The 54,496-nt window shown below is 69.6% G+C and carries 54 protein-coding genes and 1 pseudogene (1 of these 55 cut by a window edge); 23 read left to right on the top strand and 32 right to left on the bottom strand.

Annotated elements, in window-relative coordinates:
- Positions 1-480: 480 nt before the first annotated feature.
- Positions 481-2,748: a PAS domain S-box protein gene (locus tag DFQ59_RS09785; RefSeq protein WP_170142118.1), complete on the top strand. Its 2,268-nt coding sequence runs from the start codon at positions 481-483 to the stop codon at positions 2,746-2,748.
- 76 nt (positions 2,749-2,824) lie between these two features.
- On the opposite strand, the gene DFQ59_RS09780 is transcribed toward DFQ59_RS09785, so the two are convergent.
- Positions 2,825-3,730, bottom strand: a complete 906-nt coding sequence (locus DFQ59_RS09780) for a diguanylate cyclase (RefSeq protein ID WP_114279503.1) — start codon at positions 3,728-3,730, stop codon at positions 2,825-2,827.
- A 259-nt stretch (positions 3,731-3,989) separates the two neighbouring features.
- On the opposite strand from DFQ59_RS09780, the gene DFQ59_RS09775 reads away from it, so the two are divergent.
- The 4 genes from DFQ59_RS09775 to ubiA all read left to right on the top strand — a co-directional run bounded on the left by DFQ59_RS09775 (position 3,990) and on the right by ubiA (position 7,829).
- Positions 3,990-5,447 carry an OmpP1/FadL family transporter gene (locus DFQ59_RS09775; RefSeq protein WP_114279502.1) on the top strand — a complete coding sequence of 486 codons (1,458 nt, stop codon included), beginning with the start codon at positions 3,990-3,992 and terminating at the stop codon, positions 5,445-5,447.
- Between the two features lie 115 nt (positions 5,448-5,562).
- On the top strand, positions 5,563-6,156 hold the full coding sequence (locus DFQ59_RS09770) for a hypothetical protein (RefSeq protein WP_147275215.1): 594 nt from the start codon (positions 5,563-5,565) through the stop codon (positions 6,154-6,156).
- A gap of 128 nt (positions 6,157-6,284) precedes the next feature.
- Complete coding sequence (locus tag DFQ59_RS09765; RefSeq protein WP_114279500.1) at positions 6,285-6,929, top strand: chorismate--pyruvate lyase family protein; 645 nt, start codon at positions 6,285-6,287, stop codon at positions 6,927-6,929.
- Between the two features lie 24 nt (positions 6,930-6,953).
- The gene (gene ubiA, locus DFQ59_RS09760; RefSeq protein ID WP_114279499.1) at positions 6,954-7,829 is read left to right on the top strand and encodes a 4-hydroxybenzoate octaprenyltransferase; all 876 of its coding nucleotides are present in this window, start codon (positions 6,954-6,956) and stop codon (positions 7,827-7,829) included.
- A 52-nt stretch (positions 7,830-7,881) separates the two neighbouring features.
- Here the strand turns inward: ubiA and aroF are convergent, their stop codons facing one another.
- Positions 7,882-8,898, bottom strand: a complete 1,017-nt coding sequence (aroF, locus tag DFQ59_RS09755; RefSeq protein ID WP_114279498.1) for a 3-deoxy-7-phosphoheptulonate synthase — start codon at positions 8,896-8,898, stop codon at positions 7,882-7,884.
- Positions 8,899-9,095: 197 nt separating this feature from the next.
- Between aroF and DFQ59_RS09750 the strand changes: the two genes are divergently transcribed.
- Genes DFQ59_RS09750 through znuB form a run of 3 tightly spaced genes read left to right on the top strand, consistent with a single transcriptional unit; the run spans position 9,096 to position 11,156 of the window.
- Positions 9,096-9,602 carry a Fur family transcriptional regulator gene (locus DFQ59_RS09750; RefSeq protein ID WP_114279497.1) on the top strand — a complete coding sequence of 169 codons (507 nt, stop codon included), beginning with the start codon at positions 9,096-9,098 and terminating at the stop codon, positions 9,600-9,602.
- The gene (gene znuC, locus DFQ59_RS09745) at positions 9,599-10,372 is read left to right on the top strand and encodes a zinc ABC transporter ATP-binding protein ZnuC (protein WP_114279496.1); all 774 of its coding nucleotides are present in this window, start codon (positions 9,599-9,601) and stop codon (positions 10,370-10,372) included. Before DFQ59_RS09750 ends, znuC begins: the two co-directional genes overlap by 4 nt.
- Positions 10,365-11,156, top strand: a complete 792-nt coding sequence (znuB, locus tag DFQ59_RS09740; RefSeq protein ID WP_114279495.1) for a zinc ABC transporter permease subunit ZnuB — start codon at positions 10,365-10,367, stop codon at positions 11,154-11,156. Before znuC ends, znuB begins: the two co-directional genes overlap by 8 nt.
- Positions 11,157-11,412: 256 nt before the next feature.
- Here the strand turns inward: znuB and DFQ59_RS09735 are convergent, their stop codons facing one another.
- From DFQ59_RS09735 to DFQ59_RS09690, 10 genes are all read right to left on the bottom strand, one after another.
- Positions 11,413-11,769: a thioredoxin family protein gene (locus DFQ59_RS09735; RefSeq protein ID WP_114279494.1), complete on the bottom strand. Its 357-nt coding sequence runs from the start codon at positions 11,767-11,769 to the stop codon at positions 11,413-11,415.
- Positions 11,770-12,021: 252 nt separating this feature from the next.
- Positions 12,022-13,521, bottom strand: a complete 1,500-nt coding sequence (locus DFQ59_RS09730) for an FMN-binding glutamate synthase family protein (RefSeq protein WP_211314860.1) — start codon at positions 13,519-13,521, stop codon at positions 12,022-12,024.
- 258 nt (positions 13,522-13,779) lie between these two features.
- A complete protein-coding gene (locus tag DFQ59_RS09725; protein ID WP_170142117.1) occupies positions 13,780-14,496 on the bottom strand; it encodes a cyclic nucleotide-binding domain-containing protein in 717 nt (238 codons plus the stop codon).
- 191 nt (positions 14,497-14,687) lie between these two features.
- The gene (locus DFQ59_RS09720) at positions 14,688-15,476 is read right to left on the bottom strand and encodes a DUF2189 domain-containing protein (protein WP_245937241.1); all 789 of its coding nucleotides are present in this window, start codon (positions 15,474-15,476) and stop codon (positions 14,688-14,690) included.
- A 39-nt stretch (positions 15,477-15,515) separates the two neighbouring features.
- Positions 15,516-16,154, bottom strand: coding sequence for an SCO family protein (locus DFQ59_RS19830; RefSeq protein ID WP_170142116.1), 639 nt, complete (start codon positions 16,152-16,154; stop codon positions 15,516-15,518).
- Positions 16,151-17,170, bottom strand: a complete 1,020-nt coding sequence (locus DFQ59_RS09710) for a COX15/CtaA family protein (RefSeq protein WP_114279491.1) — start codon at positions 17,168-17,170, stop codon at positions 16,151-16,153. The genes DFQ59_RS19830 and DFQ59_RS09710 overlap by 4 nt, the downstream gene beginning before the upstream one ends.
- 11 nt (positions 17,171-17,181) lie before the next feature.
- Positions 17,182-17,412: a DUF2970 domain-containing protein gene (locus DFQ59_RS09705; protein WP_114279490.1), complete on the bottom strand. Its 231-nt coding sequence runs from the start codon at positions 17,410-17,412 to the stop codon at positions 17,182-17,184.
- Entirely contained in the window at positions 17,409-18,338 is a 930-nt protein-coding gene (gene cyoE, locus DFQ59_RS09700) for a heme o synthase (protein ID WP_114279489.1), read from the bottom strand. The genes DFQ59_RS09705 and cyoE overlap by 4 nt, the downstream gene beginning before the upstream one ends.
- Before the next feature lie 38 nt (positions 18,339-18,376).
- Positions 18,377-18,985 (bottom strand): hypothetical protein, encoded by a 609-nt coding sequence (locus DFQ59_RS09695; RefSeq protein WP_114279488.1) that lies wholly within the window; start codon positions 18,983-18,985, stop codon positions 18,377-18,379.
- Positions 18,969-19,775, bottom strand: a complete 807-nt coding sequence (locus DFQ59_RS09690) for an SURF1 family protein (RefSeq protein WP_114279487.1) — start codon at positions 19,773-19,775, stop codon at positions 18,969-18,971. The genes DFQ59_RS09695 and DFQ59_RS09690 overlap by 17 nt, the downstream gene beginning before the upstream one ends.
- A 66-nt stretch (positions 19,776-19,841) precedes the next feature.
- On the opposite strand from DFQ59_RS09690, the gene DFQ59_RS09685 reads away from it, so the two are divergent.
- Entirely contained in the window at positions 19,842-20,078 is a 237-nt protein-coding gene (locus tag DFQ59_RS09685; protein ID WP_114279486.1) for a twin transmembrane helix small protein, read from the top strand.
- A gap of 58 nt (positions 20,079-20,136) precedes the next feature.
- Here DFQ59_RS09685 and DFQ59_RS09680 read toward each other — a convergent pair whose 3' ends face one another.
- From DFQ59_RS09680 to DFQ59_RS09655, 6 genes are all read right to left on the bottom strand, one after another.
- A complete protein-coding gene (locus DFQ59_RS09680) occupies positions 20,137-21,015 on the bottom strand; it encodes a cytochrome c oxidase subunit 3 (RefSeq protein ID WP_114279485.1) in 879 nt (292 codons plus the stop codon).
- 32 nt (positions 21,016-21,047) lie between these two features.
- The gene (locus DFQ59_RS09675) at positions 21,048-21,590 is read right to left on the bottom strand and encodes a cytochrome c oxidase assembly protein (protein WP_114279484.1); all 543 of its coding nucleotides are present in this window, start codon (positions 21,588-21,590) and stop codon (positions 21,048-21,050) included.
- A gap of 123 nt (positions 21,591-21,713) precedes the next feature.
- Positions 21,714-23,294, bottom strand: coding sequence for a cytochrome c oxidase subunit I (ctaD, locus tag DFQ59_RS09670; RefSeq protein WP_114279483.1), 1,581 nt, complete (start codon positions 23,292-23,294; stop codon positions 21,714-21,716).
- 44 nt (positions 23,295-23,338) lie between these two features.
- Positions 23,339-24,520 carry a cytochrome c oxidase subunit II gene (gene coxB / locus DFQ59_RS20645; RefSeq protein ID WP_114279482.1) on the bottom strand — a complete coding sequence of 394 codons (1,182 nt, stop codon included), beginning with the start codon at positions 24,518-24,520 and terminating at the stop codon, positions 23,339-23,341.
- A gap of 97 nt (positions 24,521-24,617) precedes the next feature.
- Positions 24,618-25,100, bottom strand: a complete 483-nt coding sequence (locus DFQ59_RS09660) for a DUF2244 domain-containing protein (RefSeq protein WP_281268244.1) — start codon at positions 25,098-25,100, stop codon at positions 24,618-24,620.
- 403 nt (positions 25,101-25,503) lie between these two features.
- Positions 25,504-26,148: a HEAT repeat domain-containing protein gene (locus DFQ59_RS09655; protein ID WP_114279480.1), complete on the bottom strand. Its 645-nt coding sequence runs from the start codon at positions 26,146-26,148 to the stop codon at positions 25,504-25,506.
- A 402-nt stretch (positions 26,149-26,550) separates the two neighbouring features.
- Here DFQ59_RS09655 and DFQ59_RS09650 point away from each other — a divergent pair, with 402 nt between their 5' ends.
- From DFQ59_RS09650 to DFQ59_RS09635, 4 genes are all read left to right on the top strand, one after another.
- Positions 26,551-27,057 carry a Csu type fimbrial protein gene (locus DFQ59_RS09650; RefSeq protein WP_114279479.1) on the top strand — a complete coding sequence of 169 codons (507 nt, stop codon included), beginning with the start codon at positions 26,551-26,553 and terminating at the stop codon, positions 27,055-27,057.
- A gap of 188 nt (positions 27,058-27,245) precedes the next feature.
- Positions 27,246-27,992, top strand: coding sequence for a fimbrial biogenesis chaperone (locus DFQ59_RS09645; RefSeq protein WP_147275213.1), 747 nt, complete (start codon positions 27,246-27,248; stop codon positions 27,990-27,992).
- A 19-nt stretch (positions 27,993-28,011) separates the two neighbouring features.
- Positions 28,012-30,345 carry a fimbria/pilus outer membrane usher protein gene (locus tag DFQ59_RS09640; RefSeq protein ID WP_170142114.1) on the top strand — a complete coding sequence of 778 codons (2,334 nt, stop codon included), beginning with the start codon at positions 28,012-28,014 and terminating at the stop codon, positions 30,343-30,345.
- Positions 30,342-31,379, top strand: a complete 1,038-nt coding sequence (locus DFQ59_RS09635; RefSeq protein ID WP_170142113.1) for a Csu type fimbrial protein — start codon at positions 30,342-30,344, stop codon at positions 31,377-31,379. The genes DFQ59_RS09640 and DFQ59_RS09635 overlap by 4 nt, the downstream gene beginning before the upstream one ends.
- Before the next feature lie 45 nt (positions 31,380-31,424).
- Here DFQ59_RS09635 and DFQ59_RS09630 read toward each other — a convergent pair whose 3' ends face one another.
- Complete coding sequence (locus DFQ59_RS09630) at positions 31,425-32,591, bottom strand: class I SAM-dependent methyltransferase (protein ID WP_114279475.1); 1,167 nt, start codon at positions 32,589-32,591, stop codon at positions 31,425-31,427.
- A gap of 438 nt (positions 32,592-33,029) precedes the next feature.
- On the opposite strand from DFQ59_RS09630, the gene DFQ59_RS20515 reads away from it, so the two are divergent.
- The 3 genes from DFQ59_RS20515 to DFQ59_RS09620 all read left to right on the top strand — a co-directional run bounded on the left by DFQ59_RS20515 (position 33,030) and on the right by DFQ59_RS09620 (position 36,687).
- Positions 33,030-33,161 carry a hypothetical protein gene (locus DFQ59_RS20515; protein WP_281268243.1) on the top strand — a complete coding sequence of 44 codons (132 nt, stop codon included), beginning with the start codon at positions 33,030-33,032 and terminating at the stop codon, positions 33,159-33,161.
- 125 nt (positions 33,162-33,286) lie between these two features.
- Positions 33,287-35,833 (top strand): glycogen/starch/alpha-glucan phosphorylase, encoded by a 2,547-nt coding sequence (locus tag DFQ59_RS09625; protein WP_114279474.1) that lies wholly within the window; start codon positions 33,287-33,289, stop codon positions 35,831-35,833.
- 17 nt (positions 35,834-35,850) lie between these two features.
- Positions 35,851-36,687 (top strand): Rossmann-like domain-containing protein, encoded by an 837-nt coding sequence (locus DFQ59_RS09620; RefSeq protein ID WP_114279473.1) that lies wholly within the window; start codon positions 35,851-35,853, stop codon positions 36,685-36,687.
- Here the strand turns inward: DFQ59_RS09620 and DFQ59_RS09615 are convergent.
- The gene (locus DFQ59_RS09615; RefSeq protein ID WP_114279472.1) at positions 36,635-37,042 is read right to left on the bottom strand and encodes a hypothetical protein; all 408 of its coding nucleotides are present in this window, start codon (positions 37,040-37,042) and stop codon (positions 36,635-36,637) included. The two genes, DFQ59_RS09620 and DFQ59_RS09615, sit on opposite strands and share 53 nt — an antisense overlap.
- 103 nt (positions 37,043-37,145) lie before the next feature.
- Positions 37,146-38,207: an alcohol dehydrogenase family protein gene (locus tag DFQ59_RS09610; RefSeq protein ID WP_114279471.1), complete on the bottom strand. Its 1,062-nt coding sequence runs from the start codon at positions 38,205-38,207 to the stop codon at positions 37,146-37,148.
- Between the two features lie 100 nt (positions 38,208-38,307).
- On the opposite strand from DFQ59_RS09610, the gene DFQ59_RS09605 reads away from it, so the two are divergent.
- From DFQ59_RS09605 to bfr, 4 genes are all read left to right on the top strand, one after another.
- On the top strand, positions 38,308-38,676 hold the full coding sequence (locus tag DFQ59_RS09605; RefSeq protein ID WP_114279470.1) for a GerW family sporulation protein: 369 nt from the start codon (positions 38,308-38,310) through the stop codon (positions 38,674-38,676).
- A gap of 12 nt (positions 38,677-38,688) precedes the next feature.
- Positions 38,689-39,273: a DUF2953 domain-containing protein gene (locus DFQ59_RS09600; RefSeq protein WP_114279469.1), complete on the top strand. Its 585-nt coding sequence runs from the start codon at positions 38,689-38,691 to the stop codon at positions 39,271-39,273.
- Positions 39,270-39,527 (top strand): hypothetical protein, encoded by a 258-nt coding sequence (locus tag DFQ59_RS09595; RefSeq protein ID WP_114279468.1) that lies wholly within the window; start codon positions 39,270-39,272, stop codon positions 39,525-39,527. The genes DFQ59_RS09600 and DFQ59_RS09595 overlap by 4 nt, the downstream gene beginning before the upstream one ends.
- 243 nt (positions 39,528-39,770) lie before the next feature.
- The gene (gene bfr, locus DFQ59_RS09590) at positions 39,771-40,250 is read left to right on the top strand and encodes a bacterioferritin (RefSeq protein WP_114279467.1); all 480 of its coding nucleotides are present in this window, start codon (positions 39,771-39,773) and stop codon (positions 40,248-40,250) included.
- Between the two features lie 182 nt (positions 40,251-40,432).
- Here bfr and DFQ59_RS09585 read toward each other — a convergent pair whose 3' ends face one another.
- Both DFQ59_RS09585 and DFQ59_RS09580 read right to left on the bottom strand, forming a co-directional pair.
- Positions 40,433-41,323 (bottom strand): arsenite methyltransferase, encoded by an 891-nt coding sequence (locus tag DFQ59_RS09585; protein WP_114279466.1) that lies wholly within the window; start codon positions 41,321-41,323, stop codon positions 40,433-40,435.
- A 17-nt stretch (positions 41,324-41,340) separates the two neighbouring features.
- The gene (locus tag DFQ59_RS09580) at positions 41,341-41,670 is read right to left on the bottom strand and encodes an ArsR/SmtB family transcription factor (RefSeq protein ID WP_170142112.1); all 330 of its coding nucleotides are present in this window, start codon (positions 41,668-41,670) and stop codon (positions 41,341-41,343) included.
- 256 nt (positions 41,671-41,926) lie between these two features.
- Between DFQ59_RS09580 and DFQ59_RS09575 the strand changes: the two genes are divergently transcribed.
- Positions 41,927-42,712: a DUF2726 domain-containing protein gene (locus tag DFQ59_RS09575; protein WP_170142111.1), complete on the top strand. Its 786-nt coding sequence runs from the start codon at positions 41,927-41,929 to the stop codon at positions 42,710-42,712.
- 536 nt (positions 42,713-43,248) lie between these two features.
- Here DFQ59_RS09575 and DFQ59_RS09570 read toward each other — a convergent pair.
- A pseudogene (locus DFQ59_RS09570) lies at positions 43,249-43,488 on the bottom strand (hypothetical protein); the annotation flags it as partial.
- A gap of 368 nt (positions 43,489-43,856) precedes the next feature.
- Here DFQ59_RS09570 and DFQ59_RS09565 point away from each other — a divergent pair.
- Complete coding sequence (locus tag DFQ59_RS09565; RefSeq protein WP_211314859.1) at positions 43,857-44,723, top strand: hypothetical protein; 867 nt, start codon at positions 43,857-43,859, stop codon at positions 44,721-44,723.
- 168 nt (positions 44,724-44,891) lie between these two features.
- Here the strand turns inward: DFQ59_RS09565 and DFQ59_RS09560 are convergent, their stop codons facing one another.
- The 6 genes from DFQ59_RS09560 to DFQ59_RS09535 form a co-directional block, all read right to left on the bottom strand.
- Entirely contained in the window at positions 44,892-46,169 is a 1,278-nt protein-coding gene (locus DFQ59_RS09560; RefSeq protein WP_114279462.1) for a B12-binding domain-containing radical SAM protein, read from the bottom strand.
- A 2-nt stretch (positions 46,170-46,171) separates the two neighbouring features.
- Positions 46,172-47,374 carry a radical SAM/SPASM domain-containing protein gene (locus DFQ59_RS09555; RefSeq protein WP_114279461.1) on the bottom strand — a complete coding sequence of 401 codons (1,203 nt, stop codon included), beginning with the start codon at positions 47,372-47,374 and terminating at the stop codon, positions 46,172-46,174.
- Entirely contained in the window at positions 47,371-48,468 is a 1,098-nt protein-coding gene (locus DFQ59_RS09550) for a radical SAM/SPASM domain-containing protein (RefSeq protein ID WP_170142110.1), read from the bottom strand. The genes DFQ59_RS09555 and DFQ59_RS09550 overlap by 4 nt, the downstream gene beginning before the upstream one ends.
- Positions 48,461-48,709, bottom strand: coding sequence for a hypothetical protein (locus DFQ59_RS09545; RefSeq protein ID WP_147275211.1), 249 nt, complete (start codon positions 48,707-48,709; stop codon positions 48,461-48,463). The genes DFQ59_RS09550 and DFQ59_RS09545 overlap by 8 nt, the downstream gene beginning before the upstream one ends.
- A gap of 228 nt (positions 48,710-48,937) precedes the next feature.
- The gene (locus DFQ59_RS09540) at positions 48,938-50,032 is read right to left on the bottom strand and encodes an RCC1 domain-containing protein (protein ID WP_170142109.1); all 1,095 of its coding nucleotides are present in this window, start codon (positions 50,030-50,032) and stop codon (positions 48,938-48,940) included.
- A 280-nt stretch (positions 50,033-50,312) separates the two neighbouring features.
- Entirely contained in the window at positions 50,313-51,248 is a 936-nt protein-coding gene (locus DFQ59_RS09535; protein ID WP_170142108.1) for an NAD(P)H-binding protein, read from the bottom strand.
- Between the two features lie 95 nt (positions 51,249-51,343).
- Between DFQ59_RS09535 and DFQ59_RS09530 the strand changes: the two genes are divergently transcribed.
- The gene (locus DFQ59_RS09530; protein WP_114279456.1) at positions 51,344-52,243 is read left to right on the top strand and encodes a LysR family transcriptional regulator; all 900 of its coding nucleotides are present in this window, start codon (positions 51,344-51,346) and stop codon (positions 52,241-52,243) included.
- Here DFQ59_RS09530 and DFQ59_RS09525 read toward each other — a convergent pair.
- Complete coding sequence (locus DFQ59_RS09525) at positions 52,240-53,082, bottom strand: universal stress protein (protein ID WP_114279455.1); 843 nt, start codon at positions 53,080-53,082, stop codon at positions 52,240-52,242. The genes DFQ59_RS09530 and DFQ59_RS09525 overlap by 4 nt on opposite strands.
- Before the next feature lie 14 nt (positions 53,083-53,096).
- Positions 53,097-54,496, bottom strand: partial view of a SulP family inorganic anion transporter gene (locus tag DFQ59_RS09520; protein WP_114279454.1) — the 3' portion only. Its footprint extends 79 nt past the window's final position; the window shows 1,400 of its 1,479 coding nt (coding positions 80-1,479); its start codon lies off the right edge, out of view; the stop codon is at positions 53,097-53,099.

The following is a 54,496-nucleotide window of genomic DNA, read 5'->3' as shown; positions in this document are numbered from 1 at the left end:
CCCAGGCTTTGCCCAACCACAGGAACGACATGGATAGGTCATGGCAACCTGCCGACCCAGGGAGCGGGACACGCATCCGCGGCGGGCTATTCCACGGCCCCGCCGGCATCAGACCCCTTCCACAGTCCGTTTCCACCGCCGCCGCGGGCATCCCCGTGCGCGCGCCGTCACGGCCCGTGCCAGTTATGGCCGGCTCCAATCAGATCGCGGCACTCCGGGCCGCGGACGGGAAGTCGCCGGACCCGGCCGAATCCCCGTCGCGCCATGGCGAGGCGGTGGAGCTATGGTGGGGAACAGGCGCGGCATTTCCGGCGGTTCCCGTGTGTGGGAGCCGTGCCCCGGTGTTCGGAGCGGCCATGCCCGGCGCGGGTGCCGTAAACACAACCGGGATGCCTCCCAGCCGGTGAAGGGCTATCCTTCATGGGGTTTCCGCCCGGCCGCCCCGGTTCGTACCCGGCGCCGCACACACAATGGATGGGCATGGACAGCACGCAGCATTTCCGGCAGATCATAGACGCGGTCGATTCACCGGTGTTCGTCATCCAGGTCGGGGACAGCGGCCGCTTCACCTACCTGGATGTGAATGAAGCCGTGGCCCATGCCACCGGACTTCGGCGCGAGGATTTTCTCGGGCGGGCGCCGGAGGAGCTGCCTGCGCACTCGGGGTTGCAGGCTGCCGCCTTCCGCGCCAACTACGAGCGCTGCCTCGAGGCCGGCGAAACCGTGCGCTACCGGGAACGCCTGGTGGTGAACGGGGAGGAGGGGTGGTGGCTGACCCGACTCACGCCCGTGCGGGACGAGACGGGACGCATTACCCGGATCATCGGCTCCAGCATCAACGCCACCGACCGGCAGCGCATCGAGGACCGGTTCCGGCTGATTACCGAGACCATCGACGACGTGTTCTGGATCGGCACGCCGGGACTCGGGCAGGTGCTCTACGTGAATCCGGCCTACGAGCAGGTGTTCGGGCGCAGCTGTGATGGCCTGTACGCCAGCCCGCACTCGTTTCTGGAGGCCATTCATCCCGATGATCGCGAAGCGATCCGGAAGCGGGTGTCCGCTTTTCCTCCGTTGCAGTGGGAAAGCGAGTATCGCATCGTGCGGCCGGACGGCGCCGTGCGCTGGGTTCGCGACCGTGGCTTCCCGGTGCCCGAGCGCGAGGGCGGCAGCGGACTCATCGCCGGTCTCACCACCGATATCACACTGCAGAAGCAGGCCGAGCGGGCGCTGGAGGAGAGCGAGGAGAAGTTCCGCCGCATCAGCCAGTCGGCGCTGGATGCCATCCTGATGATCGACGACCGGGGCAGGCTGACCTACTGGAATCCCGCCGCCCAGCGGATCTTCGGCTACGCGGAGCACGAGGTGCTGGGAAGGAACCTGCACCGGATGCTGGCGCCGGAGCGCTATCATGAGACCCACAGGGAAGCCTTCGCCGCCTTCACCGCCCATGGCACCGGTGCGGCCATCGGGAAGACCCTGGAGCTGGAGGCGCTGCGCAAGGACGGAACCGAGTTTCCCATGGAGCTTTCCGTCTCCTCGCTGCAGGTGGACGGGCGCTGGCACGCCGTCGGGGTGTTGCGTGACATCACCGGACGCAGGCGGGCGGAGGAGACGCTGCGACGCACCAACCGGGCGCTGCGCACCCTGAGCGCCTGCAACGAGGCGCTGGTGCGGGCCCGGGACGAGGACGGGCTCCGCCGGGAGATCTGCCGGACCCTGGTGGAGACCGGCGGCTACCGACTGGCCTGGATCGGCGAGGCGGAAACGGGTGGCGAGCAACGGATTGTGCCCGTGGCGTCGGCGGGGACGGACGGGGATCGCAGCTACCTGGACGGGATTGCCATTCACTGGGGCGAGGGCCTGCTCGGGGCCGGACCCTCGGGCACGGCCATCCGCAGCGGCCGGACCCAGGTGGTGCGCGATACGGCGACCGACCCCTGTTTCGCCCCCTGGCGCGGGATGGCGCTGGCGCACGGCTTCCATGCCTCCCTGGTGGTCCCCCTGCTGGATCAGGGTCGTGCCTACGGGGTGCTGAATGTCTACGCCGCGGACGCGGAGGCTTTCGATGCCCAGGAAATCGGGCTGATGGAGGAACTGGCCGGAGACATCACCTTCGGCCTGCGCTCGCTGCGCATCGCCCGGGAGCGGGACGCCGCCAATGCCGCCCTGCAGAAGGTGCTGCTGCAGACCATCGAGGCGGTGGCCCTCACGGTGGAGAAGCGCGACCCCTACACCGCCGGCCATCAGCAGCGGGTGGCGGCGCTTGCCGTCGCCATCGCGGAGGAAATGGGGCTGGACGGGCAGCGTATCGAGGGCATCCGCATCGGCGGCCTGATTCACGACATCGGCAAGATCACCGTGCCGGCCGAATACCTGGCCCGGCCCGGGGCACTATCGGAGGCCGAATTCCTGGTAATCCGGGCGCATCCGGAGGTCGGCTACGAAATCATGAAGGGGGTGGAGTCGCCCTGGCCCCTGTCGCTGATGATCCTGCAGCATCATGAGCGACTCGACGGCAGCGGCTATCCGCAGGGCCTGGAGGGCGACGGGATCCTGCTCGAGGCCCGCATCCTCGCCGTGGCAGACGTGGTGGAGGCCATGGCCAGCCACCGCCCCTATCGTCCCGCCCTGGGGCTGGAGCCGGCGTTGAAAGAGATCCAGGCCGGCCGGGGCATCCGCTTCGACACCCGGGTGGTCGATGCCTGCATCCGGTTGTTCCGGGAGCGGGATTACCGCCTCGATTGAGTTTTCCGCACCGGCATGGTTTCCGGTGGGGCGCGACGGGATCGCCTCACGCCGGAACGATCCCGCCACTGGTTCATCACACCGCGCCGTCCGCCAGCTCGGCGGTCCACAGCCGGGCCTGGTTGCGGCCCAGGAGCTTGGCCTGGTACAGCGCCTGGTCGGCGCGATGGACGGCCTCCTCGATGGAGCTGCCGGCCGTCACCTCGAACAGGCCGAAGGACGCGGTGACCTGCAGCCTTTCATCCCCATCGATGACGATTTCGTGCCGCTCGATGCCGTTGCGCAGGCGCTCGATCATGGTCAGGGCCTCGGCTGCGCCCGTGTGGGACAGGCTCAGCAGGAACTCCTCGCCGCCATAGCGGTACAGGCGATCATAGGGCCGGATGTTGTCGAGCAGGAAGCGGGCGACACCGGCCAGGACCCGGTCCCCGACGACGTGGCCATGGGCGTCGTTGAGGGTCTTGAAATGGTCGAGGTCCATCATCGAGATGGTGAGTTGCTGACTTCCGCGCTTGACCAGCTCCAGCTGTTCGCGCAGGTAGGTGAGCATGCCGACACGGGTGTTGGCGCCGGTGAGGCTGTCGCGGTTGTAGTAGGTTGTCTCGAGCTCGCGCTTCAGCGTCTGGACTTCCAGCCGCAGGCGCTGCAGGGAGTTGGAGAAGTGGTCATAGTCATCGGGTTGGGCGCTGCCCGACTCCTGGGCGGCCACCAGCACCCGGGCTGCGAGCTGGTGCATGCGCTGATGCTCCTTTTCGATGGACTCGAAGGCCGGGTGGTCGCGCAACGCCGGGTGTGAGTGCTGATAGAGCCACTGCCCGAACAGGCATTCGCGGTAGGCATTCTCGTGGAGATCCCGCTGGTCGAAGGGCAGTCGGCAGAGCATCTGGCGGTTGAGGGAGCTGAACCACTCCTCGTGATTCCTGATGGCCATGTCCAGTTGCTGGATGATGGCGCGGAATTCATCCTGGCTGATCCGGAACATTCTGGTTTCTCGTTCTTATATTGCTGACAGTCCACTTTAACTCTAGTACATCCCGGCGGAGGCCCGGGCCCGGGTCGGGCGCCCCGGGCTGACAGGGTCCGGGGGCGTCCGGAGGCGGCGAATATACTCCTGCAGAACTTGCTGCTAGACTCCGCGGTTCTTTTTGCCCGCTACCGGACCGTCGGCGGCATGGCATCAAAACCATAAACATATCAAATACATATATAAACAGAAAGAATTGTAACCGAGGGGATTCGTGATGCAGGAGAAACGTCTTTTTCCGGTGGCGGCCACGCTCGCCGCCGTCCTCGCGGCGCCGACCCAGGCGCTGGCCACCAACGGCATGAACATGGAGGCCTACGGCGCCCGCGCCGGCGGCATGGGCGGCGCCGCATACGCCTACGATGCCGGCAACTCGGCGGTGATGAACAACCCCGCCACCCTCTCGCTCCCGGGCGGCGATCTGGATCGATTGGGCCTCGGCCTCACCGTGCTCGGCCCCGACGTCGCATCCCGCTACGATGCGGCGGGGGCGCGTTCCGAGTCGGACGGCACCGCCTACTACATGCCCTCCGTCTCCTACATGCGCAAGCGGGGCGGCATCACCTACGGCGCCGCGGTACTGGCCCAGGGCGGCATGGGGACGGAGTACGGCCGCGCGGACGATCCCGCGGACCTCTTCTACGGCGGCCTGTCCATGATGAACAATCCGACCCAGCTGAGCGGCCAGGAGATTCGCAGCGAGGTGGGCGTTGGCCGGCTGATGCTCCCGGTAGCCGTGGAGGTGGGCGAGCGGCTGGGGCTCGCCGCCCAGCTCGACCTGGTCTGGGCGGGCATGGATCTGCAGATGGACCTCTCCGGCGCCCAGTTCGCCGACCTGGTCAATCCCATGAGCCACCAGCTCGGCGAGGCGAGCGGCACCATGGTGGACGGCTTCAACGCCATGATCGGCGGCGGCATGATCCAGGACGTGCACTGGGCGCGGTTCGACTTCTCCAACCACAGCCACTTCACCGGCGAGGCGGTGGGCATCGGTTACGGCGCCAAGCTGGGGCTGGTCTACCGGGTGAACGACAGCCTGACCGTGGGCGCCAGCTACCACAGCAAGACCCGCATCAGCGATCTGGAGGCGGGTGACGCCACGCTCAGCTTCCGCGCCGATTTCGACACCGGGGGCGGCACCGCGACCCAGACCATCCCGGTGAGCGGCGAGGTGACGGTGAAGGACTTCCAGTGGCCGGAAACCTACGGCCTCGGCGCCGCCTGGCGGGTGAACGGGCGCCTGATGCTGGCGGCCGACGTGACCCGTATCAACTGGTCCGGCGCCATGAGCGATTTCCGCATGGTCTTCACCGCGGACGACACCCCCGCCAACGGGGATTTCGCCGGCACCCGCCTCGACAGCACCCTCTACCAGGACTGGGACGACCAGTACGTGTTCGCTTTCGGCGGCCAGTACCGGGTCACGCCGGCGCTGACGGTGCGGCTGGGCATGAACGTGGCCACCAACCCGATTCCCGGCGCCTACCTGAATCCCCTCTTCCCGGCCATCGTGGAGCGTCACTACACGGCGGGGTTCGGCTATGCGTTCAATGACCACAGCCAACTCGGCATGGCCGTGGCCTATGCGCCCGAGGTCACCCAGACCAACGACGCCGGCGTGGCCAGTGATCATGGGCAGCTCACCTGGCGGGTCAACTACGTGCACCGGTTCTGAGGCCGGGTTCGCCATTGCGATAAGTCATGGGCTGCCCGGCGCATCTTCCGTATACAGGCGGGATGCGCCGGCCCACCCGCGGATCACGACCGCCCGCTTCGAGGGATGACCCCGAATGAGAATGCTGTACCCTCTTCTTCTCGCCCTGTCCCTCGCGGCACCCGTTGCGGCGGCCGAACCACTGGTGTCACTGCACTGCACCCTGGTCTCCGTGGCGGGGGAGGGGGAGGGCATCGCGGCCGAGGTCTGGGCCCGGGACGACGCGGTGCGCAGCGAGGTGACCACCGACACCCGCAAGGTGGTCTCCATCCAGCGGGGCAGCGTGCTGTTCACCTGGGCGGTGGGCGAGGCGACCGGCGCGCGGCGCCTGCTGGGCGGCGGCCTGGCCGGCCGGGGGCTCATCCGGCAGATCGCCGAAGTCCGGGAGCGGGGCGAACACGGCGGGACGGCGACGGTGGAGGGGGTCGATTATGATGTCTATATCCTCGATCGCTTCCCGGGCGAGAAATCCCTCGTCTACCTCTCCCGGGAGACCTCCCTGCCCGGCATGTGGGTGAACGTGCAGGAGCAGGGCGGCGAGCGGAGCGAGGTTCGCATGTACTTCCGGGATGCGGCCTCCAGCGACCGTCCCTGCAACGCGGCCAACGTGGAACTGGAGGATGCGCTGTTCCGGATTCCCGCCGGGATCCGGTTCCAGATGGACGAGTAGGGCCGCGGGCTAATCCCGGGGCGGCGCCTTGTCAGTTCCCGGCTCCATCCCGTATCCTCTCCTCCTTCCCGGTACGGCGGCTGTTGCCATCGCCGGTTCGTGTCTCCTGCAGTGATGCGGCGCTTCCCTTGCCCCACGACATCCGACATCTCATCCACGCCCGCGAACCGAACTGGCGGCCGCGCTACCAGTATCCCCGCGACGCCATTCCGGCGCTCATGCGCGGCTGGCTGCTGGACCCCGGCTCCCTGACCCGGCGGCTGCAGTGCGCCTGTCACGGGCGCTTCTCGGTGCGGGTGCTGGCCCAGGGCCGGGGGCGGCCCCACTGGGGGGAGATGCGCGCGCTGGGGCTGCGTGATCGGGGCCGGGCGGTGATCCGCGAGGTGCTGCTCTGCTGCGACGGGGAGCCCTGGGTCTACGCCCGCAGCGTGATCCCCGCCACCACCCTGCGCGGCCGGGAGCGGCGGCTGGACCACCTGGGCAACCGTTCCCTCGGCGCCTGGCTGTTCGCCCAGCCGAGCCTGCGCCGGACCCTGTTCGAGCTGGTGCGCATCCAGCCCGGCGACGGGGGCTACCACGCCGCCACGGGGAGCGATTCGGGCCCGCCCATCTGGGGCCGGCGCTCGGTCTTCTCGGTCCATGGGCGTCCGCTGCTGGTGAGCGAGGTGTTCCTGCCGACATTGCCCACGGGCGGCGAAGCGGGCCGGTTTCGGCTACAATCCGCCCGGAACCGCCGGCGCCTGACGGACCGCCCGGCCCCTGTCCTGCGCTGAGACAGACTGCATTACGTTCCGAACATGACCGGCCTCACCCTCCACAACACCGGCGAACGCCTGACCGAGTACGCCCTGTTGATGCGGCTGCACCGCCCCATCGGCATCCTGCTGCTGGCCTGGCCCATGTACTGGGCGCTCTGGATCGCCGGCGCCGGCGCCCCCGATCTGCGGGTGCTGCTGGTGTTCACGGTGGGGGCGGTGGTGATGCGCTCCGCCGGCTGCGTCATCAACGACTACGCCGACCGCGACTTCGACCCGCACGTCCGGCGCACCACCGCCCGGCCCATCGCCACCGGCAAGGTCTCGCCGGGCGAGGCGCTGTGGGTGTTCGGTGCGTTGGTGGTGCTGGCCTTCGCCCTGGTGCTGCTGCTCAACCCCCTCACCATCGCGCTGGCCTTCGTGGCGGTGGGGCTGGCGGCGGGCTATCCGTTCCTCAAACGCTACACCAGCCTGCCCCAGGTGGGGCTGGGCACGGCGTTCGGCTGGGCCGTCCCCATGGCCTTCGCCGCCCAGACCGGCGCGGTGCCGCCCATCGCCTGGCTCGTGTTCCTGGCGGCGGTCATCTGGGCGGTGGTCTACGACACCATGTACGCCATGGTGGACCGGGAGGACGACCTCAAGATCGGGGTGAAGTCCACCGCCATCCTCTTCGGCCGCGCCGACCGCGCCATCATCGGCCTGCTGCAGGCGCTGATGCTGGTGAACCTGGTGCTGGTGGGGCGGCAGGCGGAGTTGGGGCTGTTCTACTACCTGGGGCTGGCGGTCGCCGCCGGGCTCTCCCTCTACCAGCAGTGGCTCATCCGCGACCGCGACCCGGTGCGCTGCTTCACCGCCTTCCTCAACAACAACTGGTACGGCCTGGCGGTGTTCGCCGGGCTGGTGCTGGATTATTTGTAGTTTTCAGTAGCCAGTAGCCAGTAGCCAGTAGCGGGCTACTGGCTACTGGGAACTATATATCCCTTCCTATGGCCCGGGCGATGGCGCCCAGCTCGCCCATGAGGGTCTTGAGCTCGTCGGGGGTGAGGGCCTGGTCGGCGTCGCACCAGGCGTCGCAGGGGGTGGGGTGCATCTCCACCAGCAGGCCGTCGGCGCCGGCGGCCACGGCCGCCTTGGAGAGCGCCGGCACCAGCCAGGCCTTGCCGCCCGCGTGGCTCGGGTCGACGATCACCGGCAGGTGGGTCTCCTTCTTCAGGAAGGGGATGGCGGTGACGTCGAGCATGTTGCGGTAGGCGGTCTCGAAAGTGCGCACGCCGCGCTCGCAGAAGATGATGTTGTGGTTGCCGCCGGCGGCGATGTACTCCGCCGACATCAGCCACTCGGAGATGGTGGAGGCGAAGCCGCGCTTGAGGATGACGGGCACGTTGATGCGCCCCACCTCCTTCAGCAGGTCGAAATTCTGCATGTTGCGGGTGCCGATCTGGATGACCTCCACCCCCAGCTCCAGGAACTTGTCCAGGGTGCGCACGTCCATCAGCTCGGTCACCACCGGCAGCTGCTGGGTGTCGGCGGACTCGCGCAGCAGCTCCAGCCCGCGCTCGCCGTGACCCTGGAAGCTGTAGGGGCTGGTGCGGGGCTTGTAGGCGCCGCCGCGCATCAGCCGGCAGCCGGACTCGCGCACCATGCGGGCGGCGGTGTTCATCTGCTCGCTGGTCTCCACCGAGCAGGGGCCGGCAATCACCTGCACCGTCCGGCCGCCGACGGGGATGCCCTTCACGTCGATGACCGTGTCGTCGGGATGGTGGTCCCGGGCGACGATCTTGTAGGGCTTGAGCACGGGGATGACATCCTCCACCCCCCCCATGGCGCGCAGCTTCTCCTTGTGGATGTGGCGGTCGTCGCCCACCACGCCGATGATGGTGCGCTCCACGCCCACGGAGACATGGCACTCGAGCCCCAGCTCGCGGATCTTGTCGATGACCGCCTGCCGTTCCTGCTCGGCGGCCGAGGTCTTCATGATGATGATCATGGTGGAATCCTGTCTGCTCACCCCTGGCAGCGGGAGCCCGCTGCCGCGAAACGGGAATTCTATCAGGAATCGGGCGCCGGGTTTCATCACGGCAAGCGGGGGATTGGCTTCTCCCGCACCGGAATGCCCGGTGTTCCGCTGCCGTGCCCCGAGGTTGAATGTTACAATGTAACAATCAAGCTTCCCGGAGACGTTCCATGACCGATGACGGCAAGCCCGGCCTCTTCCCGGCGGGGGGGCACGACCACCATGCCTGCGTCGAGGCGGCCCTCGCCTCCGCCGAGCTGCTGTGCCGGGAGCGCGGCCTGCGGCTCACGCCCCTGCGCCGGCGGGTGCTGGAGCTGGTCTGGCGCAGCCACCGGCCGGTGGGCGCCTACGCGGTGCTGGAGGAGCTCCGCCGCGACGGCCGCTCCGCCGCCCCGCCCACGGTCTACCGGGCGCTCGATTTCCTGGTGCAGGAACGGCTGGTGCACCGGCTGCCCTCCCTGAACGCCTATATCGGCTGCAACGAGCCCGGCGCGCCCCACTGCGGCCAGTTCCTCATCTGCCGTCACTGCGGACGGGTGGCGGAGCTGCACGATCACGCCCTGGACCGGCGCATCAGCGCCTCCGCCGCCGATACCCGCTTCCGGGTGGAGCAGGCGCTGGTGGAGGTGCAGGGGCTCTGTCCCCGCTGCCAGGCGGCGGAGGGGGAGGGCGAATGAGCACCCCCCTGCTGGAGGCGCGGGAGGTGGTGCTCGGCTTCGCCGGCCGGCGCGTGCTCGACCGGGTGGCGCTGGTGGTGAACGAGGGGGAGATCGTCACCCTCATCGGTCCCAACGGCGCCGGCAAGTCCACCCTGGTGCGGGTGCTGCTGGGGCTCATCACGCCCGATGCCGGCCGCGTCACCCGCCGGCCCGGGCTGCGGGTGGGCTACATGCCCCAGCGTCTGGCGGTGGACCCGGTGCTGCCGCTCACGGTGCGCCGCTTCCTGCGCCTGGCGGGGCGCGGCATCGACGCCGCCGCCCTGACCACGGCGCTGCGCGAGGTGGGGGCGGAGCACGTGATCGACACTCCGCTGCAGTCGGTCTCCGGGGGCGAGCTGCAGCGGGTGATGCTGGCCCGGGCGCTGCTGCGCAAACCGCAGCTGCTGGTGCTGGACGAGCCGGTGCAGGGGGTGGACGTGACCGGCCAGGCGGAGCTCTACCGGCTCATCGGCGAGCTGCGTGCGCGGCGGGGCTGCGGGGTACTGATGGTCTCCCATGACCTGCACCTGGTGATGGCGGCCACTGACCACGTGGTCTGCCTGAACACCCACGTCTGCTGCTCCGGCCACCCGGAGTCGGTCACCCGGCACCCCGAGTACCTGCGCCTGTTCGGGCCCCGGGAGGCGGCGGCGCTGGCGGTCTACACCCATCACCATGACCACGTCCACGACGTGGACGGACACGTGCACACGGTGGCGTGCCGGGACCGGGAGAGCGGCCATGGATGAGTTCCTGCTGCGGGCGCTGCTGGCGGGACTGGGCGTGGCGCTGGTGGCCGGCCCGCTGGGCGCCTTCGTCGTGTGGCGGCGCATGGCCTACTTCGGCGACACCCTGGCCCACTCGGCCCTGCTGGGGGTGGCGCTCGCCTACCTGCTCTCCATCGACCTCAACCTCGGGGTGCTGATCGCCTGCGTCGCGGTGGCCCTGGTCCTGCTGGCGCTGCAGCGCCAGCAGCGCCTGGCCAGCGACACCCTGCTCGGCATCCTCGCCCACACCGCCCTGTCGCTGGGGCTGGTGACGCTCGCCTTCCTGGAAACCCTGCGGGTGGACCTGATGGGATTCCTGTTCGGGGACATCCTGGCGGTGGGCTGGCGGGACGTGGCCCTCATCTGGGCCGGCGGGCTGGTGGTGCTGGGGGCGCTGGCGCTGCTGTGGCGGCCGCTGCTGGCCATCACCGTGCACGAGGAGCTGGCGCAGGTGGAGGGCGTGCCGGTGGTCCGCGTGCGCCTGGCCCTCACCCTGCTGCTGGCGGTGGTGGTGGCGCTGGCCATGAAGGTGGTAGGCATCCTGCTCATCACTTCGCTGCTCATCATCCCCGCCGCCGCCGCCCGGCGCTTCTCCCGCACGCCCGAGGCCATGGCCGCGCTCGCCGCGCTGGCCGGCGGCCTCGCCGTCACCGGCGGCCTGGCCGGCTCCCTGCGCTTCGACACCCCCGCCGGCCCCTCCGTGGTGGTGGCCGCCGCCCTCCTCTTCGCCCTCACCGGGCTCGTGCCGCGGGCCGGGCGCGGGTGACGATCAGGATCGAATAGACAGGATTTACAGGATTAACAGGATTGGGAAAGCTCAGGGTTTCCCATTGGCCGTCATGATTCCGGGTTTTTATTGCTTGGCTGTGGCCTCTTGGCACGAATAGGAGGGCGGCCTGGCCGGCGGCATTGCGCACCGGGCAATCCGCGCACACCTTCGGATGAGCGAGGCTTCCCTCGAATCCTGTTTATCCTGTCAATCCTGTCTATTCCAGGCTTCTCTGAATTTCGTCCGATCGATATCAAAGATGCTCGTCGAGGAACTCCCGCACCCAGTGCACGGGGCGGGCGCTGGCGAAGCGGGCCACCTCCTCGCCGTCCCGGAACAGCAGCACGGTCGGGAAGCCGCGCAGGCGGTAGTGGCCTGCCAGGCGCATGTTCTCGCCCTCGTCCACCTCCACCTTGGCCAGCCGGAAGCGGCCGTCGTACTCCGCCGCCAGCTTCTCCAGCACCGGGGTCAGGGCGGTGCAGGGCCCGCACCAGTCGGCCCAGAAGTCCACCAGCACCGGAGTCTGGCGGGAGGCCTCCAGGACGTTCGCCTTGAAGTCGTGCTCGTTGGCCGTGTAGATGTGGGGGCAGGGTGCGTTGGGATGATGCATGGCTTCACTCCTGGAGGCTCTGAAAGTACCTCCGGGAGAGAATCAGCACACTAGGAGCCTGTCGGACTTGAGGCTGATCTACTGCGCCGGCGGGACAGCGGCCCATCTGTCCCTGCTCTCCCACTCGGCTCGCTACGATCGCTCAAGTCCGCCAGGCTCCCGGGGTCTCCGTCCGTCGGGGGCCGGCGGATCATACGCAACGATTGGCGGTCGAGGCAAAGCCCCGGCGCCCGGCGGCGCGGCGCGGGAGGTTCAGACGCCGGCCGGCCCGCCGACCCGGGGGTAGGGGTAGAGTTCATCCAGGGGGATGCTGCGGCCGGGGCTCTGCACCACGCGCACGTTGTCGCGCCGGAACTGGCGGGCATGGAGCAGGCCGCAGGCGTGGGCCAGTTCGTTGATGCCCCCGTTGACCGCCCGGGCGTAGTTCGCCACCCGGATGGCCTTCTCCTCCACCACCAGCCCCTTCTGCAGCCGCGGCGAGTGGCTGGTGACGCCGGTGGGGCAGGTGCCCAGGTGGCAGCGCATGGCCTGGATGCAGCCCAGGGCGAACATGAAGCCCCGGCCCGTCACCGCGAAGTCGGCCCCCACCGAGAGCGCCCAGGCCACCCGCGCCGTATCCACCAGCTTGCCCGAGGCGATGACCCGGATGCGCTCCCGCAGGCCGGCCTGGTGCAGGGCGTCCACCAGCATGGGCAGGGACTCGTTGAGGGGGAGCCCCATGTGGTCCATCAGCACCTGGGGCGCGGCCCCGGTCCCGGCGTCGCCGCCGTCGAGGGTGATGAAGTCGGGCGCATGGATCTCCCCGCGGCGCAGAATCGCCTCGCAGAGACCGAGGATGGCCGTGTCGCAGCCCAGCACCATCTTGATGCCCACCGGGCGCCCGGTGGCGTCCCGGATCCTGGCGATCATGTCCAGGAGGGTGTCGTCGTCGGTGATTTCCGGGTGGCGGTTGGGGCTGCAGCAGCTCTGCCCCACGGGGATGCCGCGCACCGCCGCCACTTCCGGGGTCACCTTCACCCCCGGCAGCACGCCGCCCCGGCCCGGCTTGGCGCCCTGGGCCAGCTTCAGCTCGAAGGCCTTCACGTGCTGCGCCACCTCGCGCAGGCGCCGGGGGTCCAGGCGTCCGTCGGCATCATGGACCCCGAACTTGGCGGTGCCGATCTGGAATATGAGGTCGCTGCCCCCCTCCCGGTGGTGGGGGGTCAGCCCGCCCTCTCCCGTATTCAGCCACACCTCCGCCGCGTGGGCGCCACGGGAGAGCGCCCGCACCGCCGGCGCGGAGAGCGCCCCGTAGCTCATGCCGGCGATGTTGAAGATGCTGCGGGCGGTGAACGGCTGTGCGGCGTCGGGGCCGATGACCAGCGACGGCGCCGGGATCCGTTCCTCCTCGAGGACGGGGTAGGGGGCGTTGCAGAAGAGCAGGGCGCCGGGTTTCTGGACATCGTAGGTGGAACCGAAGCCGATGGTGCCGCCCAGGTTCTTCGACATGCGGTAGACCCAGCCGCGGGTCGCGCGGTCGAAGGGCAGCTCTTCCCGCTCCAGGGTGAAGAAATACTGGCGCAGCGCCTCCCCGAGCCGCTCGAGCAGGTAGCGCAGGCGACCCACCACCGGATAGTTGCGGCGGATGGTGTGTTCGGTCTGGCGCACGTCCTGCAGGAACAGGATCAGGAACAGCGCCGCCCCGATGAGGCCCAGCGCCAGCAGGAACAGGAACAGGGCGCTGATCATGCACAGCAGGTTGCCGAAATCCATTGCTGCCGCCTCCCTCGATACCGGCTGTACGGGCGATCCCGGGCGGGGATTCCCTGCTCCCAAGTATCGGCCGTCTGCTGGCGGGTGTCAGGTGCCGGGCGGTAGTCCGCGCCTGCCGCACCATTCAGCCCGGCGGGGTGGGAAGGTCGGAACGCGGACCATGTCGTCGTGGCCATGGGGGGGATTGCGCCTTGGTGCGGATGGCGCTCATCTCAGCCGCGGCGCCGCTGCGGCGGCCCGTGCCCCGGCTTGCCGTTGCTATTGCGCTTCGTCCGCGGGGTGGAGGATGTCGATGAGGTTGTCCGGCTGGCAGAGGGCGCGGAGGGCGGCCGGATCGGTGAGGGTGACGCTGCCGCCATGGACCGTGGCGCCGTGGCTGCGCAGGGCGTTGAAGGCGCGGGAAAGGGTTTCGGGCGTCATGCCGAGATGGGAGGCGAGCAGCTTCTTGTCGACGGGCAGGCGTACCTCGGTGCCGGCGGCGGCATCGCCGAACTCGGTCACGAGGTAGCACCCGAGCCGCTGCACGGCGCTGCGCAGCTTCAGGTTCTTGATGTTGCGGACCATGTCCCGGTACTGCTTGGACAGGGTGGCGAGCAGCGTCAGGGCTAGCTGGGGATCCTCCGCCAGCTGCTGGCGCAGCTCCGTGGCGGGAATGAGCAGCACCCGGGTCGGCTCCAGGGTGCGCGCGGTCATCAGGTAGGGTTCATTGCTGAGCACGGCGGCGAGAATGAAGCAGTCCACGGGCCGTACCACTTCCACCACCGTTTCGCGGCCGTCGCTCGCCCCGCCCAGGAGCTGGACGCCCCCCTCCAGCAGCACGTGGAGAAACTCCGGCTCCTCGCCCTGCCCGAACAGATCGGCCGCACGGGGAAGGTTGAGGGTGACGGCGTTGCGGGTCAGCCGCGCAAGGCCGCTTTCCGGGAGGCTCTGGAACAGCTCCAGACGGCGGAGTGCCGTGATGCGCGCTGAACTCATGACCGCTGACCTGCCGGGTTGACGGGTGGATGCAGGAGGACTATCCCACAATCGGGCGGCAGGGGCCACAGTTGCCCGGGAACCCGGGCATGCATCAGCGGGGATGATGGCTAATAACTGATTTATATCGCTATTCTTCGTGATCGTTGCCATCCCGGACCCGGGGCATAGCCCGGGTCCGGGGGCCTGGATCAGTGCTCCGGCTCCACCAGGTCGCGGTAGGCGTGCCAGGAGGCATGGCCCACCAGGGGCATGGTCACCAGCAGGCCGAGGTAGAAGGTGGCCAGGCCGGCGCCCACGAACAGGACGATGAGCACCGCCCACAGCAGCATGGGCAGCAGGTTCACCCGTACCGCGTGCAGGCTGGTCTGGATGGCGGTCATCACATCCACCCGGCGGTCCATCAGCATCGGGACCGAGACCGCGCTCATGGCGAAGACGAAGAAGGCGATGACCGCGCCGCCGCCGATGCCGGCGAGCAGGAACAGGGGGCTGTTGCCGGAGAGGAACACCTCGGGGATGAAGTTCTCCCAGGTGGGCACGATGCCGCTGAAGAACAGCGCGAAGATGAGGTTGGCGAGCATCATCCACACCAGCAGCATGATCATCAGCGCCAGACCCATGGCGGTGAGGTGGATGTGGTTGCCGCGCCAGGCCTCGGCCAGCTGGCCGAAACGGGCGGGCACGCCCAGCTCGTGGCTGCGGCTCGCGGCATAGAGCCCGATGCCGAGCAGGGGGGCCACCAGGAAGAAACCTGCCGACAGCGCCGGCACCAGGAAGAACATCTCGCCGGTAACGAGCGCGTAGGTGATGAGGTAGCTCACCACCACGAACACGGCGCCGTAGCCCAGGCTCAGCCCCGGATTGGCGCGCAGGTCGGACCAGCCGGCGGCGAGCCAGCGCCAGGGATGATCGTAGGTGATCTCGCGCACGGCCGGCAGGGCGTGGGCGATGTCTTTCTGGGTCATCACTTGGGGCATGTCACACCTCCTTGCCGTTCGGGGCGGCATCGGTTGCGTTCAGTGGTGTTTGACCAGGGACTGGTAGTGCCGTTCCAGCAGCCGGATGTCCTCCGCCATGGCCGCGGGCTCCAGGGGAGGGGTGAACAGCGCACGAAGCCGTCCGTCGGGATCCACCAGCAGCACCGCCGCGCTGTGATCCATCACGTACCCCAGGGCGCTGCCTGGCAGCGGCACCCGGGCGTAGGGAATGCCCAGCTGGCCGGCCAGCCCGGCGATGGCCGCAGGGTTGCCGGTGACGCCGAGGAAGCCGGGATTGAAGGCGGTCACGAACTCGCCCAGGCGTGCGGGGGTGTCCCGCTCCGGGTCCACCGACACGAACGTCACCCGGGGCGCAGGCGCGGGCAGCGCGCGGCTGATGCCGTCGAGCAGGGCCAGGGTGGTGGGGCAGACGTCGGGGCAGCTGGCGTAGCCGAAGGTGAGCAGGGTCCAGCGGCCGTGCAGGTCGGCGGCGGTGAAGGGGGTGCCGTCGGGCCGGGCGAGGGTGAAGGGGGCGATGGGCCGCGGCGGGTCGATGGCCGTGGCGGTCCGGGTGGCGGGCGGATCCACGGCGGCCGGCGCCTGCGCCAGGCCCAGCCACAGCCCCGCCGCCAGGGCGGCGAAGGCGGGCACGAGCAGCAGCCGGACGGGGCCGTTCACCGGGTCGCTCCCAGCAGTCGCGCCGGGCTCCGCTGCGGCCGGCTGACGGGCAGCGGCCGCAGCAGGCGGACGGCGCTGAGCAGGGTGCAGGCCAGCAGCGCGGCGCCGCCGGTGTGGGCCACGGCCACCGGCAGGGGCAGTCCACCCAGGACGTTGGCGATCCCCAGCGCCACCTGCAGCGCCAGCATGCCGCCCAGCGCGATGCCGACGCGGCGCAGGGCGGGGATGCCGGTGGCGGCCAGCCGCAGGACCAGGCCGCCCACCGCCAGCACTACCGCCAGCGCGCCCAGCCGGTGGGCCAGGTGGATGGCGGTGCGGGCCGCGGCGTCGAGGACGCCGTACTCGTAGTTCACCCCGGTGCCGCGCCAGAGCACGAAAGCCTCGCGGAAGTCGGTCGGCGGCCACCACGCCCCGCTGTGGCAGCGGGGGAATTCGGTGCAGCCGAGCGCCGCGTAGTTGCTGCTGGTCCAGCCGCCCAGGGCGATCTGGACCAGCACCAGCCCCAGGGCCAGCAGGGCCCAGGTCCGCAGCCCCCGGGCGCCGGAGAGCAGGGCCGGCGCCGGCTCCTGGCGCAGTGCCAGCCACCAGAGCCCGGCGCAGGTGAGGATCCCCCCCAGCAGGTGGGCGGTGACCACCGCCGGCTTCACCAGCAGGGTCACGGTCCACATCCCCAGCAGGGCCTGGATCAGCACCAGCCCCACCAGGCCCAGGACCGGGCCGCGCACCGGTGCGCGCCGGCGCCAGGCGGTGAAGGCCAGCCCCATGACGGCCAGCCCCAGGGAGCCGGCCAGGTAGCGGTGCACCATCTCCTTCCAGGCCTTCGGGTGCTCCAGGGGGCGGTCGGGGAAGGCGGCGTTGGCGGCCGCGGTGGCCGCGTCGCCCGCCGGGACGGTCAGCCGGCCGTAGCAGCCGGGCCAGTCGGGGCAGCCCAGCCCGGCGTCGGAGAGGCGGACAAAGGCGCCCAGCAGGATGACGGCCAGGGCCAGCAGGGCGGTGAGGAGGGTGGCGCGGCGCATGGTCGTCCCCCTCAGCCGGTGGTCCCGGCCAAGTGCAGCACCAGCTGCACCACGCCGAACACCGCCAGGACGAACAGCAGGGTCAGGACCAGCCCTGCCACCACGAAGGGCAGCGGCCGGCCGTGGCGGAAGTCCCGTTCGCGGTTGCGCTGGCTCTGCACCCCGAGCAGCGCGGCCACCGCGCTGGAGAGCACCTGCCAGGGGCCCAGGCCGGGCCCGCGGTGCGGCGCCGGCGCGTTCATCCACTCCCTCCGCGGAGCCACGCCAGCAGGTAGTGATCTGCCAGCAGGGCGCCGAACAGCACGCTGAGGTAGAGGATGGAGTAGCGGAACACCGCCATGGCCTGGCGCGGGTCGCTGCCGCGGTGCAGCCGCCAGGCCAACTGCAGGTAGCGCGCTCCGAGCCCCACGGCCACGGCCAGGTAAAGGGGGCCGCTCATGCCGGTGAGGTAGGGCAGTCCGGTCACCATCACCAGCAGCAGGGTGTAGAACAGCACCTGCAGGGTGGTGAAGGCCACCCCGTGGGTCACCGGCAGCATGGGCACGTCGGCGCGGGCGTAGTCCTCTCGCCGGGCGATGGCCAGGGGCCAGAAGTGGGGCGGGGTCCAGACGAAGATGATCAGGAATAGCAGCAGGGCGTTGGGGTCCAGGCTACCGGTCACGGCGGTCCAGCCGAGCACCGGCGGCGCGGCCCCGGCGGCGCCGCCGATGACGATGTTCTGGGGCGTGGCGCGCTTGAGGAAGACCGTGTAGACCACCGCGTAGCCGATGAGGGAGCCGCCGGTGAGCAGGGCGGTCAGGGGATTCACCAGGGTGCTCAGCAGGGTCATGGCCAGCGCCCCGAGCAGGGTGGCGAAGGTGAGCGCCCGGGGCGCGTCCAGCGCCCCGGTCTGCAGCGGCCGGTGGCGGGTGCGCGCCATCCGCCCGTCGATCCGGCGGTCGAGCACGTGGTTGAAGGCGGCGGCGGAGGCGGCGGCCAGCCCGATGCCCAGGGTGCCGAACACCAGGGTGTCCATGGGCACCGCCCCGGGCACCGAGAGCAGCATGCCCACCACGGCGGTGAAGACGATGAGCGTCACCACCCGCAGCTTGCACAGCCCCAGGTAGTCGCGCCAGGTGGCCGCGAGGGCGATGCCGCGGGGCGGCGGTGTGGCGAAGGCCTTGGCCATGGGCACTCTCCTCCGTGTCTTGACGTGGGCGCCGGCGCTCAGCCGATGCGCGAGACCTTGAGCAGCCGCTCCAGGTCCTTGAGCAGTCCCCGCGGCGCCACCGGCGGGGCGTAGTCGAGCACCAGGTTGCCCAGGGGGTCGATGAGCAGCAGCCGGGGGCCGCCGGGCGCGCGGGCGTCGTCGCCGGTCGCCAGGGCGTCACGCAGCCGCGCGGCGAGCCCGGCGTCGGCCCGGGCCAGGAGCGTGCCGTCGTCCCGCAGCAGCGCGTCCCGGGTGGCGGGCGCCAGGGCCCCGGTGGTGACCAGCAGCCGCTGCACCCGCGCCTGGTCCTTGTTCAGGGCCAGCCACACCTGGCGGCTGGCGGCGAGGGTCTCGCGGCACTCCGGCGGGCAGTCCGCCCCGGCGAGCAGGGCCAGGGTCCAGCGCCCCCGCAGCAGCGGGGCGGCGGGGTTGTCCGCGGCGCCGGGGCCCGCGGCCAGCAGGGGCCGGGCCGGCTGCAGCAGCCGGCCGTGGTTGACGGTCTCCGCGGGCTGCCACGCCGGCCCCAGGGCGAGGCTCAGCCAGGCGGCGGCCAGCGGTGCGACGAACAGGGCGCCGAGGCCGAGCAGCAGCAGGCGCGGACGGCGGGCGTCAGCCGTGGCGGACATGGCCGGGGGTCTCCGTGTCGGTGGGTTCGGGGCGCGCCGGGGCGGGCGCGCGCACCAGCGAGTAGCGCAGCCACAGCAGCGCCAGGGTGGCGGCCAGGGCGAACCACTGCACCGCGTAGCCGAGGTGGCGCTCCGGGCCGAAGGGCAGCGCCGGGGGCTCGCGCAGGTAGCCGTCGGGCGCCCCCGGGTCGAGCCGGATCACGTACGGCAGCAGCCGCACGCCGAGCTCCGGCGCCAGCCGTGTCGGGTCCAGGTACTGCACCAGGCGCGGCCAGCGGCCCGGGTTCGCCATGCCGTCGCCCAGGCGCAGCCCCACGTCGGGCGGCGGGGTGAGCAGGCCCCGGACCAGGCGATCGTCGGTCGCCAGCGCCAGCGCCAGCGCCGGGAGCTGGTCGCGGGTGGCGCCCATGGGCAGCCAGCCGCGGTCCACCAGCACCGCGCTGTGGCCGTTGCCCAGCCGCAGGGGCGTGAAGACCCGGAACCCGGGGCGTCCGTCGTGGATCTGGTTGTCCAGCAGCAGCTGCCGCTCCGGGGCGTAGCGGCCGTAGGCCGCAACCCGCCGGTAGGCGAGCTCCCGCACGGCCTCGGCGTCGGTGCCGGGCAGGATCTGCACCGGCGGCGCGTCGCCGGCCGCGTTCAGCGCCGCGGCCAGGGCGCGCTTCTGCGCCGCCCGGTCGAGCTGCCAGGCGCCGAGGCCCAGCAGCAGCGGCAGCAGCAGGAGCACCGCCAGGCTCGGCAGCAGCCGGGGGCGCAGGCGCAGGGGGGCGTGGCCGGCCCGTGACAGGCTCATGGCGCTCTCCTATGGTTGCAGCAGGGGGCCGCCTTCCCGACCGCCCCGGACGCGAGGAGATCACCGATGCTGTTCAAGGCCGTGCTGCTGCTCCTGCTGGCGGGGATTCTCCTCAGCCTCGCCTCCGGGCTGTTCTTCCTGGTGCGCGATCGCGACGACTCCCGGCGCACGGTGCGGGCGCTCACCGTGCGCATCGTGCTCTCGCTGGCGCTGTTCGTGCTGCTGCTGGCGGGCTTCGCCGGCGGGCTCATCACCCCCCACGGCCTGCTCCCGCAGCCGCCCACGGCCGCCGGCGGCCGGTAGTCCGGCAGCTGCGCCGGGGGCTCGTGGCGGGGAGCGGCGAGGTGGGGCATGGCGCGGCTCACAGCCAGTAGACGGTGATGAACAGGCCCAGCCACACCACGTCCACGAAGTGCCAGTACCAGGAGGCGGCCTCGAAGGCGAAGTGGTGGGTGGGGCTGAAGTGGCCGCGCAGGCTGCGCAGCAGCATCACCAGGAGCATGATGGCGCCGATGGTCACGTGGGCGCCGTGGAAGCCGGTGAGCATGAAGAAGGTGGAGCCGTAGATGCCCGAGCTCAGCTTCAGGTTGAGCTCGTGGTAGGCGTGGCCGTACTCGAAGGCCTGCAGGGCCAGGAACAGTACCCCGAGCGCGACGGTCAGCGCCAGGCCGAGGGTGAGCTGGCGGCGCCGGCCCTGCTTCAGCCCCCAGTGGGCCCAGGTGATGGTGGCGCCGCTGGAGAGGAGGATCAGGGTGTTGAGGGCGGGGATGCCCCAGGCTCCGATCACCTGCTCGGGCACGTCGTAGCGGCTGGCGTCCGGCGGCTGCAGCAGTGGCCACAGGGCCTGGAAGTCGGGCCACAGGACGGAGTGGGTGGCGGCCTTGGCGCCGGCCCCGCCGAGCCACGGCACGGCGAACTCGCGGGCATAGAACAGCGCCCCGAAGAAGGCGGCGAAGAACATCACCTCGGAGAAGATGAACCAGCCCATGCCCATGCGGAAGGAGCGGTCCACCTGGGCGTTGTAGCGGCCGCCCTCGCTTTCGCGGATCACCGTGCCGAACCAGCCGGCCATCATCCCCAGGGTGATGACCACCCCCGCCACCATCAGCGTGCCGCCGAGGTCCGCGCCGTTGAGCAGCACGGCGAATCCCACCAGCAGGGTGGTCAGGCCCACCGAGCCGACGATGGGCCAGTGGCTGCCGTGGGGCACGTAGTAGGCCGGTCCAGCGTGCGTGTTCATGGCTCTCTCCTATCAACCTCGGGCGCCGTCGGTCAGTTGGCGCGGGTCTCCCCCAGTTCGAACAGGGTGTAGGCCAGGCTCACGGTGCCCACCTCCGGCGGCAGCGCCGGGTCGATGGTGAACACCAGGGGCATTTCCCGTGCCTCGCCGGCGGCGAAGTCCTGGCGGTGGAAGCAGAAGCACTCGGTCTTGTGGAAATGCTGCGCGGCCAGGCCGGGCGCCACGCTCGGCACCGCCTGCACCGTCACCGCCCGCCCGGTGGGGTTGGCCGCCAGGTAGTGGGTCACGTAGGACTGGCCGGGGTGGACCCGCAGCCGGGCCACCGCGGGGCGGAAGGTCCAGGGCTCGCCGCCGTTGACGGTGGCCAGGAACTCCACCGTCACGAGGCGATCGGGGTCCACCGCGTAGGTCTCCGTCGCCGCGGCCCGGCCGCCAGTCTTGCCGTTCAGCCCGGTCACCTCGCAGAACACGTCGTAGAGGGGCACCAGGGCGTAGCCGAAGCCGAACATGGCCACCGCCACCGCGAGGATGCGCAGGGTGAGGCGGCGGTTGGCGCGCTCGCGGTCCCCGCTCATGGCAGGTTCACCAGGATGAATCCCACCAGGAAGCCGACGGCCACCAGCCCCAGCAGCCAGGCCAGGCGCAGGTTGGCGCGGCGCAGGCGGCGGGGGTCGCGATGGGAGTCCATGGCCGTCACCTCAGCGCACCTCCGGGGCTTCGGTGAAGCTGTGGTAGGGCGGCGGCGAGGGCAGGGTCCACTCCAGGCCGTGGGCCTCCTCCCACACCTCGGCGCCGGCGCGGGCGCCGCCGCGGATGGTCTTCACCACGATGTAGAGGAACAGCAGCTGGCTCGCGCCGAAGGCGAACCCGCCGAGGCTGGAGATCATGTTCCAGTCGGCGAACTGCACCGCGTAGTCGGGGATGCGCCGGGGCATGCCGGCCAGGCCGAGGAAGTGCTGGGGGAAGAACAGCACGTTCACCGACACCGCCGAGAGCCAGAAGTGGATCCGGCCCAGGCGCTCGTCGTAGCGGTGACCGGTCCACTTGGGCAGCCAGAAGTAGGCGGCGGCCATGATGGCGAAGATCGCGCCGGTCACCAGCACGTAGTGGAAATGGGCCACCACGAAGTAGGTGTCGTGGTACTGGAAGTCCACGGGGGTGATGGCCAGCATCAGCCCCGAGAAGCCGCCGATGGTGAACAGGAACACGAAGGCGATGGCGAACAGCATCGGGGTCTCGAAGGTCATGGACCCGCGCCACATGGTGGCCACCCAGTTGAACACCTTCACTCCGGTGGGCACGGCGATGAGCATGGTGGTGTACATGAAGAACAGCTCGCCGGCCAGCGGCATGCCCACGGTGAACATGTGGTGGGCCCAGACGATGAAGGAGAGGAAGGCGATGCTGGCGGTGGCGTAGACCATGGAGCTGTAGCCGAACAGCGGCTTGCGGGCGAAGGTGGGGATGATCTGGGAGACGATGCCGAAGGCCGGCAGGATCATGATGTACACCTCGGGATGCCCGAAGAACCAGAAGATGTGCTGGTACATCACCGGGTCGCCGCCGCCGGCGGCGTTGAAGAAGGCGGTGCCGAAGTAGCGGTCGGTCAGCAGCATGGTCACCGCGCCGGCCAGCACTGGCATGGCGGCGATGAGCAGGAAGGCGGTGATGAGCCAGGTCCAGACGAACAGCGGCATCTTCATCAGGGTCATGCCGGGGGCGCGCATGTTGAGCACGGTGACGATGACGTTGATGGCGCCCATCACCGAGGAGATGCCCATCAGGTGCACGGCGAAGATCACGAACGGCAGCGCCTCGCCGGTCTGCAGCATCAGCGGCGGGTACATGGTCCAGCCGCCGGCCGGGCCGCCGCCGGTGAGGAACAGGGTGGAGAGCAGCATGGCGAAGGCGAAGGGCAGCAGCCAGAAGCTCCAGTTGTTCATCCGCGGCAGGGCCATGTCGGGGGCGCCGATCATCATCGGGATCTGCCAGTTGGCCAGCCCGACGAAGGCGGGCATCACCGCGCCGAAGATCATCACCAGGGCGTGCATGGTGGTCATCTGGTTGAAGAACTGCGGTTCCACGAACTGCAGGCCGGGCTGGAACAGCTCGGCGCGGATCACCATGGCCATGGCACCGCCGACGAAGAACATGGTCAGCGCGAACAGCAGGTAGAGGGTGCCGATGTCCTTGTGGTTGGTGGTGGTGACCCAGCGCATCAGGCCCCGGGCCGGGCCGTGCTCCGTGTGCTCCCCGTGGGCTGCGGTGGTGGTGGTCATGGGCTCGCTCCTCTCCTCGCTTCGTCGGGTCTGCCGGTGGCGGTTCAACGGGCCGCCTTCACCGCCGCGGGCTGCACCAGCTCGCCCGAGTCGTTGCCGAAACTGTTGCGCTCGTAGGTGATCACCGCCGCCAGGTCGGCGTCGTCCAGCTGATCGCGGAAGGCCTGCATGGCGCTGCCCTCGATGCCGTTGAGGACGATGTCGATGTGCTGCTCCAGGGGGCCGAGGACGATGTTGCCGTCCGCGTCCAGGAAGCCCCTCTCGCGCAGGTGGGCGAGCAGGTTCTCGCCGGCGGCGAAGGGGTGGCCGGCGGCCAGGGGCGGGAAGGCGCCGGGCACGCCCTGGCCGTTGGCCTGGTGGCAGACGGCGCAGGTCTTGGCGTAGACCGCCTCGCCCCGCTGCATCAGCTCCTCCAGGGTCCAGGTCTTCTCCGCCGCCGCGGCGCGGGTGGCCTTGGCGCTCTTCTGCTGCGCCAGCCAGGCCTCGTACTCCGGCTCGCTCTTGGCCACCAGCACCACCGGCATGAAGCCGTGGTCCTTGCCGCACAGCTCGGCGCACTGGCCGCGGTAGACCCCGGGCACGTCCACCTGGGCCCAGGACTCGTTGATGAAGCCGGGAATGGCGTCGCGCTTCCAGCCCAGGTCGGGCACCCACCAGGAGTGGATCACGTCGTTGGCGGTGGTGAGGAAGCGCACCTTGCGGCCCACCGGCACCACCACCGGGTTGTCCACCTCCAGCAGGTAGTCGGCGGTGCGCAGGGAGGCGTCGCGGAAGGCCTCGGTGGGCGTGGCCAGGGTGCTGAAGAAGCTCACGTCCTCGCCCAGGTAGTCGTAGTGCCACTTCCACTGGTAGCCGGTCACCTTGATGGTGAGGTCCGCGTCGCGGGTGTCCTCCATGGCGATGAGGGTGCGGGTGGCGGGAATGGCCATGGAGACCAGGATCAGCACCGGGATGAGGGTCCAGAGGATCTCCACGGAGGTGTTCTCGTGGAAGCGCGCCGCCTCGACCCCGCGGGACTTGCGGTGGCGGATGATGGAGTAGACCATCGCCCCGAACACCACCGCGCCGATGGCCACGCAGATCCAGAGGATCAGCATGTGCAGGTCGTAGACCTCCCGGCTGATGGGGGTGACCCCGGGGCGCAGGTTGAGGGCGTAGTCCGCCAGTGCGCCGGCGGGCGCGATCAGTCCCGTCGCCGCGGCGAGAGCGGCGGTGCGTCTTACCATCCTATCCACGTGATGTCCCCCATGCGCCTGCCCTTGAATTGTTCCGCGGCCCGATCCCCGGCGACCCGGGTATCCGGCGACATCCCTGCAGCACTGGTTATGACACTGATGTTCCGAGCGCCCGGGTGAGATCCCGGGCGAGCCGCCTGCGCTCGTGCTCCGGCAGCCAGGCCCCGACCTCGTGGCGGCGGCCGTGGGCATTGAGAAAGAGCCGGCTCGGGTAGCGGCCGGCGGGATCGCGGGCCAGCTCCACCCGGGTCCACGGGCGCGGGAGCCGATAGGGCCGGTCGTGCTGCCGGCCGTTGCCGCGGTACAGCTCGAGCCGGTCGGAATGGAGCGAGATCACCTCGCGGGCGCTGCCCTGGCGGGCATTGAGATAGAAGGCGCCGGCGAGCAGGAGCAGCTCCAGGCCGGTAAAGGGGAGGACGGGCCAGGCGCCAAGGGCGGCGACCGCCACCGCAATCATCGCGGTGAACAGCCCGAAGACGGTCAGGACGCGCTGGATGTCGGTCCAGCGCATGGAGCGGTTGGGTTGGAGACGAAATGTCTCACCCGCATCCTCCGCATTGCTTCCACGCATCACCATCAGGCGCTTACCCCCCGGTTGGCTGGGCTATGGGCCCCATCCCGGAAATCGACATAAATCAAGTATGGTTGACGTTGCAAAATCTGACAAGAAAGCTCAGGCATTGTTGCGGAGCAAAATAGAGCTTGTAAAACAGTGTGTTAACCAGGTAATAATATGCTAATGAAATGATTGTTAAGGGGTTCCGGCCTCGGGAGGCGGTGGGCGGATCCGATGCGGACGGCGAAAGGATCTTGCGCAAGCGGGCGGGAGAAGGGACAGATCGCGGACGGGGAGATGTGGATTGCCCGGGGGGGCGGTAGCGGTGCGCACGGCGCACCCTGCAAGGTGAATTCAGGGAGAGGCCGCAGCGTAGGCTGCGCTCTGCGCACCATTCCCGCCGGACACGCCTTTCGGGTTACCCGTTACCCGGGACGAGCCGCTCGATGGACTCGGCGGCGATCTCGCGCACCTCGGGATCGTCGTCTTCCAGGCGCTGTTCCAGGACCGGCAGGGCGGCGGGATCGCCCGCCAGGCCCAGCAGGTGGCAGGCGTCGCCGCGCACCCGCGGCTCGGCGTGGCCGGCCAGCCGGGCCAGCTCCGGGACCAGCGCGCGCAGCGCGTCGCCGCCGGCCAGCCCCTCCAGCAGGGCGCTGGCGCCCAGGCGCACGTTGAAGGGGATCTCCGCCGCCTCCAGCAGCCCCAGCACCGCCGGCAGGTGCTCCGGCGCGGCGCGCACCAGCGCCTCGGCCCGCGCCAGCCCGCCCTGCTCCAGCAGCTCGGCGAGGTAGAGATCCATGCCGGTGTCCGCGGCGGCGGCGTCGATCCAGCGGTCGATCTCCCCCTCCGCCAGGTTGCCCTGGAGCTCGAAGGGTCCGATCCGGGTCCAGGGCACGCTCCTGACCCCGAGCTCCGCGGCCCGCTCCGGCAGCAGCGCGGCGTTCACCACCTCCAGCCGCGCCAGCCGTCCCTGCTTGACCCGCTCCGACAGCCGCGCCAGCACGCCGGGGCAGTGGGGGCAGCCGGGGGCGATGAGGAGCAGGGCTTCGGGGGGCGTGGGCATGGGGGACTCCTTGCAGGCGTTGCCGGGGGCGAGGCGCACAGGATATCGTTTTACCCGGCGGTCGGGTGAAGGAGGAAGGGGGAAGGGTGGCGTCCCGCTCCGACAGAGGTGTGCCTGCCCGATGGGGCGGTACCCGGAAATCTATGGTCAAGGGGGGTGCGAATTGTGACCGACCCTGTAACACATGTTGCAGATTTTGTGACGGAGTTGGTGGGTATTGGCGCAGGACTGATCTATCTTGATCATGATAAATACCATCGGCATTGGCCGATTCAGGGACGAAAGCGGAAAATCGGGCGGTGGGGGACAGAGAATCCCCATGGCTCAGACCGCGTCGAATTCACGCCCTGCGGATGTCCTGGAGCGCTTCGCCCGGGGCGGCGGCAGGGAAAGGAGCTGACCATGAGTACCATGCATAGACGGACCCTGCTGGCCGCCGCGCTGATCGCCGGCACACTCCCGCTGACCGCGACGGCGGCGACGGTGACCGACACATTCGATGTCACCATCACCATTCAGAATGCCTGCGAGATCACGACGGCCCCCACCGATATGGCGTTCGGGGCCGCGGGTCCCTTGACCAGCGTGGTGACGGCGACCTCAAGCATCTACGTCACCTGCACCGAGAATCTCGCCTACGACATCGGTCTCGACGCCGGCGCCAACCCGGGTACGGGCGGCGACACCACCACACGGCAGATGGTCAATGGGGCCAACAACGTCAGCTACGACCTGTTCCAGGACGCGAGCTACACCACTCATTGGGGCACCTTGGCCGACACCGAAAGCCAGGCAGGCACCGGCACCGGCGCGGAGGAGACCTACACGGTCTACGGCACCGTCCCTATCCAGGACACCCCCCCTGCGCTCACCTACTCCGACACGGTGACGGTGACGGTCACCTACTGATCGGCGCCGACCTGCCCGTCGCGCCGGCCAGGCAGCCCCGGGCCGGGACTGACGTCGGGGCGGGGCTGTGCTAGCCTTCGCCCGTCAGTGCAGGGAAGAGGGCAGGGGGCGTACGTGGCGGGTGGATCAGGGGCCGGGGTGTTCCATTGAAGCGCCGTTGGGCATCGTTGCTGCAGTTGTGCCGGCGGGTGGCAGCCGGTTTGCTGTGGGCCGTGCTGCCGCTGGCAGCCGGGGCCTCCGGCCTGAGCGTGATGCCGGCGGGGGTGGAGTTCGCGGCGGGCCAAGGGGTCCAGGGCCTGTGGTTGCGCAACACCGGTGCGACGCCCGTCGACGTCCAGCTGCGGCTTTTCCAGTGGACCCAGGAGGCGGGCGATGACCGGCTGACGCCCAGCACCCGCCTCACCGTCAGCCCACCCATGACGCGCATCGCCCCGGGCCAGCGGCAGTTGGTGCGAATCATCCGCACCCGCGCCGGGGCGTCCCCGGCGCCCGCAGGCCGCGAGCAGAGCTTCCGCCTGCTGGTGGACGAACTGCCGCCGGCGGTGACCGAGCCGGGGGCGCCGCGTGCGGGCCTCAACTTCGTTCTGAGCTTCTCGGTGCCGGTGTTCGTCGCCCCAGAAAGCGCCCCGGCGCCATCCGCGCCCGCCCGCCTCTCCCTGGAGCGGGCGCCCTCCGGCCCAGTCCGCCTGCAGGCCCGGAATCCGACCCCCCGGCGGCTCCAGCTGGCGGATCTGCGGCTTCTCGATGGCGCCGGAGAGACGGTGTTCGCCCGGCCCGGCCTGCTCGGTTACGTGCTGGCCGGTACCGAACGCAGCTGGCCGCTGGAGCTGGAGGCCGGGACGTGGGCCGCCGTCAAGGAGATCCGGATCCGCATCAATGGCGAAACCGTCCGACATGCGCTCTCCGCGCTGCCGCTGGAGTGGCCTGCTCCCTAGCGCTGCGGTGCTGATCGCGATGGCCCTGGCCGGAGCGGCAGCCCTGGCCGGGCCGGGCGGCCAGCCGCCGTCCGCCGCCCCCGTGCTGCTGCAGGGGCCGGGGCTGGCAGGCGCCGCCCATACGCTCTACCTGGAGATTTTCCTCAACAGGGTGAATACGGGGCGGCTGGTGGAGGTGCCCGCGACCGCCGACGGCCATCTCCACCTCTGGCCAGCGCACCTGCAGGAGATCGGCCTGCGGCTCGACGACCTGCCGGCGGACCGCTACCTCGATCTCGCCGGGCTGCCCGGCCTGACCTACCGCTACGACGCGCCCAACCAGCGTCTTTATCTCGACGCCGCGACCGCGCGCCTCGACCGTCAGCTGCAGACCCTGGGCGGCCCCGAGACACGGCTGTGGCCGGCCACGGTGAGCCCCGGCGCACTGCTCAACTACGATATCTACGGCACTACCGGTGCGGGCGCCCGCAGCCTGGCGGCGACCACCGAGCTGCGCTTGTTCGGCCCCCAGGGCGTGCTCACCACCACCGGCATCTCCCGCTACGGCGGCGACGAGGACCGCGACTATGTCCGGCTCGACAGCGCCTGGACCTGGTCCTCCCAGCACCGGCTGCTGGCGCTGACCGTGGGCGACTTCATCGGCGGCAGCCTCTCCTGGAGCCGGGCGACGCGTCTCGGCGGCGTGCAGTTGCGCCGCAGTTTCGCCCTGCAGCCGGAGCTCATCACCCGCCCGCTGCCCCAGTTCTTCGGCGAGGCGGCCCTGCCCTCGGCGGTGGAGCTCTATGTGGGCGGTCTCCGCCAGTATCAGGGCGAGGTGCTGCCGGGGCCGTTCCAGCTCGACACGCTGCCCCGGGTCAGCGGCACCGGGCAGGCGCAGGTGGTGATCACCGACGCTCTCGGGCGAAGCCGCACCATCGCCTTCGACTACTACAACGAGCCCCGCCTGCTGCGGCGGGGGCTCAGCGACTACTCCCTGGAACTGGGCCGGGTGCGCGCCGACTACGGCCTGAAGTCCTTCAGCTACCGCGACGGGCTCGTCGGCAGCGGCAGCCTGCGCTACGGCCTGACCGATGGAGTGACCCTGGAGGCCCACGCCGAAGGGGGCGATGGCTTGGCCGCCGGGGGCGTGGGGGCGGTTGCCGGCCTCGGCCGCCTCGGCAGCGTCAATGGCGCCTACGCCCGCAGCAGCAGCGGCGAGGAAGGCGGCGGCGCTGAGGGGACCCAGCTCAGCCTGGGCTACAGCTGGGTAGGCGGCGGGCTGGCCTTCAACTACCAGCTTGCCCGCACCTTCGACGACTACCGCGATTTGGCGGCGCGCGACGGCCGGGCGCCCCCCCGACGCACGGAACGGGCGCTCATCGGCTACGGCATGGGGCGCGGCGGCAGCCTCTCCCTCCACTACAGCCGCCTCGACACCCTCGAGGAGGGGCGTTTCCGCAGCCTCGGCGCCAACTACAGCGTTGGCCTCGCCGATGGGCTCTCCCTGCACCTGGGCGCCACGCGGGAGCTGGACGGCGAGGGCGGCTACACTGCCTTCGCGGGTATCTCGGCGAGCCTCGGGGGGCGGCGATCGGCGGGCGCCTCGGTCAACCACCGCCAGGGCGGAAACCAGTACAGCGCCTACCTGACCCAGTCCGTGCCCCCCGACGGCGGCGTGGGCTGGAGCCTCCAAACCCAGCAGGGCGAGGCGCTCGAAAGCTACCAGGCGGAGGTGGGTTACCGCGGCGATTGGGCCGAACTGCGCGTCGGCACGCGGTCAATCAACAACAGCCACAGCGCCTACGGCTCCGCGGCCGGCGCCCTGGTGCTGATGGAGCGCGACCTGTTCACCGCCCGCCCCGTAACCGACGGCTTCGCCCTGGTCTCCACCGGCGGCATCGCCGAGGTCCCGGTACAGTTGGAGAACCGCCCCATCGGCCGCACCGACGCCCGCGGCCACTACCTGGTCACCGGCCTCAACGCCTACCAGCCCAACCGGGTCTCCATCGATGCCCTGCAGCTCCCGGCGGAGGTGCAGGTGGAGCGCACGCGGGTCACCGCCGTGCCAGCCGACCGCTCCGGCGTCACCGTCGACTTCGGCCTGCGCCGGGTGCGCGCCGCCCTACTGATCCTCCACGACGGCCATGGCGCGCCGATCCCCCTGGGCAGTCGGGTCCTCCTGGACGGTGCCGGCGGCGAACCGGCCCTGGTCGGCTACGACGGTCAGGCCTACCTGGAGGGGCTGGCGCCCCACAACACCCTCACGGTCATCCGCAGCGACGGGGGCCGCTGCACCGTGGCGCTCCCCTACCCGGAAGAGACGCAGGGGATCCCGGTGATCGGGCCGCTGGAATGTGTGGAGGAGAAGCGATGAGGAATCCAACCTGCTGGCAGTGCCTGCGGAGATGGGGCGGCCCCACCCTGGCCGCCGCCCTGCTGCTGCCGGCGGCGCCCGTGCAGGCGACCACCACCTGCAGTGCCGACATGACCGACGTGCAGTTCGGTTTCGTGGACCCCTTCGACGGCAACGTCGACGTTACGGCGACCATCGACTGGAGCTGCACCTACTCCGGCTTTCTGGGCAGCCTCTACGCGTCCTTCGTGCGAATGTGTTTCAGTGTCGAGGATGGCGTCGCGGGGGGTGGCAACTGTACGCCGCGGCGCATGACCAGCGGTGGCAACACCATGTCGTTCCAGCTCTATCGGGACAGCAGCCGTACCAGCACCTGGGGCTCGCTGACCGGCTGTGCCGGCACCGAGGTCCAGCAGACTGTATCCTTCGCACTGCTCTCCGGCAACGGAACGACCAAGACCGGCAGTCTGACCGTTTACGGCCGGGTCCCCTCCGGTCAGACCGCGCTGGTGCCCGGGCTCTATTCCAACAGCTTCTCCGGCTCCCATACGGGGCTGTCGTATCGCTACAACGAGGCGCTGTTGGGCCTGGGGACCTACCCCGCGAGTTGCACCAGCGGCGGTGGCGGTGGCGGCACCGACACCTTCCCCTTCGACGCCACCGCCACGGTCGAGGCCCAGTGCGCCCCCGGCTTCGCGGTCGAGGACATCGACTTCGGCACCCAGGGGTTGCTCACCGCCAACATCGACACCACGGCGACCATATCGCCCCAGTGCACCAACACCACTCCCTACCAGATCGGCCTCGACGACGGCCTCCACGCCAGCGGCACCACCCGGCGCATGCAGAGCAGCGGTGGCCAGTACGTGACCTACGAGCTCTACCGCGATTCCGGACGCAGCCAGCGCTGGGGCAACACCGAGAACGTGGACACCGTGACCGGTACCGGCAGCGGTGCGGTGCAGCCGGTCACCGTCTACAGTCGGGTGAGCCCCCAGAACACGCCCGCCGCCGGCAATTACAGCGATACCGTCACGGTGACGATTTTCTACTGAGCAAACAAGGGTGACCGGTCCAGCGGGTCCGGGCGCCGACCCCCCCTACGCCTCCGCCGGCAGTTCCAGGACCACCCGATAGGCTTCCAGTCCGCGGCTGAGAAAGGCCTGGGCGGAGCCCCACAGGTAGAGCCGGAAGCGCCGGTAGAGCGACTCTCCCCAGCGGTGGATGATCTCGTCCCGGGCGGCCTCCAGGTTCTCGGCCCAGGCCTTGCAGGTCAGGTAGTAGCTGTGGCGATCGTTGTGCACGGCCAGCACCTCGAAGGGTGTCCCGGCCGCCGCGCCCAGGAACTCGGGCAGGCAGAAGAAGGAATGGTCCCCCGGGTAGATGTAGCGGGAGATGAACGTCGCCTTCTCGTACTTCTCCCGGAAGGCGCTGGCATCGAGATAGACGCGGCCGCCCGGCTTCAGCAGCCGCTGGTACTGCCGCAGCGCGGCGGCATAGTCGGGAATATGCTCCATCACCCCCAGGATGACGATCCCGTCATAGGGCTCCGGCGCGGCGTGCTCGAGGAAGTTCTGGTTCAGCACCCGGCAGGGAAGCCGCAGCCGGTCAATCAGGTCCGACAGGAACCGCTCCGACTGCCGCGAGATGGTCAGCGAGGTGACCTGGATGCCGCGCCGTCCGGCGTGTTCCGTGAACGCGCCCCAGCCGCCGCCCACGTCCAGGACGCGGTCGCCCGGCTTCAGCCCGCAGGCGTCGATGGCGTAATCCAGCTTGCGCCGCTGCGCGGCCTCGAGCGGTTCATCGTCCCCCTCGAACACCGCCTGCGAATAGCAGCGCGTCGGGTCCATGAAGGTGAGATAGAAGTCATTGTCGAACTCGTAGTGGGTGGCGATGACCTGGCGGTCGGATCGCACCCGGCCGACGAGCAGCGGGGCGAGCCGCTGCCACAGCGCGTGGAGCGGGTGCCGGTCGGTCAGCGTCCCGCGCATGCCGGCGAACGCCAGCATGTCGCCTTCCACGTCGAGGCTGCCGCCCATGTAGGCCTCGCAGATCCGCAACTCGTCCAGGCTCGCGAGCGCGGCCAGCCCCCGGCGGTTCTTGGCCAGGATCCTGACGGCGGGGGCGCCGTCGCCGAAGCGATAGACGTGATCCCCCCACAGCCGGATCTCGAACGGGGTTGTCGTACGGCCTGACACCCGTTTCTGAATCAGCCCGAACATTCTTTCGTAGCTTGTCTTCCACGTGGTGTCCGCCACTTCAGTCATGGATCCCCCTCCGCAGTCGGGCCGCAACGGCATGCCAGGCTGTCGCTCACTGGTAAGTCTGTAAAAGAATAGAATATTCTGCGGATCGCGGCAGGCCCGGCCCGGTTGCCGTGTCCGGCCGGGGGTGCATCCCGCGCGGTCCGGGCCGTCACCCTTCGCGGCAGGTGGGCGCCCGGTGGAGCGGAGGAGCGCGGGTCCCCGGGGGCGTCGCCGCCTGGTCGCAATGACGAAGGGAGGAGCCCCCTGCGCAGCCCGGAAGCTCCGCTCCAGAAATACTCCTTGCTATCGGGTGCAGAGAGCGTACGTTGGTTGAAGCCGGCCCCGTCGGCCGGTGCCCGCCCCGGTATTCCTCCCGGCGTGGAGGGCGCGGCATTTCCCCATGCCTGATCCGGCCCGCGCCTCCGGGGTCCCCCGCAGCATGAACAGGAGTAGACACCCATGTCCAGGCCCCAGAAATCCAACCGGGAGGCGAAGAAGCAGCCCTTGTTGACGCCGAAGGAGAAGAAGGCGGCCAAGCAGGCGAAGAAGCATGCCGGAGAGAGCGGCGCCTTCATCGTCAAGGGCGCCTGAGCTCCCGCCCCGCTCCCGCCCCACCAAATCCCCCCCCTGCTTCCAGGGGCTGCCCGCAGGTGTATAGTTGGGATCCTTTCCGGCCCCGCCGGGCCGGATCGTCGAGACGACCCTGCGAGAGCCCTATGGAGCATTCACGCCTCAAGCCGCTGCGCGCGAGCGTACCCGTTCCGCGCCTCACGGAGCTGCCGCCCCTGGGCATGGACGAGCGGGCGATCGCCGATGACTTCCGGCGCTATTTCAGCCACACGCTCGGCCGCGACAAGCACTGCCGCTCCACCCACTACCCCTTCCAGGCGCTGGCGCTGGCCGTGCGCGACCGGCTCATGGAGCGCTGGAAGAACAGCCGCTACGCCTGCGAGGAGGGCAACTGCCGGCGCGCCCACTACCTGTCCCTGGAGTTCCTCATGGGGCGCTCCCTGGGCAACGCCATGCTCAACCTGGGGATCGCCGGGCCCACGGCGCGCGCCCTCAAGGACCTCGGCCTGCTGCTGGAGGAGCTGGCCGGTACCGAGCACGACGCCGGTCTCGGCAACGGCGGCCTGGGGCGCCTGGCCGCCTGCTTCCTGGACAGCTGCGCGACCCTGCAGCTCCCGGTGACGGGCTACGGCATCCGCTACGAGTACGGCATGTTCCGGCAGCTGATCGACAGCGGCGAGCAGGTGGAGGAGCCGGATCACTGGCTGCGGGACGGCCACCCCTGGGAGCTGGAGCGCCCGGAGTACACCCGGCGCGTGCGCTTCGGCGGGCGCAGCGAGTCCTACCAGGACGAGCACGGGCGCTGGCGCATGCGCTGGGTGGACGCCCATGCGGTGCTGGCCGTGCCCTACGACATCCCGGTTCCCGGCTATCGCAACGGCACGGTCAACACCCTCCGGCTGTGGTCGGCGGCCGCCACCGACGAGTTCGATCTCGACGAGTTCAACGCCGGCTCCTACCCGGAGTCGGTGGCGGCCAAGAACGCCGCCGAGAACATCACCATGGTGCTCTATCCCAACGACGCCAGCGAGAACGGCAAGGAGCTGCGTCTGCGCCAGCAGTACTTCCTCGCCTCCGCCAGCCTGCAGGACGTGCTGCGCTACTGGGTCCGCTTCCACGGCGAGGACTTCCGCGGCTTCGCCGACAAGAACTGCTTCCAGCTCAACGACACCCACCCCAGCTGCGCGGTGCCCGAGCTGATGCGGCTGCTGATGGACGAGCACGGCCTGGAGTGGGACGCGGCCTGGGCCATCACCACCCGCACCATGGCCTACACCAACCACACCCTGCTGCCCGAGGCGCTGGAGAAGTGGCCGGTGCGCCTGTTCCGCCAGGAGCTCCCGCGCCTGCTGGACATCATCTTCGAGATCAACGCCCGCTTCCTGGAGCAGGTGGCGGCGCGCTGGCCGGGCGACGGGGCGCGCATCCGGCGCATGTCCCTCATCGAGGAGGGGGACGAGCCCATGGTGCGCATGGCCTACCTCGCCATCGTGGGCAGCTTCTCGGTCAACGGCGTGGCCGAGCTGCACTCCCGGCTCCTGGAGCAGGGGCTGTTCCGGGACTTCTTCGAGCTCTGGCCGGAGAAGTTCAACAACAAGACCAACGGGGTCACTCCCCGGCGCTGGCTGGCGGGCTGCAATCCCCGGCTCGCCCGCCTCGTGGACGAGACCATCGGCAACGACTGGCCGACGCGCATGGAGCGGTTGCGGGAGCTCGCGCCCCACGCCGACAGCGCGTCCTTCCGGGAGCGCTGGCATACGGTGAAGCAGCGCAACAAGGCGCGGCTCGCCCGCCTGGTGGAGCGGGAGTGCGGGGTGCGCTTCGACCGCGAGGCGCTGTTCGACGTGCAGGTCAAGCGCATCCATGAATACAAGCGCCAGCTGCTGAACGTCCTGCACGTGATCCATCTCTACGATCGCATCCGCCGGGGCGACACCGCCGGGTGGACGCCCCGCTGCGTGCTGATCGGCGGCAAGGCCGCGCCGGGCTACTTCATGGCCAAGCGCATCATCCGTCTGGTCAACAACGTGGCCGCGGTGATCAATGCCGACCCGGCCACCGAGGGGCTGCTGCGGGTGGCCTTCCTGCCCAACTACCGGGTCACCGCCATGGAGGTGATCTGCCCCGGAACGGACCTCTCCGAGCAGATCTCCACCGCCGGCAAGGAGGCCTCGGGCACCGGCAACATGAAGTTCATGATGAACGGGGCGGTCACCATCGGCACCCTGGACGGGGCCAACATCGAGATCCGCGCCGAGGTGGGCGACGAGAATTTCTTCCTGTTCGGGCTCACCGCCGGGGAGGTCCAGGCCCTGCGCGGCGACTACGATCCCCAGGGCATCATCGCGGGCGACGAGCGCCTGCGCCGGGTGATGGAACTGCTCGTCGGCGGGACATTCGACGGCGGCGAGCCCGGCCTGTTCGAGCCCGTCATCCAGTCCATCGCCAGCCCCCACGATCCCTGGGTGGTGGCGGCGGACTTCGGCAGCTACGTGGAGGCCCAGCGCCGGGCGGCGGAGGCCTATCGCGACCGGGAGCGCTGGGTGCGCATGAGCATCCTCAACAGCGCCTGCTCCGGGCGCTTCTCCACCGATCGCACCATCGCCGAGTACAACGCCGACATCTGGCGCCTCGAACCGGTTCCGCCCCTGCCGGCGGCGGACGGGGAGAGCGGGGCGCGGCCCCGGGCCTGAGGGGCGGCCGGGACGACATGAGCATCAACGCCGACTTTCTCGCCCTGTCCGAACGGCTGGACGCCGCCCTGCCCCGGGCCGACGTGGCCGGGCTCTACCTGCCGGACCCGGTGCCGGACGAAACCTTCCGGGACGAGTTCGGGTTCGTCCTGCTGGCCGACGGCAGCGTCGGCCCCTTCTACGTCAGCATGGGCGGACTGCTGGCGGAGCTGTGGCGCCGCCACCCCGACCCGGCCGCGGCGCGGGCGCCGCGGAGCGCGCTCCTGGCGGGGTTCGACGGGACCGACCTGGCCACCCGGGCGCTGGCCGTGGGCGCCTTCAACGCCCTCAGCCAGTCGCTGATGCGCCGGGCCGGCTACCGGCCGCCGGGGCGCGGCGCCGGGGGGGAGGGCGATGCCCTCGCGCCCGGGGATACAGTGGGCATGGTGGGCTACTTCTGCCCGGTGGTGGACCGGCTGGTGGCGGCCGGCATGACGGTGCTGGTGCTGGAGCATGCCCCCCAGCGGGTGCCCGGGCGCGCGGCGGTGCGGGTCACCACCGAGCCGCGGGACCTGGCCGCCTGCCGCCAGGTCATCTGCACCGCCTCGGTGCTCATCAACGACACCCTCGACGAGCTGCTGGCGGCGGCCGCCGGCGCGGCTGCGTTCCAGCTCATCGGCCCCACCGGCAGCGGCCTGCCCGACGCCCTGTTCGCCCGGGGCGTGGCGGCGGTGGGAGGGATCGACTTCGGCGACGCCGATGACCTGCTGGCCTGCCTGGCGCGGCGGGAGCCGTGGGGGAAGGCGGGCCGGAAGTACGAGATCACCCCGGCGGCGTACCCCGGGGTGGAGGCGCTGCTGGCGCGGCTGAACTAGCCACCGTCACCCGCATGCCGGCCAGGCGCAGCGCCACCAGCACCGCATCCGTCCACTCCGCCGCCAGCGCGACGCGGCGGCCGGTGTTGAACATGCCGTGGCGATCCAGGACGACCCGCTCGATGGGCGGCGGCCGCCCGGTCGCGCAGACCGCCTCCAGCACCGCCTGCACCGGCGCGTAGGGCGAGGCCATGAAGTAGAGCAGGCCGCGGCCGGCGTCGTAGTGGGCCCGGCCGCTGTCGAGGTTGTAGAAGATCTCGCCCTCGTCGGCGCCGGCCCGGATCGTCCTCAGCAGCCTGCCGCTGCGGCAGGCCGCGGATGTCCGCGCGTCGATGGGACCGATGCCCCCGGGCATGGCGACCTCCCGTTCCAGGCTGAATGGCGCTGTGACAGATGATGGGCCGGCGGCGCGGGCGGATCAATCCCGTCGCCGCCAGCCGCCTCGCCCGGGCCCCGGTTCAGTCCTGGCCGGCCACCGTCAGCACCAGCTTGCCCACGTGATGCTTGGAGAGGAAGGCAGTCTGGGCCTCGGCGATCCGCTCCAGCGGAAAGGTTCCGGCGACGACCGGGACGATGCGCCCCTGCTCGATGTAGCCCACCAGGGCGGGAAACACCTCGGGATCGAGCGCCGTGCAGCCGTGCAGGGTCAGGTCCTTGAGGTAGAGGGTGCGCACGTCCAGCTCCACCAGCGGCCCGCCGATGGCGCCCGACACCGCGTAGCGCCCGCCCGGCCGCAGCGCCTCCAGCAGCTCCGGGAAGCGGGGCCCCGCCACCAGGTCCACCACCACGTCGATGCTCTCCCGTCCCAGCGCGTCGACAACGCTGTCGTTGCGCCCGATGGTCCGCTCGGCGCCGAGCGCCCGCAGCCGGTCCGCCTTGTCGGGGTGGGTCGCGGCGATGACGTGCGCGCCGCGCATGGCCGCCAGCTGGACCGCCGCCGAGCCGACGCCGCCGGAGGCGCCCGTGACCAGGACCCGCTGTCCCGGGCTGACATGGGCGCGGCGCAGCAGGTTCTCGGCGGTGGAGTAGGAGCAGGGGAACGACGCCAGGGAGACGTCGTCGAGCTCGCTGTCGATCCGGTAGGCGTGGCGGGCGGCCACCGCGACATACTCGGCGAAGCCCCCGTCGCACTCCGAGCCGAGGTACCAGGGCCGCTCCAGCGCCCGGCCGTTGGCTTCCCGGAGGCAGGGCTCCACCAGCACCCGCTCGCCGACGCGCTCCGCGCCGACCCCTTCCCCGGCCTCGACGATGCGGCCGCAGACATCGATGCCCTGGATGCGCGGAAAGCGGATGGGCTCCCCGGCCCAGCTCGCGTCCTCGCTGGCGCCCTCGTGCTTCGAGTACCAGGCGAGGCGGGTGTTGATGTCGGTGTTGTTGACGCCCGCGGCGGCCACCCGGATCAGCACCTCGCCCCGACCCGGCCGCGGCACCGGGATGTCGTCCCGCACCTCGAGCTTGTCGAGACCGCCGTGGCCGGTCAGCCATACCCCGCGCATGCGTCCGGGTTGTTCGCTTGTCATGGCGCCATCTCCCGTTTCGTCCGTCGCCGCCGCGCGCCGTCCCGCGCGGGTTGTCTATCTTTAGGTAACCAGTATCGCAGACTCAGGCAGGGAGCATCCGATGGAAGACGTGGAAAAACTCCTCAAGACCGCCATGGGCGAGATTGAGCGCATGCTGAACACCAAGACGGTGGTGGGCGAGCCGATGACCATCGAGGGCAACACCCTCATCCCCCTGGTCAGCGTCGGCTTCGGCTTCGGCGCGGGCGGCGGCAGCGGCAGCGGGAAGATGAAATCCGGCGATGCGGGCGAGGGCGCCGGCGGGGGCACCGCGGGCGGCGGTGGCGTGAAGCCCGTCGCGCTCATCATCATCAACGGCGAGGGCGTGCGCATGGAGCCCATCAAGGGCGCCGCCACCTCGGTGCTGGAGAAGGTGGCCGACGTCATCGGCAAGTCGGCCCCGGGGGGCGGCGGCAAGAGCGGCGACTGAGGGAACGGCCGGGTGCTCGGCGTGTGGATTCTCCTGGCCCTGCTGGCGGGCCTGCTGGCGCTGCTCGCCGTCCCGCTGGAGTTGGCCTTCTCCGTGCGGCGTGACGGGGTCCGCCGGGAGGGCCGCGGCAGTCTCCGCTGGCTGTTCGGCCTGGTGCGCGTGCGCCTGGGCGGGCCCGGGGAGCGGGTCCGCGCCGGGCCCGGGCGTCCCGCGTCCCGCCGACCCCGCCGCGGGGGCGGCGGCGCGCGCCGGATGCTGGCCCTGGTCCAGGTCGAGGGTTTCGGCTCGCGCCTGCTCCGGCTGGCCCGGGACCTGTTCCGGCGCATCCGCATCCAGGAGCTCAGCCTGCGGGTCCGCCTGGGCCTGGACGACCCGGCGGACACCGGCCGGCTGTGGGCGGTCGTGGGCCCGCTGGCCGCGCTGCCGGGCCTGCGCCGGGTCGCCATCGAGCCGGAGTTCGCCGCCGAGACCTTCGAGCTGGACGGCCGCGGCCGCATCCGCATCGTCCCCCTCCGGCTGCTGTCCGTGCTGCTCCGCTTCGCGCTGTCGCCCGTGACCCTGCGCGCGGTCTACGCCACGCGGGCGGCGGCGCGATGAACGTGCTACGCGCCGCCGCCCCGATCACCGTGGCCGGGATCACCCTGATCCCCATCGAGCGGGTGCGAATCGATTCCGGGGTGCTGCCGCGGGCCTGGTGGCTGAGCGCCGCGAAAGAGGCGGTGGCCGTGGTCCTCTGCGGACCGGAAGGCCCGCGCGCGGTGGATGTGGAGGGGCGCGGACGGCCCGTCGACGAGCTCCTCGCGGAGGTGCCGGGGCTGGAGTCCCTGCTCGCCCGGCTCCCGCCTCTGTGACGGGGCCGGTGCCCCGACAGGCCTCCCGTCATCCCGGGTGGAAAAGTGAGCGCTGACGGGGGCCTGCGGCCCGGTTCGCCGCGGAGTGGGGCCGTCCCGGGTCGCGAGACCCGCCCCGATGAACTATAAGCAGGCACTGGCCCGCGCGGACGCCTCCAGGCCCGGTGTCGGAGGCGACGGCCGCATCCGTCAGGTGCGGCGGGATACCGCCGGGAACCCGCCGCGAACGAGAGGAGACCCGCCGTGAAAGGTGACAAAAAGGTCCTGCAGTTGCTGAACAAGGTGCTGGCGCTGGAACTCGCTGCCATCAACCAGTACTTCCTCCATGCCCGCATGTACCGGAACTGGGGCTACGAGGCGCTGGGCCGGCACGAGTACGAGGAGTCCATCGAGGAGATGCACCACGCCGACCGGCTGATCGAGCGCATCCTCCTGCTCGAGGGGCTGCCGCAGATGCAGTCCATCGGCAAGCTCGCCATCGGCCAGAGGGTGCCCGACTGCCTGGCCGGCGATCTCAAGCTCGAGCTGGAAGGCCGCGGGCTCTATCTCGAAGCCATCGCCCACTGCGAGAAGGTGAAGGATTACGTCTCCCGGGAGATCCTCGAGGCGAACCTGAAGGACACAGAGGACCACATCGACTACCTGGAGACCCAGCTCGACCTCATCGAGCAGATGGGGCTGCAGAACTACCTGCAGAGCGCGATGGGCGCGATCGCCTCCTGAGCCGGGCGCGGAAGCAGCGTTTCCACGGGGGTTCGGGGCCGGAGGATCAAGGGGCCCGGCGGCCATGGCGAATCAGGCCCGTCTGCCGCCGGGGCGCCTGCCGGACGGGATGCCCGCCGGCGGTTTTCCGCGGCGGCAGGCCCCGCGCCGGCAGGCGACGAACCCAGGTTCCCGGATGGGGTCTAGCAGCTGCCGCCGCAACAGCACCCGCCGCCCGGCTTGACCGCCTCGATGGTGGCGGAGACCACGTAGTCGGTGACGTTGTGCCCCGGCGCCCAGTCCTTGATGAACTCCTTCGACTCGTCCTTTGGCTCTATGCGGATCCCCTCGAAGCCGGCCTCCCGCAGCATCCGCTCCAGCTCCCCGATCAGCGAGGCGTTGCCCATGCAGCCGGCGATGAGGGCGGCGTCTCCGCGCATCTCCGCGGGCAGCTCCACGGTGGCCACCACGTCCGAGATGGCCAGCCGTCCGCCCGGCCTGAGCACCCGGAAGGCGTCGCGGAAGACCTGCGGCTTGTCGGGCGAGAGGTTGATGACGCAGTTGGAGATGATGACATCGGCGGTCCCGTCGGCGATGGGCAGGTGCTCGATCTCGCCGAGGCGGAACTCCACGTTCCCGAACCGCCCCTTCTCCGCGTTGGCGCGCGCCTTGGAGAGCATGTCCGGGGTCATGTCTACGCCGATGACGAGGCCCGAGGCGCCCACTTCGTGGGCGGCGAGGAAGCAGTCGAAGCCGCCGCCGGCGCCCAGGTCCACCACCACCTCGCCCGGCTTGAGGGCGGCGATGGCCTTGGGGTTGCCGCAGCCGAGGCCCATGTCGGCGCCGGAGGGAACCCGGTCGAGATCCGCCTGGCTGTAGCCCAGGCGGGTGGAGATGAGGGTGTTGATGGCCCCGTCGTCGCTGGTGCCGCAGCAGCTCGCGCCGACGCCGCAGCCCTCGCCGGCGCTGTCGGCCCGGGCCACCTGGGCGTAGGCCTCGCGCACGCCCTGCCGGTGCGTGTCCTGGCGGGAGGAGTCGGTGCGGTTCTCGGTGGCGGCGGTGGAAGGACCGCAGCAGGTGTTCTCTTTGCCCATGGGTAGGCTCCGTGAAATCAGGGTTGCGGGGACGGCCCGCCGAAGAAGGCGGCGAGCTGCTCCAGGGTGTCTGGCTCGACCCAGCACTCCACCTGCCTGCCCCGGCGCGCCATCTGCACCAGCCCGGCGCGATGGAGCTCCTTGAGGTGGTGGGAGAGGGTGGAGGGGGCGATGTCGAGCCCCACGCCCAGCTGGCCGACGCTCAAGCGCACCGCCTCCTCGGCGCTGCAGGCGGTGCCGGGCGGGCAGCAGGTGGTGAGGCGCCGGAACAGGGCCAGGCGGTGGGGATTGCTCAGCGCCTTGAACTGCTCGGCATGGGCCTCGATTGGATTACGAATATTCGACATGTTTCGAACTGTAGGAGTGTTCGGGGGCGGAGTCAAGGGGGCCGCCCGGATCAGCCGGCCCTGTAAACACGACTCCCGCGGGAGTCGGCCCGATACGCCGCATGTGGATGGCATGTAGGTAATGGCTGACACGAAGGACGGCGTTAGCCTACATACGACCGGGTACAGGTCTCATAGATTTCAGTTTGAGCCAACGCTCTGGCGCAAGGGCGCCGGCGGGACAGGGTGGCCGTGTGGATGGAGGCGAGGGAACGAAATGATCTGGGCGATTCTGGCGGTCGTGGTGGTGGTTCTGGTTCTGGTGCTGGTGCTGCTCGCCGCGAAACCGAAGCGGGCGGACAAGCCGGACGAAGAGTTTCCGTATGAGAAAAGGGATGCGCTGTTCACGCCCGCGGAGCGCTCCTTCCTCGGCGTCCTCGACCAGGCAGTGGGGGAGAGGTACCGCATCTTCGGCAAGGTGCGCGTGGCGGACGTAGTGGATGTGTGGCGGCGGTTGGGCAGGAGCGATAGTAGCTCAGCGTGGAACCGGATTAGATCCAAGCACTTCGATTTCCTGCTTTGCGCCTGGGACGATCTCTCGGTCGCCTGCGCCATCGAGCTCGATGACAGGTCCCACCAGCGGGCAGACAGAAAGGCGAGGGATGACTTCCTCACCGGGGTATGCCATGCGGCGGGGCTGCCGCTGGTCCAGGTCCAGGCGCAACGGGCCTACACCGTGTCCGAGCTACGGGACAGGGTGCTCGGGGCGCTTGGGCAGCAGGGTTCGACCGGTGCGAAAACGGCGGAAGTGGTTGCGCCGCCACTGGTGGCGCCTGTGGGAATGCCTGTGCCGGATGAGTCCGCCGGCGGTGTTGCGGAGAGCGATGGCGACGCGGAGGAACAGGCCCCGCCCTGCCCGAAGTGTGGTGCGCCCATGGTGCGGCGGCAGGCGAGGTCGGGAAGCAACGCGGGACGGATATTCTGGGGTTGCAGTACGTACCCGAGGTGTCGGGGTATGGTTCAGGATGCGCAGGAGCCGGTTCCGGATGTGGTGGCGCAGTGAATTGTGGTTTACATGAGGAGAAACGAGTCGGTGGCAAACTTGAATAATTATCATTTGTCACCGACCCCTTTTCCCTCATCGTGAAACTATCGGAAAAGGTATTGTTGGTATTGGTGGTGGCGGTGCAGGTGGAATTATAAACTGCCAATTAAGGACGATCTGTTTTTAATTAATCATTCGGTGTTGATCAGGGGCTGACGTGAGTCGACTTGTAAAAAGTATTGAGCCACAGAAAGCAAAAGGGCTTAACGTAAGTATTATTGGCTTTCTGGTTGTCTGTGCAGGTTTTCTGTTGTTTATGCTTGGTCTTGATCTGTCGGGTCGGATTATCATTTATGCAGGTTTTTCAGTGACGTTCATAGGGATGGTGGTGCATTTTTATATAATGTTCAAAGGATTCACAAAAAAAAGATAGCACCATAGGGGGCGACACGGCGACACCGATAAGGGGTCGATAAGGGGTCGGTGACAAATGAGAATCTTTATAATTACCAGTTGTCACCGACCCCTTTTCCGTTCTTTTCCGTTCGATCTTCGATCTTGGCGTTGCCAAGCAACCGGTCCACCTGTTTCACCGTATGCTTCGGGTCCAGGCCGCAGACATGCGCAAGACCCTGGCCAATGGCCGAAACCGCCAGCGAACCGGCTGCCAGAACGCCCGTTGTCGCATTCGCCAGCGACAGCACGCGCTTGGCGTGGATGTCCCCCTCGAAAATGTCAGCGACAAATTTCTGCACATCCGTACGGTCCAGTCCCTCGCACTTCGTCGGCTTCATCGCAGGCTCCCGGTGGTCCAGTTTCAAGGGATAGCCTGCCAGAGAAAACGCGTCGCCGGGATCGAATCTCCTTATGCCTCGATCAATTCCTTATTTGCTGCCAGTTTTTCCGCAAAATACCGCTTAATTGCATCGAAAATGAGGGGATCTCTGAGGTGCTGATCGGTAACACGGAGAAAGTACTTGCTGAGGCAAAAATCTAACACGTCGCTCCAGCCGACGTCAGGCCGCGTTGCGGCCTTCCTCGGCTGAGCTTGGCGTTATATTTCTTGGTGCCAACTATGTGGCTTCTGAACAAACTTTTCACCCACGCTGATCAACCGACGCCGCGGTTTGCTTTCCAGGGCACCGTCAATTGGATGAGGGGCTTGGCCATCCTTGTAGATGGTCAGTTTTCCTATCAGCAGCTACAGCAGTTCTATCAGCGTACCCAGCGGCGCCAAGCCAACGAGCAGGCAGATGCGTTGGCGTACGAATGTCTCACGATGTCGATACACAACGTCAGTGCCATCGATTCAATGAAGGTAATTGAAAATCCATACCCCATTGTCAGGTCAGCAATTGTTGCGTGGTACTATGCAACCTACTACGCAGCAAAGGCCATGCTGGCCGCGTCTTCTGGCACTGATCCTCAAACGCACGCCTCAGCCGGCAAGGTGTGGCAAGCCGAAATTGTAGGTGCTGGTCTAGTTATGGCGCCCTTCGATCTCTGCATCACCGGCATTACGCCTAACAATGTACGCCAAGTCATGAGCACGCTACGTGCTGGTAATGCGCATTATCTGAATACAGAGCCAACAAATGAAGATATGGCTCGCGGCGCTCTCTACTCCTATTTGAAAGGTACTGCGGAGTACGAGCAATGGCGCATTGAGGAAATGGTCAAGGATAGTCGCGAATACAAGCAAGGCGGCTTCAATAGTTTCCGGTCCGACGCCGCGAAGGCTTTACGTGATGTGAAGCTCAACCCTGCTCACGTAAATTACCTAGTCCAAGCATTCCGCTACCGAGGAAAGGCCAACTACCGTGACGCAATATATTTGTCTTATGGGCGAGATGATACGGAGAGGTTGCGTCAATTTGTCTCTGATCTGGCCGCCGTAGCCGGTGCTTTCTCACTAATGGCGGCGCACTATGCTGCAAAGCGCGTTGTCAGAAATGATTGGGCGGAGTTTGTCACGGATTTGGAAGAATATGCAAAATTTGAATTACCTTTCGATTTGGGCGAAATATAACAACACGTTGCAGGTGACGTTTGACCCGCCGCGCACCATTGCTGTTGCAAAGGCACGCATCGCCTCAAACGCACCTGTGAAGAATAATCAGGGACAGACCACGGTTTTTTGTGTAAACGAGATATTGAAAACTTCCGAGTGGACAACCCGGGCTGAAAGCCGCCTCTATTACGCGGAACAGGTCGGCGGCGGATGCTTCGCGAGCGTCCCGCCGGCGAGCAGGGCGCGGACACCCCCGCCGGAGGCGGCGCGGGTGAGGCGCGCGATGACGGCGGGGTGGGCGTAGAACTCGCGGGTGAAGCGCTCGGCGTCGGCGGCCGCCGCGGGATCGGGGTCGTAGCTGTCGTTGCCGGCCGGCAGGGGCAGGCCCGGAAACGGATAGAGGGGTAGGAACTGCGCGGCATCGGAGCCGGCCGCCACGGCCAGCTCCACGGCCTTGCGCCGGGCCCGGGCGGTCTCGCCGGGCAGCCCGACGATGTAGGAGGCCACCGAGAACATCCCCAGCTCGCGCATGCGCCCGAACAGGCGGGCGTAGTCCCCGACGGCGAGGGACTTTCCGGCCCGCACCGCGAGGCCCGGGTCCAGGCTCTCCACCCCCACGGAGATGCGCAGCATGCGCGCCCCGGCCATGGCCGGCAGCAGCCCGGGATGGGCCAGCAGGTCGTCCGCCCGGGCCGACAGCATGAAGAACACGGGCAGATCCTCCCGGCGGAGCAGCCGGGTGATCTCCAGCACCCGCCGGCGGCTGGCGGCGAAGTTGTCGTCGGTGATCTCGATGATCCAGGCGCCGAGGTCGCGCACCAGGTGCCGGACCTCGGCCGCGACCCGCGCCGGCGTGTGGTAGCGCCAGCGGCGGCCGTGGAAGCGGGTGGTCTCGCAGAAGCTGCAGTCGTGGGGGCAGCCACGGCTGGTCTCGAGCAGGTGCACGCCGTCCTCGGGCTCCGGCACGAGGTCGTGGGCCGGGGTGTTGAGCGCGTCGAGGGGCGCCACCTGCGGCGCCGCGGGGCCCTGCAGCAGCTCGCCGCCCGACAGCCGGGCCAGCCCGGCCAGGTCCGTGGAGCGCTCGTCCTGCAGCAGCCGCCGGAAGGTGATCTCCCCCTCGCCCAGCACCACCGTGTGGGCGCCTGCCTCCAGCGGGATGCGCGGCAGCATGGTGGCGCCGTGGCCCCCGACCACGAGGTGCGCATCCGGCACGGCGCCGCGCAGCCGGCGCACCAGCTCCGCGGCGGGGGGCAGCGAGCTCAGGGCCATGGTGGTGATGCCCACCCAGCGGGGCGTGCGTTCGGCGATGCGCTGGGCGGCCTCGGCGAGGCCGAGGCGGGTGGCGTCGAGGATCTCCACCTCGGCGATGTCGCGCACGGCCGCGGCCAGCACCGCCAGGCTGAAGGTGCCGAAATTGAAGCGCGAGGCTTCCGGCGGCTTCACCAGGAGGACGCGGGGCGCCATGGTCAGAAGTCGATGAATCCGGACAGCAGGTCCAGCAGACGCTCCGGATCCCGCCCGCGCAGCCGCTCCACCAGCGCGACCGCCCCGGCGGCGTCGGCGCGCACGTAGTCGCAGTGGAGGGCGAAGGGCGCCCCGCCGCCCGGTCCGAGCAGTTCGGCCTCGGCGAAGCAGGGGCCGCCGCACAGGGGCGCGGCCCAGCAGGCGCGGCACGGCTCCCGCTGGTCGTAGGGCCGTCCGCCGGCCTGCCGGAAACGCGCCGCGGCCACCGGGTCGACACCCGCGGCGATGTGGCCGATGCGGTAGGCGTCCACCCCGATGAAGCGGAAGCAGGGGTAGAGTCCGCCGTCCGGCCCGACGCCGAGGAAATTGCGGCCCGCCCCGCAGGTGACCCGCTTGACGTCGTAGCCCATCACCCGCCGGGCGGCGTTGATCACCTTCACCAGCTCGGGAACTTCGGCCGGGTCGGCGACGTAGCGGTCCACGTACTCGCCGACGAAATCGCGGTAGCGGGCCACGTCGGCGGCGTCGGGGAGGACGGCCGGGTCGGGGTGGCCCACCGGCACCAGCTCGATGCGGCGCACCCCCAGGGCGGCGATGGCGTCGAACACCTCGGCCGGCGCCGCGCCGCGGCAGAGCACCGCCGTGACGCTGAAGCGCGCGGGGATGCGCGCGGCCAGGTCGCGGACCGCCGCGGCCGCCTGCCGCCAGGTGGGCCGCCCCCGGGCCGTGACGCGCCAGCGGTCGTGGATGGCGGGCGGCCCGTCGAGGCTGACCTTCACGTGCCAGCCGCTCTCCACCAGCCACTCCCGGGTGGCGGCATCCAGCCGCGTGCCGTTGGTGGTGAGGAAGACCTCGGGCGCCGGCGCGCCCGCCCGGCGGGCCGCGGCCAGCCGCCCGGCGAGCCCGCGCAGGAGGCCGCCGGCGAGCAGCGGCTCGCCGCTGCCCAGGCGGAGGCTCCCGCCGCTCCGCGCGTCTTCCCCCAGCCAGGCGACGGCGCGGTCCAGGATCTCCCGCTCCATGGCGGGACGCCGCCGGGGCTGGGTGGCCGCCTCGGCGCAGTAGCGGCAGGCCAGGTTGCAGCGTCCGGAGACGTCGAGCGCGAGGGCCTCCACGGGCCAGCGGCGCTCGCGCAGGGGCGGCGGCTCGACTGCCGCCGGGTCGAAGCCGGGCGGGGCGGCCCGGCACTGGGGCGGGGGCCGGCTCATTCGATGCCCGCCAGCGGCAGCAGGTCCTCGGGGCGGTCACTGAAGTGGGCGAGGATCTTCCGCGCCATGGCGCAGTTGTGGTGCACCATTTCGCACTCGTCCGCCCCGCAGACCGGTACGATGGCGGGACAGCCGCCGCCGCACAGCGGCGCATCCGCGCAGCTGGCGCACTCGGCTCGGCGTCCGCCCGCGGCCCGCCAGCGGGCGCCGGCGGCCACCCAGCGCGCCGGGGGTTCCGCCACGTGGCCGAGCCGGTGGGCGGGGTCGTCGAGGAGCACGCAGGGCAGCACCGTGCCTTCGGGCGTGAAGCCGAAGGTGGTCTCGCCGGCGCCGCAGAAGCGCTCCCGCGAGCGCCCCGCCAGCAGCTGGAGCACCCGGTTGGAGAAGCGGTCGTCGCGGGGGGCGCGCCCCGCCTCCAGCTCGCCGATGACCTGGTCGGCCACTCCCTCGAGATCGGCGAAGTAGCGTTCCCGCTCCGGCGCCGAGAGGGCGAAGGGATCGTCCCGGGGCACCCGCACCGCCTGGGCCTTGATGCTGTGGACCGGGAGGCTGCGCAGGTAACGCTCGGCCTCCGCCAGGCTCCAGCCGGAGCGGACCACGGCCGATCCGCGCACCCGGCAGCGGGTGCGGGCGCGGACCGCCCGCAGGAATTCCAGCACCCGGGCATGGGTCGGCCGGCCGCCGGCGGTGCGCCGGCAGGCGTCGTGGACCTCCGCCGGCCCGTCGATGCTGAGGATGACCTGGAACCGCCCCCGGTCCAGCAGCTCCAGCAGCTCGTCGGAGCATATGGAGCCGTTGGTGGTGATGGCGAAGTTGAAGCGCCCGGCCGCCTTCCGCCGGGCCTGCTCCACCAGGGCGCCCATGGCCGGAATGTTGGTGAGCGGCTCGCCGCCGTAGAGGTGAACGCAGATGCTCTCCACGTGGGGGAGGCCCTCGTCCAGCGCGTCGATGACGCGCCGGGCGGTCTGCGCGGACATGTGCCGGGCACCCGCGGCCTGCGTCTGCTCCTTCACGAAGCAGTAGGCGCAGCGCAGGTTGCATTCCCAGGTGGTGGCGACCAGGACCTCCCCGTTCGGGAGGCCGAGGTCAGGCAATGCCGCAGCCTCCACCGCCATTGGCGCACAGCAACTCGTCGGCCAGGTTGCTGATCTGGCGGTCGATGCCGCGGACCATCGCCAGGACCAGCTGCACCTCCTTGGTCTGGACGGCCGTGAGCTTCTTCACCCCCAGCGCCGCCGCCGGATCGGTCTGCAGCAGCTTGCGGAACTTCGGATCGGTGAGCGCCTGCACGACCAGCTTCCGGTTGGCCCTGCGTGATGCCGGTTTCTTCTCCATGGCCATACTCCCTGTTGCCCCCTGGAAACCGCATGTCTTCCGGTGGTTCCCGCCCGTCCCGGCCGGATGAAAACCGCTCGGATTAAAGGGAAATATAGCAGTGGAAGCCGGAAAGACAACTGCGGGTGTGGCGGGTCGTCCGGGATAAATGACAGGCCGGACCGGGGTGCAATCGGGGTTGGTGACGAATGCCCGACATGGCCATTCGTTGCCAATCCCGACTCCACGTCAGTCGGGAATGGATATCTCCTCATTGTCGCTTATATCAATATCCCAGCAGCGGACCAGCCCGCCCCTGAGGAGTGCGCAGCCCCTGGTCTGGGAATCCATGGAGATCCTCTCGACGCCCTCGAAGTCCGGGGCCGGTTTCGGCTCGTCGTTATAATCCCAACAATGCATTTGTCCGTTCTCGAAGACGGCGCAGCCGCTGAATGCGCCCAGCCCTACGTCGATGACTCTCTTCTCACCGCTGAGGATTACTGCGAATGCACGCGGGGCTTCCGGTACGGTGTAGAGCTTTCCATCCGTGACCGGAAGTGCGTAGGGAGAGCCCCAGCAGAACAGGATGCCGTCGACACGAATCCCGCACACGTAATTGCGGGCATTGCGAATGGTCAGCAGTTGCCCGGGCCCTTGAACGACTTTCGGGGTGAATGAACTAATGGCAAAGCCCTGTTCCGGGTTGCCCGGGTCGTCGGTACCCCAGCACTTGATCGTGCCCCCGGCTTCAATCGCGCAGGTGTTGTTGACGCCGGCATCGAGGGCGATGACATCGCTCACCCCCTCCACCTTGACCGGTTGCAGTCGATCCTCAACCGTGCCGTCGCCGATCTCGCCCGCGGCGTTTGCTCCCCAGCAGTACACCTCCCTGCCGGTCGTCAGGGCGCAGAAGTGCTGGAAGCCGATGGCCACCTGTTGCGCGGGAGGCAGCCCCTCGATCAGGTACGGCTCGGCGGAGAATTCCTTCCTGTAGATCTGCATTCCCCAGCAGATGACCTTGCGGGACGCATCGATGGCGCAGGTGCCGAGCCGGCCCGCGGCAATTTTCCGGATATCCGCGACGCCCTGGACCCGGGTCGGGGTGGCCGTGTCTTCAGCCTGGCCGTTGAGCAGCTTATTGCCCCAGCACCAGACGTGGCCGTTGTCTCCGAGAATGCAGCTCTGCCCCCACCCGACAGCGATATCGACGGGGTGTACGCGGGGACCTTCCGATAAGGCGGGGAGGCCGTACAGCGCGCCGGAAGCGATGGCGAGGAAGAGGCATGGCTTGAGCAATGCCAGGAGCGCCAGGCGCCAAAGTCCATCATGATGTCCTGCGTTCATCATTCGCCTCCCTGGCATTCGAGCGTTCGTAACGGCCGCGCCACCCATCGAAATGGATGTTCAGGATGTTCCGGCGTGGATGGGCGGTCGTGAATCAAATGGCCGGAATGCCCGCTCTGCCGTTGACACGGCTATTGTTGGCCGGGCGTCCCACACTCTGAGAATAGCCACGCAGACACCCCCCCGCCAGGCAGTCGGGCAATGGCCTTCCCCGCGGCTTCTGAACGATGCCAGCGGAACGGGGGCGGCCAGACCGCGCCCCCGCCACCGGCCGGAGGAATCAATCCCGCGCCACCACCCCGGCCGCCACCAGCGCCTCGGGCAGCGGCGTGTGGGGCACCTCGCCCGCCAGCGTTTCGCGCAGGCGGCTTTCGTCCAGGTTGACCTCCTGTCGCCACAGGTAGCGCATCTCCCGCAGCTCGCGGAGGAAGGGTATGAAGGGGGCGAGCAGGGTCACCGCCCACCAGGGGAAGGGCCACACCCTGACCGGCCGGCCGCCCGCCGTGCCCATGGCGTCCACCATCTCGTCGAAGGTGACGCGGTAGCCCGCGAAGTGGAACGGGGCGAAGACCGGAAGGCGGTCGCGCCGCCGCAGCAGGCGGACGACCGTTCGGCCCACGTCCGGCAGGTTGGCCCAGGTGTGGACGAGTCCGGCCGGTCCCGGGCGCAGCAGCCGGTAGCCGCTGTCCGTCCGTTTGGCGAGGACGTTCATCCAGGTGCTGCCGGCGTGGGCGCCGATGAAGTCCCCGGCACGGATCAGCACGACCCGCGCCCCGTTGGCGGTCGCCCGCCGGAGCCGCTCCTCCAGCGCCAGGCGGATCGCCCCCTTGCGGCTCACCGGGCGGAACGGCGCCGCCTCGGTGAAGTCGGGGCCCTCCCGGGGATCGAAGTTGTAGACGTTGCCCGGAAAGACCACGGTGAGTCCCTGCTCCTCGGCGACCCGCGCGGTCGGCTCCAGCAGGGGCAGGGCCTCGCGCCGCCAGCGCGGGTAGGGGATGTTGACCCCGTAGACGATGACCTCCGCGCCGGCGGCCGCCCGCCGCACATCCCCGATCTCCCGGGCGTCACCGCGCACGGCCTCCACGCCACGGTGCCAGGGGGGCAGCCGGGCGGGATCCCGCATCAGGGCCCTCACCTTCCAGCCGTCCTCCAGCAGGGCGGCGGCCACGTGGCCGCCGAAACCGCCGGTGATGCCGATGACCAATGCCTGTTTCATTGCGTCGCTCCTTGTGTCCCGGTTGTGATGGGATGGAGTATGGCAATCCATATGGGGATAATGAATGTCTAAAACAGACAGGTGGTCATGCATGAATGAATAACATCGATTGGGAATTGATCCGCACCTTCCTCGCCGTGGCCGAGCAGGGCAGCGTCTCGGGGGCCGCGCGGGTGCTCGGGGCCTCCCAGCCAACCCTCAGCCGCCACATCCGCGAGCTGGAGCGGCGCACGCAGCTCAGCCTCTTCGAGCGCTCGCCCCGGGGCCTGGCGCTGACCGGGCAGGGGGAGGCGCTGGTGGAGGCCGCCCGGGGGATGGGCGAATCGGCGGAGCGCTTCGCACGTCTGGCCGGCGGGCTGTCGGTGGAGCTGGACGGGGATCTGCGCATCAGCGCCAACGAGATTGTCGGCTACCATCTCCTGCCGCCGCTGATCGCCGCCTTCCGGGAACGCTACCCGGGGGTGGCCATCGAGGTGGTGATTTCCAACCGTACCAGCAGCCTGAACAAGCGCGAGGCGGATGTGGCGCTGCGCATGTTCCGGCCGGAGCAGCCCGATCTCGTGGCCGCGCGGCTGGCCGACCTGGCGCTGGGCCTGTTCGCCCGGCGGGATTACCTGGACCGGCACGGGACGCCGGCGACGCCGTCGGAGCTGAGTGGGCATGCGCTCATCGGTTTCGACGAGGACCCGGCGTTCATCGAGGCGGCGGCCCCCATGGGCGCCCGCCTGGGCCGCGGGGATTTCCCGCTGCGCACCGACCACATGCCGCTGCACGTCGCGCTGATGCGGGCCGGGGCGGGTATCGGCGCCACCCATGTCGGGCTGGCGGCCCGCTACCCGGAACTGGATCGCGTGCTGCCGGGGGTGCCCCTGCCCGCCCTGGAGTTCTGGTGCGTCTGCCACCGCGACCTGCGGCTCAACCCGCGGGTGCGCGCCCTGATGCGCTTCGCCGGCGAGTGGTTCGGGAGCGATCCCTACCGGGCGGTGCTGGCCTAGCGCAGGAGCAGGACCGGCACCGCGGCGTTGCGGATCATGCCGGTGGTGGTGCTGCCCACCAGGAAGCGGCGGATGACGGAGTGCCCATAGGCGCCCATGATCACCATGTCGACAGCCTGTTCCCGGCGGTAGTCGCAGAGCACGCGCTCCACCTCGCCCGGGACAATGGCGCCGGGCGCCTCGAAGCCGGCCGCCTCCAGGGTGGCGCGGGCCCAGTCGAGCTGCGCCCGGTTCCGGGCGTCGTCCGCCCCGGCCATGACCACGTGGCAGGGCAGGCCGCGGAACAGGGGGCTGGCGGCGACCATCGCGACGCCCTTGCGGGTGGTGGCGCTGCCGTCGAAGGCGATCATCACCCGCGCCGGCGCGCTGAACGCCGGGGGGCAGACCAGGATGGGGCGGCGCATGACCCGCACCACCGTCTCGATGCGGCTGCCCACGTGGATGCCGAGGTTCTCGTCGTGCTTGCCCATGACCAGCAGGGACAGTTCCTCCTCCAGCTCGACCAGGGTGTCCACCAGGCTGCCGTGGTACTGGCGGCAGAGGGGCTCGGCCACCCCGTCGGCCACCGCCCGCGCGCGGGCCGCCTCCAGCATGAGCCGGCCCTGCTCCAGGGCCAGCCGGCCGCGCTTCTCGTCCAGCGCCGCGAGCTCCTCCAGCAGCGACTCCCGGCTGCCCAGGCCGATGTTGCCGGCGAGGTTGCTGCCGCCGGGGTACTCGGACTTCTCCAACACGTGCAGCAGCAGCAGGGGTTCGCCCAGGCGCAGGCTGGCCCAGGCGGCGCAGTCGCTGACGGCGGCCGAGACGCTGGTGCCGTCGATGCAGCTGATTACGTGGGTCATCGGGTCGGTCTCCGTCAGTGGGCCAGCAGCTTGTCTACCGCATCCGGCTTGTCGTGCACAGCGAACCGGTCGACGATGGTGGCGCTGGCCTCGTTCAGCCCGACGATCTCCACCGCCGTGCCCTCGCGGCGGAACTTGATGACCACCTTGTCGAGCGCGCTGACGGCGGTGATGTCCCAGAAATGGGCCTGGGTGAGGTCGATCACCACCTTGTCGAGCACCTCCTTCAGGTCGAAGAACTCGACGAACTTGTCCGCCGAGGCGAAGAAGACCTGGCCCACCACCCGGTAGGTGCGGACCCTGCCCCCGGCGTCCAGCGCGGAGGTGACGTACTTGTAGTGGGCCACCTTGTTGGCGAAGAACATCGCCGCCAGCAGCACGCCCACGAACACCCCGTAGGCGAGGTTGTGGGTGGCCACCACCACCGCCACGGTGGCGACCATGACGATGTTGGTGCTGAGCGGGTTGCGCCGGAGGTTCACCAGCGACTCCCAGCTGAAGGTGCCGATGGAGACCATGATCATCACCGCCACCAGCGCCGCCATGGGAATCCGCGCCACCCTCTCGCCCAGGAACACCACCATCAGGAGCAGGAAGAGCCCCGCGGCGAAGGTGGAGAGGCGGCTGCGGCCGCCCGACTTGATGTTGATGACCGACTGGCCAATCATCGCGCAGCCCGCCATGCCCCCGAGCAGGCCTGCGGCGATGTTGGCCACCCCCTGGCCCGTGCACTCGCGGTTCTTGTCGCTGGGGGTGTCGGTCAGGTCGTCGACGATGGCGGCGGTCATCAGCGATTCCAGCAGCCCCACCACCGCCAGCGAGGCCGAGTAGGGCAGGATGATGGCCAGGGTTTCGAGATCGAGGGGCACCTGGGGCCAGAGGAAGACCGGCAGGGTGTCCGGCAGCTCGCCCATGTCGCCGACGGTGCGCAGGTCCAGGTCCAGCGCCATGGCGATGGCCGTGAGCACGATGATGGTGACCAGCGGCGAGGGCACCGAGCGGGTGAGGTAGGGGAACAGGTAGATGATGGCCAGCCCCCCGGCGGTCATGGCGTAGACGTGCCAGGTGACGCCGGTCAGCTCGGGCAGCTGGGCGAGGAAGATGAGGATCGCCAGCGCGTTGACGAAGCCGGTCACCACCGAGCGCGAGACGAAGCGCATCAGCGACCCGAGCCGGAGGTAGCCCGCGGCGATCTGCAGGACACCCGTGAGCAGGGTGGCCGCGAGCAGGTACTGCAGGCCGTGCTCCCTGACCAGCGTGACCATCAGCAGCGCCATGGCCCCGGTGGCGGCGGAGATCATGCCCGGGCGGCCGCCCACGAAGGCGATGACCACGGCGATGCAGAAGGAGGCGTAGAGGCCCACCCGGGGATCCACGCCGGCGATGGCGGAGAAGGCGATGGCCTCCGGGATGA

The sequence above is a fragment of the Thioalbus denitrificans genome (genome assembly GCF_003337735.1).
In the GTDB taxonomy this organism is placed as follows: Bacteria; Pseudomonadota; Gammaproteobacteria; order DSM-26407; family DSM-26407; genus Thioalbus; species Thioalbus denitrificans.
Note: the sequence above shows the minus strand (reverse complement) of the source record. Positions and strands in the feature narration are given on the sequence as shown.

Bases quoted from the DNA above. Each gene is read 5' to 3' on its own strand.
- coxB (WP_114279482.1), bottom strand. From the start codon at position 24,520: ATGGTAAGACGCACCGCCGCTCTCGCCGCGGCGACGGGACTGATCGCG.
- DFQ59_RS09545 (WP_147275211.1), bottom strand. From the start codon at position 48,709: ATGGAGAAGAAACCGGCATCACGCAGGGCCAACCGGAAGCTGGTCGTG.
- DFQ59_RS09775 (WP_114279502.1), top strand. From the start codon at position 3,990: ATGCAGGAGAAACGTCTTTTTCCGGTGGCGGCCACGCTCGCCGCCGTC.
- DFQ59_RS09660 (WP_281268244.1), bottom strand. From the start codon at position 25,100: ATGCGTGGAAGCAATGCGGAGGATGCGGGTGAGACATTTCGTCTCCAA.
- DFQ59_RS09620 (WP_114279473.1), top strand. From the start codon at position 35,851: ATGAGCATCAACGCCGACTTTCTCGCCCTGTCCGAACGGCTGGACGCC.
- DFQ59_RS09735 (WP_114279494.1), bottom strand. From the start codon at position 11,769: ATGCATCATCCCAACGCACCCTGCCCCCACATCTACACGGCCAACGAG.
- znuC (WP_114279496.1), top strand. From the start codon at position 9,599: ATGAGCACCCCCCTGCTGGAGGCGCGGGAGGTGGTGCTCGGCTTCGCC.
- DFQ59_RS09575 (WP_170142111.1), top strand. From the start codon at position 41,927: ATGATCTGGGCGATTCTGGCGGTCGTGGTGGTGGTTCTGGTTCTGGTG.
- DFQ59_RS09780 (WP_114279503.1), bottom strand. From the start codon at position 3,730: ATGTTCCGGATCAGCCAGGATGAATTCCGCGCCATCATCCAGCAACTG.
- DFQ59_RS09680 (WP_114279485.1), bottom strand. From the start codon at position 21,015: ATGAACACGCACGCTGGACCGGCCTACTACGTGCCCCACGGCAGCCAC.
- DFQ59_RS09560 (WP_114279462.1), bottom strand. From the start codon at position 46,169: ATGGCGCCCCGCGTCCTCCTGGTGAAGCCGCCGGAAGCCTCGCGCTTC.
- DFQ59_RS09720 (WP_245937241.1), bottom strand. From the start codon at position 15,476: ATGCCCCAAGTGATGACCCAGAAAGACATCGCCCACGCCCTGCCGGCC.
- DFQ59_RS09695 (WP_114279488.1), bottom strand. From the start codon at position 18,985: ATGTCCGCCACGGCTGACGCCCGCCGTCCGCGCCTGCTGCTGCTCGGC.
- DFQ59_RS09530 (WP_114279456.1), top strand. From the start codon at position 51,344: ATGAATAACATCGATTGGGAATTGATCCGCACCTTCCTCGCCGTGGCC.
- DFQ59_RS09555 (WP_114279461.1), bottom strand. From the start codon at position 47,374: ATGAGCCGGCCCCCGCCCCAGTGCCGGGCCGCCCCGCCCGGCTTCGAC.
- ctaD (WP_114279483.1), bottom strand. From the start codon at position 23,294: ATGACCACCACCACCGCAGCCCACGGGGAGCACACGGAGCACGGCCCG.
- DFQ59_RS09785 (WP_170142118.1), top strand. From the start codon at position 481: ATGGACAGCACGCAGCATTTCCGGCAGATCATAGACGCGGTCGATTCA.
- DFQ59_RS20515 (WP_281268243.1), top strand. From the start codon at position 33,030: ATGTCCAGGCCCCAGAAATCCAACCGGGAGGCGAAGAAGCAGCCCTTG.
- DFQ59_RS09750 (WP_114279497.1), top strand. From the start codon at position 9,096: ATGACCGATGACGGCAAGCCCGGCCTCTTCCCGGCGGGGGGGCACGAC.
- DFQ59_RS09725 (WP_170142117.1), bottom strand. From the start codon at position 14,496: ATGAGTTCAGCGCGCATCACGGCACTCCGCCGTCTGGAGCTGTTCCAG.
- DFQ59_RS09770 (WP_147275215.1), top strand. From the start codon at position 5,563: ATGAGAATGCTGTACCCTCTTCTTCTCGCCCTGTCCCTCGCGGCACCC.
- DFQ59_RS09580 (WP_170142112.1), bottom strand. From the start codon at position 41,670: ATGTCGAATATTCGTAATCCAATCGAGGCCCATGCCGAGCAGTTCAAG.
- DFQ59_RS09730 (WP_211314860.1), bottom strand. From the start codon at position 13,521: ATGGATTTCGGCAACCTGCTGTGCATGATCAGCGCCCTGTTCCTGTTC.
- znuB (WP_114279495.1), top strand. From the start codon at position 10,365: ATGGATGAGTTCCTGCTGCGGGCGCTGCTGGCGGGACTGGGCGTGGCG.
- DFQ59_RS09605 (WP_114279470.1), top strand. From the start codon at position 38,308: ATGGAAGACGTGGAAAAACTCCTCAAGACCGCCATGGGCGAGATTGAG.
- DFQ59_RS09630 (WP_114279475.1), bottom strand. From the start codon at position 32,591: ATGACTGAAGTGGCGGACACCACGTGGAAGACAAGCTACGAAAGAATG.
- DFQ59_RS09595 (WP_114279468.1), top strand. From the start codon at position 39,270: ATGAACGTGCTACGCGCCGCCGCCCCGATCACCGTGGCCGGGATCACC.
- aroF (WP_114279498.1), bottom strand. From the start codon at position 8,898: ATGATCATCATCATGAAGACCTCGGCCGCCGAGCAGGAACGGCAGGCG.
- DFQ59_RS09635 (WP_170142113.1), top strand. From the start codon at position 30,342: ATGAGGAATCCAACCTGCTGGCAGTGCCTGCGGAGATGGGGCGGCCCC.
- DFQ59_RS09585 (WP_114279466.1), bottom strand. From the start codon at position 41,323: ATGGGCAAAGAGAACACCTGCTGCGGTCCTTCCACCGCCGCCACCGAG.
- ubiA (WP_114279499.1), top strand. From the start codon at position 6,954: ATGACCGGCCTCACCCTCCACAACACCGGCGAACGCCTGACCGAGTAC.
- DFQ59_RS09525 (WP_114279455.1), bottom strand. From the start codon at position 53,082: ATGACCCACGTAATCAGCTGCATCGACGGCACCAGCGTCTCGGCCGCC.
- DFQ59_RS09690 (WP_114279487.1), bottom strand. From the start codon at position 19,775: ATGAGCCTGTCACGGGCCGGCCACGCCCCCCTGCGCCTGCGCCCCCGG.
- DFQ59_RS09640 (WP_170142114.1), top strand. From the start codon at position 28,012: ATGGCCCTGGCCGGAGCGGCAGCCCTGGCCGGGCCGGGCGGCCAGCCG.
- DFQ59_RS09540 (WP_170142109.1), bottom strand. From the start codon at position 50,032: ATGAACGCAGGACATCATGATGGACTTTGGCGCCTGGCGCTCCTGGCA.
- DFQ59_RS09625 (WP_114279474.1), top strand. From the start codon at position 33,287: ATGGAGCATTCACGCCTCAAGCCGCTGCGCGCGAGCGTACCCGTTCCG.
- cyoE (WP_114279489.1), bottom strand. From the start codon at position 18,338: ATGGCCAAGGCCTTCGCCACACCGCCGCCCCGCGGCATCGCCCTCGCG.
- DFQ59_RS09655 (WP_114279480.1), bottom strand. From the start codon at position 26,148: ATGCCCACGCCCCCCGAAGCCCTGCTCCTCATCGCCCCCGGCTGCCCC.
- DFQ59_RS09710 (WP_114279491.1), bottom strand. From the start codon at position 17,170: ATGCGCCGCGCCACCCTCCTCACCGCCCTGCTGGCCCTGGCCGTCATC.
- DFQ59_RS09650 (WP_114279479.1), top strand. From the start codon at position 26,551: ATGAGTACCATGCATAGACGGACCCTGCTGGCCGCCGCGCTGATCGCC.
- DFQ59_RS09685 (WP_114279486.1), top strand. From the start codon at position 19,842: ATGCTGTTCAAGGCCGTGCTGCTGCTCCTGCTGGCGGGGATTCTCCTC.
- DFQ59_RS09535 (WP_170142108.1), bottom strand. From the start codon at position 51,248: ATGAAACAGGCATTGGTCATCGGCATCACCGGCGGTTTCGGCGGCCAC.
- DFQ59_RS09610 (WP_114279471.1), bottom strand. From the start codon at position 38,207: ATGACAAGCGAACAACCCGGACGCATGCGCGGGGTATGGCTGACCGGC.
- DFQ59_RS09705 (WP_114279490.1), bottom strand. From the start codon at position 17,412: ATGAACGCGCCGGCGCCGCACCGCGGGCCCGGCCTGGGCCCCTGGCAG.
- DFQ59_RS09615 (WP_114279472.1), bottom strand. From the start codon at position 37,042: ATGCCCGGGGGCATCGGTCCCATCGACGCGCGGACATCCGCGGCCTGC.
- DFQ59_RS09675 (WP_114279484.1), bottom strand. From the start codon at position 21,590: ATGAGCGGGGACCGCGAGCGCGCCAACCGCCGCCTCACCCTGCGCATC.